This is a genomic window from Flavobacterium sp. FlaQc-49 (assembly GCF_044005985.1).
In the GTDB taxonomy this organism is placed as follows: Bacteria; Bacteroidota; Bacteroidia; order Flavobacteriales; family Flavobacteriaceae; genus Flavobacterium; species Flavobacterium cupriresistens.
Genome location: NZ_JBIPCS010000001.1, coordinates 865,073 through 922,743 on the forward strand (window position 1 = coordinate 865,073; position 57,671 = coordinate 922,743).

Annotated in this window: 49 protein-coding genes (1 of these 49 cut by a window edge); 35 read left to right on the plus strand and 14 right to left on the minus strand. The window is 35.9% G+C overall.

The genetic code is table 11. From position 1 onward, the window contains the following. The 5 genes from ACHRV3_RS03005 to ACHRV3_RS03025 all read left to right on the plus strand — a co-directional run. Positions 1 to 213, plus strand: the 3' portion of a protein-coding gene (locus ACHRV3_RS03005) for an alpha/beta hydrolase (protein ID WP_395435655.1). 717 nt of this gene lie to the left of the window's left edge; 213 of the gene's 930 nt are visible here — the last part of the coding sequence; its start codon lies off the left edge, out of view; it ends in the stop codon at positions 211 to 213. Between the two features lie 808 nt (positions 214 to 1,021). Further along, positions 1,022 to 1,336 carry a hypothetical protein gene (locus ACHRV3_RS03010; protein WP_047777225.1) on the plus strand — a complete coding sequence of 105 codons (315 nt, stop codon included), beginning with the start codon at positions 1,022 to 1,024 and terminating at the stop codon, positions 1,334 to 1,336. 83 nt (positions 1,337 to 1,419) lie between these two features. Further along, a complete protein-coding gene (locus tag ACHRV3_RS03015; protein WP_395435654.1) occupies positions 1,420 to 1,983 on the plus strand; it encodes a 2'-5' RNA ligase family protein in 564 nt (187 codons plus the stop codon). Positions 1,984 to 2,388: 405 nt separating this feature from the next. Next, a complete protein-coding gene (locus ACHRV3_RS03020) occupies positions 2,389 to 3,312 on the plus strand; it encodes a helix-turn-helix domain-containing protein (RefSeq protein WP_395435653.1) in 924 nt (307 codons plus the stop codon). A 157-nt stretch (positions 3,313 to 3,469) separates the two neighbouring features. Further along, entirely contained in the window at positions 3,470 to 4,234 is a 765-nt protein-coding gene (locus ACHRV3_RS03025) for an SDR family oxidoreductase (RefSeq protein ID WP_395435652.1), read from the plus strand. 82 nt (positions 4,235 to 4,316) lie between these two features. Here the strand turns inward: ACHRV3_RS03025 and ACHRV3_RS03030 are convergent, their stop codons facing one another. The 3 genes from ACHRV3_RS03030 to ACHRV3_RS03040 all read right to left on the minus strand — a co-directional run bounded on the left by ACHRV3_RS03030 (position 4,317) and on the right by ACHRV3_RS03040 (position 6,604). After that, a complete protein-coding gene (locus tag ACHRV3_RS03030; RefSeq protein WP_395435651.1) occupies positions 4,317 to 4,790 on the minus strand; it encodes a PepSY-like domain-containing protein in 474 nt (157 codons plus the stop codon). Positions 4,791 to 4,868: 78 nt separating this feature from the next. Further along, positions 4,869 to 5,567: a LytR/AlgR family response regulator transcription factor gene (locus ACHRV3_RS03035; RefSeq protein WP_395435650.1), complete on the minus strand. Its 699-nt coding sequence runs from the start codon at positions 5,565 to 5,567 to the stop codon at positions 4,869 to 4,871. Further along, a complete protein-coding gene (locus ACHRV3_RS03040; protein ID WP_047777211.1) occupies positions 5,567 to 6,604 on the minus strand; it encodes a sensor histidine kinase in 1,038 nt (345 codons plus the stop codon). Before ACHRV3_RS03040 ends, ACHRV3_RS03035 begins: the two co-directional genes overlap by 1 nt. A 164-nt stretch (positions 6,605 to 6,768) precedes the next feature. Between ACHRV3_RS03040 and ACHRV3_RS03045 the strand changes: the two genes are divergently transcribed. The 8 genes from ACHRV3_RS03045 (at position 6,769) to ACHRV3_RS03080 (ending at position 18,426) form a co-directional block, all read left to right on the plus strand. Further along, entirely contained in the window at positions 6,769 to 8,154 is a 1,386-nt protein-coding gene (locus ACHRV3_RS03045) for a TolC family protein (protein WP_047777210.1), read from the plus strand. Between the two features lie 12 nt (positions 8,155 to 8,166). Continuing rightward, positions 8,167 to 11,451 (plus strand): efflux RND transporter permease subunit, encoded by a 3,285-nt coding sequence (locus ACHRV3_RS03050; protein ID WP_047777209.1) that lies wholly within the window; start codon positions 8,167 to 8,169, stop codon positions 11,449 to 11,451. Beyond that, positions 11,441 to 12,529 (plus strand): efflux RND transporter periplasmic adaptor subunit, encoded by a 1,089-nt coding sequence (locus tag ACHRV3_RS03055; protein WP_047777208.1) that lies wholly within the window; start codon positions 11,441 to 11,443, stop codon positions 12,527 to 12,529. Before ACHRV3_RS03050 ends, ACHRV3_RS03055 begins: the two co-directional genes overlap by 11 nt. Before the next feature lie 460 nt (positions 12,530 to 12,989). After that, the gene (locus ACHRV3_RS03060; protein ID WP_395435649.1) at positions 12,990 to 14,867 is read left to right on the plus strand and encodes a hypothetical protein; all 1,878 of its coding nucleotides are present in this window, start codon (positions 12,990 to 12,992) and stop codon (positions 14,865 to 14,867) included. 415 nt (positions 14,868 to 15,282) lie between these two features. Next, positions 15,283 to 16,083, plus strand: a complete 801-nt coding sequence (locus tag ACHRV3_RS03065; protein ID WP_395435648.1) for a helix-turn-helix domain-containing protein — start codon at positions 15,283 to 15,285, stop codon at positions 16,081 to 16,083. A 249-nt stretch (positions 16,084 to 16,332) separates the two neighbouring features. Next, positions 16,333 to 16,761: a DoxX family membrane protein gene (locus tag ACHRV3_RS03070; RefSeq protein ID WP_395435647.1), complete on the plus strand. Its 429-nt coding sequence runs from the start codon at positions 16,333 to 16,335 to the stop codon at positions 16,759 to 16,761. A 12-nt stretch (positions 16,762 to 16,773) separates the two neighbouring features. Further along, positions 16,774 to 17,118 carry a cupin domain-containing protein gene (locus ACHRV3_RS03075; RefSeq protein WP_395435646.1) on the plus strand — a complete coding sequence of 115 codons (345 nt, stop codon included), beginning with the start codon at positions 16,774 to 16,776 and terminating at the stop codon, positions 17,116 to 17,118. A gap of 162 nt (positions 17,119 to 17,280) precedes the next feature. After that, entirely contained in the window at positions 17,281 to 18,426 is a 1,146-nt protein-coding gene (locus ACHRV3_RS03080; RefSeq protein ID WP_395435645.1) for a putative phage abortive infection protein, read from the plus strand. 602 nt (positions 18,427 to 19,028) lie between these two features. Here ACHRV3_RS03080 and ACHRV3_RS03085 read toward each other — a convergent pair. Next, on the minus strand, positions 19,029 to 19,247 hold the full coding sequence (locus tag ACHRV3_RS03085) for a hypothetical protein (RefSeq protein ID WP_395435644.1): 219 nt from the start codon (positions 19,245 to 19,247) through the stop codon (positions 19,029 to 19,031). A 234-nt stretch (positions 19,248 to 19,481) separates the two neighbouring features. Next, the gene (locus tag ACHRV3_RS03090) at positions 19,482 to 20,333 is read right to left on the minus strand and encodes an AraC family transcriptional regulator (protein WP_395435643.1); all 852 of its coding nucleotides are present in this window, start codon (positions 20,331 to 20,333) and stop codon (positions 19,482 to 19,484) included. A gap of 97 nt (positions 20,334 to 20,430) precedes the next feature. Between ACHRV3_RS03090 and ACHRV3_RS03095 the strand changes: the two genes are divergently transcribed. Further along, positions 20,431 to 21,360, plus strand: coding sequence for a ketopantoate reductase family protein (locus tag ACHRV3_RS03095; RefSeq protein ID WP_395435642.1), 930 nt, complete (start codon positions 20,431 to 20,433; stop codon positions 21,358 to 21,360). Positions 21,361 to 21,582: 222 nt separating this feature from the next. On the opposite strand, the gene ACHRV3_RS03100 is transcribed toward ACHRV3_RS03095, so the two are convergent. Then, positions 21,583 to 21,978 carry a hypothetical protein gene (locus ACHRV3_RS03100; RefSeq protein ID WP_047777195.1) on the minus strand — a complete coding sequence of 132 codons (396 nt, stop codon included), beginning with the start codon at positions 21,976 to 21,978 and terminating at the stop codon, positions 21,583 to 21,585. Between the two features lie 506 nt (positions 21,979 to 22,484). Between ACHRV3_RS03100 and ACHRV3_RS03105 the strand changes: the two genes are divergently transcribed. The 10 genes from ACHRV3_RS03105 (at position 22,485) to ACHRV3_RS03150 (ending at position 33,215) form a co-directional block, all read left to right on the plus strand. Next, positions 22,485 to 23,078 carry a TetR/AcrR family transcriptional regulator gene (locus ACHRV3_RS03105; RefSeq protein ID WP_047777193.1) on the plus strand — a complete coding sequence of 198 codons (594 nt, stop codon included), beginning with the start codon at positions 22,485 to 22,487 and terminating at the stop codon, positions 23,076 to 23,078. A 242-nt stretch (positions 23,079 to 23,320) separates the two neighbouring features. After that, on the plus strand, positions 23,321 to 24,541 hold the full coding sequence (locus tag ACHRV3_RS03110) for an efflux RND transporter periplasmic adaptor subunit (RefSeq protein ID WP_395435641.1): 1,221 nt from the start codon (positions 23,321 to 23,323) through the stop codon (positions 24,539 to 24,541). An 11-nt stretch (positions 24,542 to 24,552) separates the two neighbouring features. After that, positions 24,553 to 27,717 carry an efflux RND transporter permease subunit gene (locus ACHRV3_RS03115; protein ID WP_395435640.1) on the plus strand — a complete coding sequence of 1,055 codons (3,165 nt, stop codon included), beginning with the start codon at positions 24,553 to 24,555 and terminating at the stop codon, positions 27,715 to 27,717. Positions 27,718 to 27,849: 132 nt separating this feature from the next. Further along, on the plus strand, positions 27,850 to 29,268 hold the full coding sequence (locus ACHRV3_RS03120; protein ID WP_395435639.1) for a TolC family protein: 1,419 nt from the start codon (positions 27,850 to 27,852) through the stop codon (positions 29,266 to 29,268). A 301-nt stretch (positions 29,269 to 29,569) separates the two neighbouring features. Next, complete coding sequence (locus ACHRV3_RS03125) at positions 29,570 to 30,175, plus strand: Crp/Fnr family transcriptional regulator (protein ID WP_395435638.1); 606 nt, start codon at positions 29,570 to 29,572, stop codon at positions 30,173 to 30,175. A gap of 73 nt (positions 30,176 to 30,248) precedes the next feature. Further along, entirely contained in the window at positions 30,249 to 30,980 is a 732-nt protein-coding gene (locus ACHRV3_RS03130; protein ID WP_395435637.1) for a GNAT family N-acetyltransferase, read from the plus strand. A 572-nt stretch (positions 30,981 to 31,552) separates the two neighbouring features. Next, complete coding sequence (locus ACHRV3_RS03135; RefSeq protein WP_047777181.1) at positions 31,553 to 31,933, plus strand: DoxX family protein; 381 nt, start codon at positions 31,553 to 31,555, stop codon at positions 31,931 to 31,933. A 10-nt stretch (positions 31,934 to 31,943) separates the two neighbouring features. Further along, the gene (locus tag ACHRV3_RS03140; protein ID WP_230002332.1) at positions 31,944 to 32,153 is read left to right on the plus strand and encodes a hypothetical protein; all 210 of its coding nucleotides are present in this window, start codon (positions 31,944 to 31,946) and stop codon (positions 32,151 to 32,153) included. Between the two features lie 48 nt (positions 32,154 to 32,201). Then, a complete protein-coding gene (locus tag ACHRV3_RS03145) occupies positions 32,202 to 32,711 on the plus strand; it encodes a DinB family protein (protein ID WP_395435636.1) in 510 nt (169 codons plus the stop codon). 42 nt (positions 32,712 to 32,753) lie between these two features. Then, on the plus strand, positions 32,754 to 33,215 hold the full coding sequence (locus ACHRV3_RS03150; protein WP_395435635.1) for a DUF1440 domain-containing protein: 462 nt from the start codon (positions 32,754 to 32,756) through the stop codon (positions 33,213 to 33,215). Between the two features lie 121 nt (positions 33,216 to 33,336). Here ACHRV3_RS03150 and ACHRV3_RS03155 read toward each other — a convergent pair whose 3' ends face one another. Continuing rightward, on the minus strand, positions 33,337 to 33,498 hold the full coding sequence (locus ACHRV3_RS03155) for a DUF1328 family protein (protein ID WP_047777346.1): 162 nt from the start codon (positions 33,496 to 33,498) through the stop codon (positions 33,337 to 33,339). Positions 33,499 to 33,774: 276 nt separating this feature from the next. On the opposite strand from ACHRV3_RS03155, the gene ACHRV3_RS03160 reads away from it, so the two are divergent. The 7 genes from ACHRV3_RS03160 (at position 33,775) to ACHRV3_RS03190 (ending at position 41,457) form a co-directional block, all read left to right on the plus strand. Beyond that, the gene (locus tag ACHRV3_RS03160) at positions 33,775 to 34,833 is read left to right on the plus strand and encodes a pesticidal protein Cry7Aa (protein WP_047777344.1); all 1,059 of its coding nucleotides are present in this window, start codon (positions 33,775 to 33,777) and stop codon (positions 34,831 to 34,833) included. Next, on the plus strand, positions 34,814 to 37,084 hold the full coding sequence (locus tag ACHRV3_RS03165; RefSeq protein WP_395435634.1) for a glycosyltransferase: 2,271 nt from the start codon (positions 34,814 to 34,816) through the stop codon (positions 37,082 to 37,084). The genes ACHRV3_RS03160 and ACHRV3_RS03165 overlap by 20 nt, the downstream gene beginning before the upstream one ends. Before the next feature lie 278 nt (positions 37,085 to 37,362). Next, positions 37,363 to 38,121: an ABC transporter permease gene (locus ACHRV3_RS03170; protein WP_047777168.1), complete on the plus strand. Its 759-nt coding sequence runs from the start codon at positions 37,363 to 37,365 to the stop codon at positions 38,119 to 38,121. Positions 38,122 to 38,124: 3 nt separating this feature from the next. After that, positions 38,125 to 38,904 (plus strand): ABC transporter ATP-binding protein, encoded by a 780-nt coding sequence (locus ACHRV3_RS03175; RefSeq protein WP_395435633.1) that lies wholly within the window; start codon positions 38,125 to 38,127, stop codon positions 38,902 to 38,904. An 18-nt stretch (positions 38,905 to 38,922) separates the two neighbouring features. Continuing rightward, positions 38,923 to 39,765: an MlaD family protein gene (locus tag ACHRV3_RS03180; protein ID WP_230002337.1), complete on the plus strand. Its 843-nt coding sequence runs from the start codon at positions 38,923 to 38,925 to the stop codon at positions 39,763 to 39,765. A gap of 7 nt (positions 39,766 to 39,772) precedes the next feature. Next, positions 39,773 to 40,261, plus strand: coding sequence for a low affinity iron permease family protein (locus ACHRV3_RS03185; protein WP_395435632.1), 489 nt, complete (start codon positions 39,773 to 39,775; stop codon positions 40,259 to 40,261). Next, positions 40,258 to 41,457: an NAD(P)/FAD-dependent oxidoreductase gene (locus ACHRV3_RS03190; protein ID WP_395427589.1), complete on the plus strand. Its 1,200-nt coding sequence runs from the start codon at positions 40,258 to 40,260 to the stop codon at positions 41,455 to 41,457. Before ACHRV3_RS03185 ends, ACHRV3_RS03190 begins: the two co-directional genes overlap by 4 nt. Before the next feature lie 46 nt (positions 41,458 to 41,503). Here ACHRV3_RS03190 and ACHRV3_RS03195 read toward each other — a convergent pair whose 3' ends face one another. Next, positions 41,504 to 42,526: a helix-turn-helix domain-containing protein gene (locus ACHRV3_RS03195; protein ID WP_395435631.1), complete on the minus strand. Its 1,023-nt coding sequence runs from the start codon at positions 42,524 to 42,526 to the stop codon at positions 41,504 to 41,506. Positions 42,527 to 42,736: 210 nt separating this feature from the next. Between ACHRV3_RS03195 and ACHRV3_RS03200 the strand changes: the two genes are divergently transcribed. From ACHRV3_RS03200 to ACHRV3_RS03210, 3 genes are all read left to right on the plus strand, one after another. Next, positions 42,737 to 43,240: a DNA-deoxyinosine glycosylase gene (locus tag ACHRV3_RS03200; protein ID WP_395427591.1), complete on the plus strand. Its 504-nt coding sequence runs from the start codon at positions 42,737 to 42,739 to the stop codon at positions 43,238 to 43,240. Between the two features lie 223 nt (positions 43,241 to 43,463). Next, positions 43,464 to 43,898: a DUF6526 family protein gene (locus ACHRV3_RS03205; protein ID WP_230002341.1), complete on the plus strand. Its 435-nt coding sequence runs from the start codon at positions 43,464 to 43,466 to the stop codon at positions 43,896 to 43,898. A 271-nt stretch (positions 43,899 to 44,169) separates the two neighbouring features. Next, on the plus strand, positions 44,170 to 45,084 hold the full coding sequence (locus tag ACHRV3_RS03210; RefSeq protein WP_395435630.1) for a hypothetical protein: 915 nt from the start codon (positions 44,170 to 44,172) through the stop codon (positions 45,082 to 45,084). A 91-nt stretch (positions 45,085 to 45,175) separates the two neighbouring features. Here ACHRV3_RS03210 and ACHRV3_RS03215 read toward each other — a convergent pair whose 3' ends face one another. The 6 genes from ACHRV3_RS03215 to ACHRV3_RS03240 all read right to left on the minus strand — a co-directional run bounded on the left by ACHRV3_RS03215 (position 45,176) and on the right by ACHRV3_RS03240 (position 55,090). Beyond that, a complete protein-coding gene (locus ACHRV3_RS03215) occupies positions 45,176 to 47,194 on the minus strand; it encodes a glycoside hydrolase family 97 protein (protein ID WP_395435629.1) in 2,019 nt (672 codons plus the stop codon). Positions 47,195 to 47,221: 27 nt separating this feature from the next. Next, positions 47,222 to 48,466 (minus strand): glycoside hydrolase family 71/99-like protein, encoded by a 1,245-nt coding sequence (locus tag ACHRV3_RS03220; RefSeq protein ID WP_395435628.1) that lies wholly within the window; start codon positions 48,464 to 48,466, stop codon positions 47,222 to 47,224. Between the two features lie 423 nt (positions 48,467 to 48,889). Next, positions 48,890 to 50,401 carry a RagB/SusD family nutrient uptake outer membrane protein gene (locus tag ACHRV3_RS03225; RefSeq protein ID WP_395435627.1) on the minus strand — a complete coding sequence of 504 codons (1,512 nt, stop codon included), beginning with the start codon at positions 50,399 to 50,401 and terminating at the stop codon, positions 48,890 to 48,892. A gap of 28 nt (positions 50,402 to 50,429) precedes the next feature. After that, complete coding sequence (locus ACHRV3_RS03230; protein ID WP_395435626.1) at positions 50,430 to 53,447, minus strand: SusC/RagA family TonB-linked outer membrane protein; 3,018 nt, start codon at positions 53,445 to 53,447, stop codon at positions 50,430 to 50,432. A 29-nt stretch (positions 53,448 to 53,476) separates the two neighbouring features. Then, on the minus strand, positions 53,477 to 54,559 hold the full coding sequence (locus ACHRV3_RS03235; RefSeq protein ID WP_395435625.1) for a hypothetical protein: 1,083 nt from the start codon (positions 54,557 to 54,559) through the stop codon (positions 53,477 to 53,479). Between the two features lie 9 nt (positions 54,560 to 54,568). After that, a complete protein-coding gene (locus ACHRV3_RS03240; protein WP_395435624.1) occupies positions 54,569 to 55,090 on the minus strand; it encodes a DUF5004 domain-containing protein in 522 nt (173 codons plus the stop codon). A gap of 449 nt (positions 55,091 to 55,539) precedes the next feature. Here ACHRV3_RS03240 and ACHRV3_RS03245 point away from each other — a divergent pair, with 449 nt between their 5' ends. After that, positions 55,540 to 57,138 (plus strand): DUF6377 domain-containing protein, encoded by a 1,599-nt coding sequence (locus ACHRV3_RS03245; RefSeq protein WP_395435623.1) that lies wholly within the window; start codon positions 55,540 to 55,542, stop codon positions 57,136 to 57,138. The last annotated feature ends 533 nt before the right edge of the window (positions 57,139 to 57,671 follow it).

A 57,671-nucleotide genomic window follows, 5' to 3' on the forward strand; every position in this document is an offset into this window, starting at 1 on the left:
ACTCCACCTGCCTTTTTAGTGCATGCAACAGATGATGAAGTGGTTCTGCCGGAGAATAGTATTAATTACTATTTGGCTCTTAAAAAAAATAAAGTTACCGCTGAGTTACATTTATATGAAAAAGGAGGTCATGGCTTTGGATTAGGGGTGAACGGTACCAGTAAATATTGGACAAAAGATTGTGAGGAATGGTTAAAGAGTAATGGATACTGATCACGTCAAAAAGTTGCGGGAGAGCAAAAATCTCGCAAAGACGCCAAGTCGCAAAGTTTTAATTAAAAAAAAAAAACTTTGAAACTCCATGACATAAGAGAAACCCAAAGTGAGAAAGAGCAAAACCTAAAAATAAGAAGAAAAAACTTTGCGACTTGGCGTCTTTGCGAGATCCTCAAATCGAGAAGTGCGGAAATTGGCACTGAAAAACTTGCACTGAAAAAGTATAAGACCTAGTAATTATAATAAAAGGGAATTTCTAAAAATTACTCCAAAACTTTTAGACTTAATTCACGGATACAGCAACTAAACAAAAAAAGTCTATAGATTTGATGAAACAACCAAATCTATAGACTATAGAAAAAATAAACCTTATTGTATTATTTTGATTTTATACAAAGCTATCCACACTAAAATGAATAGGTCCAATTTTCTTTCTTAACTAAATGTTTTTCTCCAAAAAAACAATAACAATCGAAGGGTAAATACTGTCTTAAGAGGCATGAAACCTACTAAACTGCCGACTTCTGTTACGCAAATTTATGTCGTACTTTTGAGAATAGCTTACGGTTTCCCACATTTGCTTCATTCTTTTTGATTTATTCACATTTCAGAAACCTTAATTTGTTGTATCAGATCAACTTAAGACTTACGCTTTAACAAATAATTTAACACATGTACTAATCAGATACACCAACACTAAAAACTGCCAACTGTGCCTGTGACTGAAAACTCATTTAATTTTCTTATTCCAGATTAAGTTCAAACCAGTATTTAACTGATACATTTGTATTATAAAATAAAGATTATGAAGACACTTGAATTCTTAATACTCGGAAAAAACGAAGCAATTTTACCCATCCTACTCCGACTTGTAAATGCAAATGACAACTGGAATGCGGTAGCTTTTAATGACGAAAAATTAGCACAGGATTACTTTCTGAATACTAAAATAGATATGGTTTTATTAAGTTCCGGAATAGAAGATCATGTCGAAAAAGAATTCACTGCTTTCTGCCTAAAAAACCAGCCGGAAGTCGAAGTAATTGAGCATTTTGGCGGTGGAAGCGGGTTATTGCAATCTGAAATACTACACCGATTGCATCTTAAAGGAAAATTATAAATCCTTTTCTCTTTTTTCAGATGATCAAAAATCGATAATACTTCCATTTATATTTTAAATTTGCACGTTCCAAACCTGTCTAAATGATGAAGAAATATTCTGTTGTTATTTATCCTTCGCAAGAAGCTATTGCTACTATAAAAACAATGAAGGAGCTTCTGAAAACTAAAATTGATTGGTACAGCAGTTGCAACTCAGTAGCACATATCACTATTTGTGAATTTTCTTTAAGTCAATCAGAAATAGATAAAGTCAAACAAAAACTTTTTAAAGTTTGCGATACGTTTACGCCATTTCAGGTCGGTCTTGATCATTTTGGGGCTTATGAAAATAGTGGCGCTTTCTTTATCGCTCCCAATGAAAATTCGAAAAAAGAACTCAAACCGATTATGAAAAAAACACAGGAAACATTGAGGTCCTTAAAACTAAAAAAAAGCGACGATCCTCATCTGTCAATCGGTAGAAAATTAACTCCTGAAAACTTAAAAATTGCTTCACAACTTTTCACCACAATTGATCTTGATTTTTTGTGCTGTGAAATTGTTTTGCGAGAACTTGATCCGATAAAAAAGCAGTTTTTTGTAATTGATACTTTTAGTTTTAATGGCAATGAAGTTGCTGAGTTTGTACAGGGGAGTTTGTTTTAACCGCAAAGTTTGCGAGGGGTTTACGCAAAGTAGATTACTTTTTCACTCGCTTATTTATGAAGCCGCAATGAATAGTTGTGTAAATATGCCAAGGATGATGGGTATTGTCATGGTTTTTTGTATTCCTCGTTTTCGCAAAAATACTCGTAATCCTGTCATTTCGACGAAGGAGAAATCACATCCAATATTCGACAAAGATTGGCGATTTTCTTTACGGAATTTCTTGTGTGATTTCTCATTCTTCGAAATGACAAAAAAAACGTAAAATCGATCTACAAAACACATAAGGTTAAGCAACCCCCAACCTGAAACCTGAAACCTGAAACTTGAAACCTGAAACTTGAAACTTGAAACGAAAAAAACTACTCCTCATTTTTTCGTATATTTGATTTTTACAACTCCCACATGAAAACACTAGATTCATTTTACCAGGATATCACACAAGGTTCCGCAGTAGAACCGGGTTCTTTATTGCCGAATGGAATTAAAAAAGAAATTGGTCATTTTAATGTGTTCAATATTAAGGAAGTTTTAGAAAGGCTTCAGGGAAAAGCCATTATGCCTTATGACCGAAGAGCGTATTATAAAATTAGCTTGATAAAAGGCAAAAACAGAGCCGAATATGCCGACAAAATCATTGAAATTGAGCAGTATGCACTTTTGTTCGCTACTCCTAAAATCCCTTACAATTATCTGCCGCAAGACACCAATCAATCGGGGCAATTTTGTGTGTTTACTAATGAATTTTTATCCAAAAACAAAAGCGGAATCGATCTCGATGAACTTCCTATTTTCGCAACAGACGGGTACCCGATTTTTCAAATTTCGCATGAAGAAGTTGCCGAAGTCGAATTGATATTCAACAAAATACAAAAAGAAATCAATTCCGATTATGTGTACAAATACGATTTGATCCGAAATTATGTGGCCGAATTAATTCACTTTGGACAAAAACTACAACCTATAACAGCCTTGTATTCTAAACACAATTCAGCAGCACGAGTTTCTTCGTTGTTTGCCGAATTATTAGAAAGACAATTCCCTATAGAATCTCCGCATCAACGACTTACACTGAGAACAGCAAAAGATTTTGCCAACAGATTATCCGTTCACGTAAACCATCTTAACAAAGTTTTAAAAGAAAATACTGGAAAAACCACGACCGAATTAATCAGTAGTCGTCTGACAAACGAGGCCAAAACCCTCTTAAAACAAACGGATTGGAATATCTCAGAAATTGCTTATTCGTTAGGTTTTGAAGAGCTCGCACATTTCTCTAATTTTTTCAAAAAACAAACCACCTTTACCCCCTTAGCATTCCGATCATAAAAATATTTCCAATTACAATTTTGGAATTTGGAATTTCAATATTGGAATTTGATTTTCTTTGAATTTCGCAACTATCGGTTTGATATTTACAATTCCCCATCACTACTTCGCTCCTACCTTTGCCTAATCAATTTAATATAACAAAAACAATTATAAAATGGCAGCACACACAAAAATCGCCTTAGTAACTGGCGGAAGCAGAGGTTTAGGAAAAAACATGGCATTGGCTATAGCAAAAAAAGGAATCGATGTTATTCTGACTTACAACAGTAAAAAAGAAGAAGCAGAAACTACCGTAAAGGAAATAGAAAGCCTAGGTCAGAAAGCGGTAGCGATTCAATTGAATGTCTCGAAATCAGATACTTTTGATTCTTTTTTAGGAGAAGTACAAACGGCTTTAAAAGACACTTTTCATACAGACAAATTTGATTTTCTGATCAACAATGCCGGAATCGGAATTCACAAACCTTATATCGAAACTACAGAAGCTGATTTTGACGAGTTGAGCAACATTCAATTTAAAGGGCCTTTTTTCCTGACTCAAAAAGCACTCGCTAACATGAATGACGGTGGCGGAATTGTAAATATTTCTACAGGACTGGCCCGATTTTCATTCCCCGGTTATGCTGCATATGCTGCGATGAAAGGAGCTATGGAAACCTTAACTAAATATCAGGCAAAAGAATTAGGCGCCAGAAAAATCAAAGTAAATATAGTAGCTCCAGGCGCAATCGAAACTGATTTTGGACATGGAGCCGTTAGAGACAATGAACAATTAAATCAACACATCGCTTCACTAACGGCATTGGGAAGAGTTGGTTTACCGGATGATATTGGAGGCGTTGTAGCCTTTTTATGTACAGAAGATGCTCGCTGGGTCAATGCACAACGCATTGAAGTTTCAGGTGGGATGAACTTATAATATTTTATAAAAAATAAAACCCGACAGGTTTAAAAAAACTGTCGGGTTTGGGTAATATAATTGAGTTAGTAAGAATTCTTTTTTAATCTTTTTGAATGATGACGTCAAAACCTCCGTTTTTATCAAAGACAACATCGTAAAATTTTGTCTTTTTTTCTATTCCGACTTCATACGTTGTTTTGTTTTTGTCATCTACCACTATTGCAATTTCACGAATGGCTTTTGCCGGATAATTCTGTTTCAGATACGCTTGTGCTTTTGATGGAAGCTGACTTAACGGAATCTGTGTTTCAGTCGCTTTTAAATTTCCTAAATTATCATAAACGGCAAGGGCTTTTGTCTTTGTTGTAAGATTGAATTTTGCCTCATACCTGATTTCATCATTATCATCACCTACATATTCCATCGCCCATACGGCCGTTTTATTCGGATATTGTCTTTCAAAAGCAAAACGAACTACTTCCGGTGGCGTTACAACTTCTTTCATCATAATGCCCTCTTGCGCCCTCAAATAACCACTACCTAGAAAAATAAGAAGTAATAAAACGTTTTTCATGATTTCAACTATTAAATTAAGATCCAATCCAATAACGTAATGAAAGTACTACTTTAAAATGAATAACAAATGAATTTTTTATTTTTTTAATCGATCGGATAACTCTCTTTTATAAGTAATTCCAATCGGTAATTTTTCTTTTTTAATGCTCACAAAATCTTTCTCGGTGCTTTCAATTTTATCCAGCGAAACGATATACGATTTATGAATTCGCATAAAGTTCTTTTCTGGAAGGCATTTCTCCAATTCCGTTGTGGTAATAGAAGCTAAATAGGTCTTTTTGGTGGTATGTAACTTCACATAATTACCAAAACTCTGTGCGTACAAAAGCTGCTCTAATTCAATATCAACAAAATAACCGTCTACTTTCACACTTACTGAACTAACGATTGCTTCCTCCTCTTTTTCCTTTACATTTTCTGTGGCAAAAAAACGATCAATTGCTTTTAGAAATCTGGGGAAATAGATGGGTTTTAAAAGATAATCTATTACGCCATAATCATAACTTTCCAGTGCAAATTCAGAATAAGCCGTTGTCAAAATAGTCTTCGGGTGTGTGGGAAGAATCTTCAACAATTCCATTCCTGAAATCTCAGGCATATTGATATCCAAGAACATTAAATCGACTTTGTTTTCACGCAGATAATCCATTGTTTCAATGCCATTATATCCTTGAAAAACAAGCTCCAATTGTGGATTTTGTTTGATATAATTCGCCAGTACATAATGTGCTGCCGGCTCATCATCAACAATAATGCATTTTTTGGGTTCTCTCATTAAACAAACTTTTTCAATTGTACTTTTAAATCAACAATATAGGTGTTTTTATCATCCTGAATGTCCAGTTTATAGTCTTTTCCATAAATCAGATTCAAACGTTCAATCGTATTTTTCAAACCAATTTTAGTCGAAACCACGTCTGTTTTTTTCTTTGGAATAGAATTAACCACATGCAAATGCAACAACCCATTTTCGACCGTGACAATAATCCTGACAAAACATTTCTCAATGGCACAGGTTCCATGTTTAAAGGCATTTTCAATAAAAGCAATCAGTAACATTGGCGAAACTTTATAGGCGTTTTCGTTGTCAATTTTACAATCGTATGTAATCTCACAACGGTAGCCTACACGCTCTTTTTCAAGCTGCACGTAACTGTTTATAAATTCCAACTCTTCTTCTAAAGATACGCATTGTTTGTTGTTACTCTCCAGCTGATAGCGCATTAATTGCGACACTTTCATAATCAAATCCGGTGTTCTGTCGGGAAATTCTAAACTGATTCCGTAAAGTGTATTAAACGTATTGAATAAAAAGTGCGGATTCAATTGTCCTTTCAAAGAATTCAACTGCATTTGGTTGAATAATAACGTTTCGTCTGTTTGTTTTTTGTGAATCCTATAAAACTTAAAAACAATAATCGGACTCAAAATGCAGACCAATGTCCCCAATACACTAGCCAGCTGATAGACATAACTTCTTTGATGTGAATTTTGATACAAACGACAATTGCTGAACATGTCGAGCCTTGTTAATTCGTATAAAACGAGCGAAAAAACAAATACCCCGAACAAAGTCAAAAAGATATACGTTAAAGGTCTTTTGGTTCTGAAAAGTATCGGCAACAGAAAAAAACGATTGAACTGGGCATGCATATACAAAACGCAGTAGAAAAAAATCCCCATTAAAATAGAAGTCGCTGAACTAAATAACATCCAGTCGTTTTTTAATGTATAAATCGTAAAGGAAAAGGCAACAACGGCAATCTCCTGCCACCATTTGTTATCCAACATATTTTCCAGCTTCTTATTCATACTTACTTCTTAAATAGTTTACAAAGTACGAACAAATATTTAATTTTTATTTCCATTAAATGACAAATTCAATTGGTCATTTACTAGTGTCTTACATCATTTAAGATGACAAAAATCATCGAAAGTAAAATAATTTTGGTAGATCATTTTACACTTTGAGTTATATGTATTTCAAAAAAATTACTTTACTATTTTTCTTGATTTTTGCCTCAATCGGTCATTCACAAACCTTGTCTTTAAAAGAAGCCCTGAAGACTGGTCTTGAAAACTACGGATCAATCAAAGCAAAAAACAACTACGCCAGCGCTTCTCGGGAAACGCTCAAACAATCCCGCCGTGATTATCTGCCCAATTTAAATTTATCTGCGCAACAAGATTACGGAACTGTCAACGGACAGAACGGCCCGCTTTATGGTTTTGGAGGTCTCGGAGTCGCTTCGTCGGGATTACCGCTTCCGCAGCAAAACTGGAACTCTGCATTTGGTGCTCTTTATTTGGTTAACATGAACTGGGATTTTTTCACCTTTGGAAAAACACAGGAAAAAATCAATTTATCTAAAATTGATGTTCAAGCAAAAGAAAAGGATTTAAATCAGGAAAAATTCCAACAGGAAATCAAAATTTCGGCAGCCTATTTAAATTTATTGGCAAGTCAAAGATTATTGATTTCACAGCAAAAAAATCTGGTTCGTGCAGAAGTTTTCAAAAAAACGGCTGCTGCGAGGGTTAAAAACGGATTGTTAGCCGGTGTAGATTCTACTTTGGCAACAGCGGAAGTTTCTAAAGCCAAAATTGCTTTAAATCTTGCCCGAAACTTCGTGAAAGAACAAAACAATAAATTAGTCGATTTGATGGGAGTTGCTCCTCAGGATTTTATTGCGGATACGCTTTTTGTTACTCAAATTCCAAAAGAGCTTATAACCAATAATCCTTCAACAGACAGTCTTCACCCTTTATTGCAACTTTATAAAACCAGAATCGATTACAGCAATCAACAGGTTAAATTGTACAAACGATTTTACTATCCGACCATGAGTGCTTTTGGTATTTTACAAACACGAGCCTCAGGATTTGACTCTTCTTATGCGGCTGACCAAACCGCTTTTAGCAGAAATTATTGGGATGGTGTAAATCCGGATCGTAGTAATTATTTGGTTGGAGTTGGAATTACGTGGAATTTAACAACACCATTCAGATCCAGCAAACAAGTCAGTGCGCAGAAATTTGTTTCTCAAGCTTTACAGGAAGAATACAATCAAGCCGACAGAGAATTAAAATCGCAATTGACTTTTGCCGAAGATAAAATCAAAATTACACTCGACAATTATGTAGAAGCTCCGATTCAGGTTAAAGCAGCTGCTCAGGCGTATTTGCAAAAATCGACTTTGTACAAAAACGGATTAACCGATTTGACGGATTTAACACAGACCATTTACACCCTAAACCGTGCTGAAATTGACCGTGATATTGTCAACAATAATGTCTGGCAGTCTTTTTTATTGAAAGTAGCCGCAACTGGTAATTTTGACTTATTTATGAACGAATTTTAACTATAGAACCAAATGAATTTAATACGTTTTGCACTCCGCAAACCCATATCTATATTGGTAATGGTTGCCGGCCTATTTTTCTTCGGAATTGGCGCCATCAAAGACATTAAGGTAGATATTTTACCTAAGATGAATTTACCGGTTATCTATATTGCACATCCGTTTGGAGGGTATACTCCGGATCAGATGGAAGCTTATTTTGCCAAGAATTATGTAAATATTTTACCTTTTGCTAATGGTGTAAAATCGGTAGAAACCAAGAATGTTCAGGGGTTAATGATTATGAAATTAACCTATTACGAAAACACCAACATGGCTCAGGCGGCGGCCGAACTGAGTGCATTATCCAACAGGATTCAGGCGGCATTTCCTCCGGGAACCCAGCCCCCGTTTATCATTCGTTTTGATGCTTCCTCCTTGCCAATTGGTCAATTGGTTTTGAGCAGTAAAATCAGATCCAATAACGAATTACAGGATTTAGCCAACGTTTATGTTCGTGCTTCTTTTACTTCAATTCCCGGTTTGTTATCACCTGCCCCTTTTGGAGGAAGTCCGAGAACCGTTGAAGTAAATGTAGATCCGGATTTATTGCGTTCGCACAATATGACGCCCGATCAGATTGTAGAAGCCATTCGATTAAACAATCAAACTGCTCCTTCGGGAAATGTTAGAATTGGTGACAAAAACTATATTACACCAACCAACAATACGATTCGAGATATTAAGGATTTTGAACAAATTCCGTTATTCAAAGGTGGCGTTCAAAACTTAAAATTAGGTGATGTTGCGACCGTAAAAGACGGTGCCGATATTACCAACGGTTATGCTTTGGTAAACGGTAAACGTTCTGTTTATATTAGTATTGCGAAAGCAGGAGATGCTTCTACGTGGGATGTGGTTCAGAAATTGAAAGCGGAACTTCCAAAAATTCAAAGCACACTTCCCGAAGATGTAAAACTATCTTATGAATTTGATCAATCTGTTTATGTAATCAATTCGGTTAAAAGTTTAATTACCGAAGGAATTATCGGAGCCGTTTTAACCGGATTAATGGTTTTACTTTTCCTTGGAGACAAACGTGCTGCTTTGATTGTAATTTTAACGATTCCAATTTCGATTATCTCCGGTGTTTTGTTCTTGAAATTATTCGGACAAACCATCAACTTAATGTCTTTAAGCGGATTGGCACTGGCCATTGGAATTTTGGTGGATGAAAGTACCGTAACCATCGAAAATATCCATCAGCACCTCGATATGGGAAAACCCAAGGCACTCGCCATTTGGGATGCCTGTCAGGAAATTGCATTGCCTAAATTATTGATCTTACTTTGTATTCTGGCTGTATTTGCTCCGGCATTTACCATGGTTGGAATTCCGGGAGCTTTATTCTTGCCATTGGCTTTAGCAATTGGATTCTCGATGGTCTTTTCTTTTTTACTTTCTCAAACTTTTGTTCCTGTAATGGCCAACTGGCTCATGAAAGGACATCCTGTACACGAACACGATCCAAGCATTACCGATGATGAAGCGGAGTTTAATGAATGCGGTCTGACACCTGAATCTGAGCGAGATTTGATTTCTCAGAAAAAGGTAATGGTTGAAAGAGACGACACCAATAGAGATGGTAAAATAAGCACCTTTGAACGTTTCAGAATCCGATTTATGAAAACGCTGGATCGTTTGCTTCCACATAAAAAAGCAACCAGTCTGATCTATCTTATCGGAATCACCGTACTCGCGCTAGTATTTTTAAATTTTATCGGAAAAGATGTTTTCCCTAAAGTAAATTCGAGTCAATTTCAGTTGAGAATGCGCGCCGCAGACGGAACCCGTATCGAACGAACCGAAGAAAAAGCCATATTGATTTTGAAAGAAATCAATAAAATGGTAGGTAAAGAACATGTCGGAATCAGCTCTGTATATGTGGGGCAACACCCTTCTCTATTCTCAATCAACCCGATTTATCTTTTTACTGCGGGACCACACGAAGCTGTTTTTCAGGTGAGTTTGAAAGAATATCATGTTGATATGGATGAATTTAAAGACGATTTGAGAGCGAGAATCAAAAAGATTCTTCCCGATGTAAAGTTGACTTTTGAACCAATTGAACTTACAGACAAAGTATTGAGCCAAGGTTCACCGACTCCAATCGAAATTCGAATTGCAGGAAAGGACAAAAAAAGAAATGAACTTTATGCCAGTCAAATTGTAGAAAAACTTCAAAAAATAGCTTATTTCAGAGATGTACAAATTGGACAACCGATTCATTATCCTGCTTTGAATATTGATATTGACAGAACGCGTGCAGCAGAATTAGGAGTGGATATGAATGATATTTCGAGATCCCTTATTGCCTCAACTTCTTCTTCGAGATACACCGAAAAAAATACCTGGATAGATGAAAAAACAGGTTTATCGGTTGCGGTTCAGGTACAAGTTCCTCTTAGTCAAATGAAAAGTAAAACCGATATCGGAGAAATTCCGGTATTAAAAAACTCGCTTCGTCCTGTATTAAGCGATGTGGCCAAAATTACACCGGGCTTTGTAAATGGTGAAAATGACAATTTAGGGGCTATGCCATACATTACCGTTACAGCCAACATCCACCAAACCGATTTAGGTACGGCGACAAAAGATGTAGCTGCAACAATAAATTCATTGGGTGAATTACCGCGGGGATTATTTATTTCTCCCATTGGTTTAAGTACTGTATTGAGCGAAACATTAAGTAGTTTACAAGTTGGGTTATTGGTTGCCATCATGGTAATCTTCTTAATGTTGGCCGCTAATTTTCAGTCGTTCAAAGTGTCGTTGGTAATTTTAACAACTGTTCCAGCGGTAGTTTTGGGAGCTTTGTTAATGCTTACCCTTACTGGTTCTACCTTAAATTTACAATCGTATATGGGGATCATCATGTCGGTTGGAGTTTCGATTGCCAATGCGGTTTTATTGGTTACCAATGCCGAACAATTGCGCAAACGAAATGGCAATGCACTGGAATCTGCCCGTGAAGCGGCAGCCTTGCGTCTTCGTCCGATTATCATGACCTCTGTGGCAATGATTGCGGGAATGTTGCCAATGGCAATTGGTCATGGCGAAGGTGGCGATCAGGTTTCTCCTCTGGGAAGAGCGGTTATCGGTGGACTATTATTCTCGACTTTTGCAGTATTGCTAATCTTACCGTTAATTTTTGCCTGGGCACAGGAACATACCACAACACAATCCGTTTCATTAGATCCGGAAGACGAAGAAAGCATCCATTATATCTCAACACTAAAACCAAAAAATGAAAAATAAAATCATACAATCGACCGCACTATTTTTTGCAGCCCTGTTTTTTCTAAACAGTTGTAACTCCAAAAAAGAAGAAACTGTTACCGCAGAAATCGAACCTAAAACAGCGACTTTTCTTTTAGCAAAAGAAAAACTAACCACCGAATTGCGCTTGCCAGCCGAATTAACCGGTTTTCAGCAAGTAGATTTGTATGCTAAAGTGAGTAGTTTTGTTAAAACGCTAAAAGTAGATATAGGATCAGAAGTCAAAAAAGGACAGCTATTGATTGTTCTGGAAGCTCCTGAAATCAGTTCACAACTGGCCGCAGCCGAATCGAGATTAAAATCGATGGAAGCGATCTATGCCACCAGCAAAAGCACCTACAACCGTTTGTACGAAACAAGCAAAGTAGAAGGAACAATTTCTAAAAACGATTTAGAAATGGCAAGCGGAAAGAAAAATTCGGATTACGCACAATATCAGGCCGCAATTGCCGCTCATAAAGAAGTTTCAATCATGAGAGGTTATCTTGAAATCCGCGCTCCTTTTGATGGAATCGTTGCAGCAAGAAACGTGAACTTAGGAACATTTGTCGGCCCTGCAGGAAAAGGTTCCGATTTGCCTTTATTGACAATCCAGCAACAAGATAAATTGCGTTTGGCGGTTTCGATTCCGGAATTGTACACGGGGTATTTACACCAAGGTGACGAAATGAGTTTTAATGTAAAATCATTACCAGATACTTTCAAAGCCAAAATTCAGAGAATGTCCGGAGCTTTAGACTTAAAACTGCGTTCCGAGCGTGTTGAGATGGATGTACACAACACAAAAGGAAATTTATTACCCGGAATGGTTGCCGAAGTTTTATTACCGCTTAATGCAAAAGACAGCACCTTTGTAGCACCAAAATCTGCTGTGGTAAATTCAGCCGAGGGTACATTTGTTATAAAAGTAGTCGATCATAAAGCAACAAGAATCAATGTCAAAAAAGGAAGAGAAATCGACGATAAAATTGAAATTTTCGGTGATTTGAATGCAAATGATAAACTGATCAAAATTGCCAGTGAAGAAATTAAAGAAGGTGATGTTGTGAATGAGTAGTCTTCGTTTTACTATTTTTTCTTAACCGCTAAGCGCGCAAGGTTTAAGTATAGCATTATTACTCCTTTTTAACATTATACTTAATTTTTTTAGCACGCAGATTTAGCAGATTCCACAGATTTTTTATAGGAGGTAAATAAGATCAGCCTAATCTGCTAAATCTGCGTGCAAAAGAAAATCTTTGCGAGCCTTGCGTAAACCCTTGCGCACTTTGCGGTTAAAAACACAAAGCACATATCTCATTTAAAGCTTAAACCAAAAAGCCCTTGAAAACTTCTGTTTTTGAGGGCTTTTTTATTCTGACAAACCCATAAAAAATTGAATTAATTCCAGTAGCATCAACACTAAAAAATACTCATTTAGGAGTATTTCGAACAATTAACAAATGAACTAACTTCGTTATGATTATCCAATACCAACAGTAAACTTATAATTTAACTCCTGTCAAAAAAAACAAAAAATGATAAAAAAACTACTAAAATTAGTCGTACTATTTACAGCCACTTTATTGTTAATAGTATCCTGTTCCAAAAATGACGACGAAGAGACAACAACTCCGGAAACACCAACATCCACTGTTCCTGTACTAGAGGATAATGTGAAAATTATTGATCAGACGAAGCTTCAACTTGATGTAACACCAACTAAAATTGACGAAGGAATATATCAATTTACATTTACCGGTACGGCCCCGACTATTAAATCCGGAGATCTGATTGTAGGCGATCAGGGAGAAGGTTTTATACGAAACGTAACCGCATCAAAAGTAGATGGTAACATTATCACCTTACAAACCACTCAGGCCTCTATGGCGGATCTTTTTAAAGAAGGTGGCTTTAACTTTAGTTTAAATATGAACGATTTAACTGAAAAGAAAGCAGCTTCGGGGTTTTCTTATACCATCTCTAATCGGTCGATCTACCAGGAAGGTCCTTTGAGTATTGTGTTGAATAAAGGACAAATCGATTTTGATCCCAATTGGTTTTTTGATTTTAAATTTAATAAAACCGGTTTGACCTTTTTTGAGCTCAGTGCCAAAAACGCAAAGCTTAATGGCGAACTTACTGCAACTGTGACAGCCGCTCAAGCCACAACCTTAGTCAATCAATCATCTTCAATATTAAGTGATCCTGATCGTTTTACAAAAAAACATACCGTATGGGTACCTGCTGTTTTATTAGGTATACCGGTTCTTGTTCCCGTAAGAATTGTTGCAAAATTGGATTTAATACTGGATTATTCAGCAACTATTAATGCGGCTATTACACGTCAGACAACATTTACTTCGACAAACACGTTTAATTTAGGAATACAGTACGCCAACGGGCAGTGGAATGACATCAATAGCTTTTCAACTGTAAACAAATTTACATTATCTCAACGTACAGGAAATGCAAAAGCCACAATCAATCTTGCATTAACACCTAAAGTAAGTTTTAGACTTTATAATCAGGCGGGTCCCTATGCCTCTGTTAGTTTAATGGAACAATTATCAGGCGCAATAGCCTCACCTTCCTTAGATTGGGATTTTAAGGCTGATGTTTGGTTAAAAGCAACTGCAGGCGTGGAAATTGAAATTTTAGATTTCGATAAGTTAGACTACAATAAATCAATAGAAACTGAAAAATTATTCTATACAACTCCTTATAAAATTGAATCTGTATCAGGTAATAGCCAAGTTGGGGAAGCGGGGAAACAACTAAGTAATCCACTAAAGGTCAGAATCATTGACAATTTAGAAAAAATACAGTCCAACGTACCGGTTTATTTTAAAGTTGAAAGTGGTGGTGGTTCCGTTCAAACTTCCAGCATTATGACGGATGAAAATGGTTTCGCCCAAACCACATGGAAACTGGGAACATCCGGTGAGCAAGTCGTAACCGTTAGTGCAAAAAAAGGAGATGGAACAAATATCCTTGGAGTCCCTGTTACTTTTACGGCGTTATTTAAATCTCTTATTGGTACCTGGACTTTAATTTCGGCAACACCTGCTATTGGTACCTTCGTTCCGGATTATATACAATGTGTCGGTAACGGAGATATTGTAATGGAAGAAAATAGAATTAATAGCGGACAAATGATTGTTACAAAAGACGGAGGCCAAATAATATTTAATTCTACCCAAAAATACAATAATATTACCTACGACGATAAATGTAAAGTAACACAAGATTCGCCTGACACCTTTACTGAAGGAACAGATAACGCTGCTTTTACTTACGATGAAAAATCGTTTTTCATAAAAGATGTTGAATCCGGAACAATAGATACGTATTCTTATACTTTACTCTCAGCAAATAAAGTAAGCGTATTGGGATGCGTGTTTGAAAGAAAGTAACGGTAATTTTTTAAGTTTCAAAGTTTCAAGTTTCAAAGTTTCAAGTTTCAGGTTTCAAGCTTAACCGTAAGGTTCGTAAAGATTTTCTTTTACACGCAGATTTAGCAGATTAAGCTGATCTTATTTACCTTAAAAAAAATCTGTGCAATCTGTGCAATCTGCTGATAGCGAACTGTCGAAGCAAATCTGCATGCAAAAAAAAAGGCATCAAATTAAAAAGGTTTTGTAATGCTGTAGTTAAACTTTGTGTGCGGTTAAACACTCAAAGCATGTCTCATTTCCATCCTGAAACTTTAAACTTGAAACTTTAGACTTGAAACCTGAAACTTGAAACTTTAAAACCTGAAACAAAAAAAACTCCTCCATAAAACCTAAAATTTCCTACTTTTGATTCCAAGAACTCAATTCACTTCTCATGCAGGAAATGATTACCTTAAAAACATTCGATCAGGCGGTTGAACTAGCGCAGCCAAGACGTGTCTTAAAATACGTTTTGATCTTTTGTACCTCCGGATCAGCAACAATTTCTGTAGACGAAAAGGAATTTATCCTAACCGAAAACTCCGTTCTGACCATTACTTCGGGGCAGATTCATTATTTCAAAAACAGCCAAAATGCAAAAGGGTATATTTTAGAATTTACCTATAATTTCTTTTGCAAAGACGACACCGACATGGAATTGATTTTCCACAACGGTTTATTTTGCCATTTTGCAATGAATGAAATGATCTCCGTTGACAACAGTCCCGTAATCATCAAAGAATTGGAAGAAATCAGAAAAGAATTAATCGAAACTCCGTATCAATATCTTATTTCGGTTCATAGTCGGATTGAATTAATTCTAATCGAAATCAACCGTACCAAAATCAATCGTGGCGACGAAATCTATAAACCCGACGCTTTGTTTCTTCACTTTTTAGAAACCGTTCTAAAAAACTTCGACAAGAACCTTTCAGTAACCGAAATCGCTACTTTAATCGGGACAACAGAATCTAAACTAAACGAACTCTCCAAACTTCACACCAATAAAACGGCTCAAAACGTCGTTTTCGGATTAATCATTTCTGAGGCTAAACGACTTTTTAATTATGAGAAGTTGTCGGTCAAAGAGGTTGCTTACGCTTTAGGATTTAATGATCCTTTTTATTTCTCTAATTTCTTCAAGAAACACACCAAAATCTCTCCTAAATCTTATAAAGAAAAGGTACTGAACTAATAGTACATGCTTTTTCGGGAATTCTCTATTCTTTACAATCCAAGACTGTTACATCTTTGTATCAGAATCACAGCTAAACTATTTCGCTTAATTTTTTTTAACACATAGAGACATAGACTTTTTTATTTTCAAAGACATATAAAAGATAAATCATTATTTCATTTTTAAACTAGTGAAACGCCTGCTATTAATATAGCAAAACTATGTCTCTATGTGTTAAAAAAATGTTTAGTTACAAACCAAATCATTATGAAAAAATATCAAGATCATGCCATTTTCCTATTACGAATGGCATTGGCAGCAGGATTTTCTTCTGCCGTTTTAAGTCGGTTGGGATTATTAGGAAAATATTCCTCCGGCTGGGAAAAGTTTTTAGCTTACGCCAAAGAAGTAAATTCTTTTGCACCTAAAAGCGCTATTCCAACAATCGCCGTTACCGCAACAACAGCCGAAGCGCTTTTGGCACTTCTCTTATTATTTGGCTACAAAACAAGATTAGCCGCAACCGGAGCCTCAATTCTAACTTTCTTATTTGCACTCGCAATGACCTACTCTTTTGGAATTAAAGACCCATTGGATTACTCCGTATTTGTATTCTCTATGGCCGCTCTTCTATTGTCAACCGTAGAACAATACCGATGGAGCTTAGATGAAATTTTAAACAATAAAACAAACTAAAAAACAATAAAAATGGAAAAACAAATCACAAGAACCAGCGAACTCAATTGGAAACCTTTAATCGAAGAAGGTGTAAATACAGCAGGAATTTCGGCAAAAATTTTATGTTTTGACCCGATTGCCAACAGACCTACAGCATTTCTATTAAAATTCGAATCCGGTTCCTCCTACCCCAATCACGTTCACCCAGCCGGAGAAGAAATCTTTGTTCTCGAAGGTGAAATTCGTTCCGGAAAAGACGAATTAAAAACAGGTGATTATTTTTACATGCCACCGGGAAGTACACATTCTGTATTTACTAAAACGGGATGTACTTTGTTGTTTAAGGTTCCGGAGGAGGTTGTAATAGTGAAATAAGAACCTTTTTAAGCCCTCAAAAAGACAAACTTTCTGAGGGCTTTTTCTGTTTACAAAAAAGTAAATTACAAAAAAATCTTACTTTACGGTTTCTCGTAATCAAATTGATAAAATAATTTTTACATTTAACAAACTGAAATAATCCCAAATAAAAGATTTTAAATGACATTTTTCGCTAGTTTATGTTCTCTAATTGCAGTAATTGCATTGTTCTTTTCTGTATTCTTCCTATTTCATAACTCAAAGAAAAATCAAACGAAGAAAAAAAGCAAAACGATAATTATATCTTTACTGTTATTGAGTATTTGTTCCTTTTTCTTAGCAATTACATTAGATTTTACAAATGACTTATTAACTGAACCTCTTACTACGACAATAGATTATTCTAAAGTAGGCCCTTACGGCGACTTAATTGGTGGAATTTTAAACCCCCTTATTGCTTTTATTGGAATAATAGCTGCCTCTCTTGCTTTTTATGCTCAATATCAAGCCAATCATCAAGTACAAGAACAATTTAAAATTCAACAATTTGAAAGCCAATTTTATGAAATGTTGCGATTACATAAAGACAACGTAAATGAGGTATCTATTTCCGAAAAAAAAGTTCTTACTTATTCGTTAAGAAACAGCCAAACAGCACTAGTCGATATTAATGGTAGAAAAGCTTTTGAATACCACGTTAAGGAAATAGAACTATATTATAATGCTGCAAAAACTATCTTCGACAAAAAAAATAGTGAATATTGGTTGAAAAAGGCCTATCACTTATATTTTTTCGGAATAAATAATGGCGGAACGAATAATTTCTACAGACTCCCCAATAGAAGACCTCCCAAAAAACCAACAGAAGAACAACAGTTTTACAATGAAATCGCAAAAGCAAATATTAAATTTAATACAGAGAAAATCGAAGGACATGCCACTTATTTAGCACACTTGTATAGGCATCTTTTTCAAATAGTAAAATTCGTTGCTAGTCAGCAAGAGAGTTTTATTTCTTACGAAGAAAAAAGAAAATATTTAAGAATTTTAAGAGCGCAATTATCTAATCCGGAACAAGTAATGTTGTTCTACAACTGGAAATCCGGTTTTGGTTTTAAATGGGAACAATCCGAAAAAGATAAAAAAGACAATTCAAAACAAAATAGATTTTTTACTGATTATAGGATGATTCATAATGTCTATCAAGATATTCTTATTCAAGATTTTAAGCTTATTGAAATTTTTGATTTAAAAGGCGATTTTAGAAAAGAGAAAGAGAAAGACCATGATCCCTTATTTGAGTTTGAAGATTGGGATAATGATTAGTTATTTTTCAATAAAACTATTGTAATTAAGCAACAATTCTTCGCTGGCGCGAGCGTCCCACTCATGAACTCACTAATTAATAACCAATTATTAAGAGCTAGAAAAAAGCAAAAATAACTTAAATTTGATGACGTATAGCACGAGCGGGACGCTCGCGCCAGCATACAACCAAAAAAAATGATAACGTATACCGCAGTACAAAATGACTTATAAAAAAGAATATCAAAATATATTTTTACTTTCTATCATATCGTCCTGTATAATGCTATTCAGCTTCCTTGTCTCTATAATTACAGGCCCACAAACTGCACACTATATTAATATCTACGCTTTCTTAATTACTATTGGCTCACTATTAATTTTAATTAAAAATAAACTGTTCAGTTTTATGACTATCGCAAGTATTATTTTCAACTTATCACTGGGTATATTCATAGCAAGTTTAAAATATGGATATACGGGATGGCATTACAGTAACTTATTTAGCATAGTCATTCCCAAGTGAGAAAACTTTTGTAATGATAATGTAATGATTGCAAAGAATAAAAAAACCTCCATCTTTTCAAGATCGAGGTTTAATAATTTTACAAATCAGACAAAATCTATTCCTTATCCAAATAAGGATTTAAAACTTCGGCCAATTCATTTAACCAATAAAAGTTATCTTCTAAATCGGTTGCCCCTTCTTCCTTTATAACTCCTAAAGCGAGTATATAATTTACCTGTCTTAATACCTTAGCCATATCTTTTCGGTCTATGGTATTGTTAAAAAAATCGATTAGCCTTGTTTCAGCTTTTTTTGAAAGTGTCTTTGTTCTCATAACTTACATTTAGTGAATATAAAACCCTTGCAGATTAATGCTTACGATACCGCAGACATAACATCAGGGCAAATTTTACCTCATTCTTAATGTGAAGATTTAAGAACTGTAAATATAGCGAAAAGGTTATTTAATTGTAAGTTTTTTATTTCAATAATAATCACCCACTAAATCTAATTTATATTCGTATAGTAAGTTGCAAAAAAGTCTTTTCTAAAAAGCTAAACAAATCAATTAAACAACTCCAACACCATCCGCACTCAACGTTCTTTTAAAATCAGAAGGCGATTTCCCTGTGCTTTTCATGATAAACTTATTAAAATGACTGCTGTCTATAAACCCCAAATCGTTACTGATTTCGGAAAAAGTCAAATTGCTCTTTTTCAATTTTTCTGTAATAACATTCAGTTTCGTCTGTTCGATATAATCTCTTAAACTGATATTCAAATGCTTTTTAAAATATTCTCCAATGTAGTTTAAAGAAACATTAAAGTGATTCGCCATTTCCTTCTTTTTGAGCAAATGCGGATTCGCAATATGAACACGAATATAATTTAAAATCGTATCAATCTTTAAGATCTCCGTAACTTTATAATCGAGCGTATCGTAATTGTTGACTGCATTTCGTTTAATTAACTGAATCAGGGTCATCATCAAACATTTTATAACACTTTCGTTTTGATTTTTCTGGTGGGCAACCTCATCGAGAATTTTTAAGATAATCGATTCACAAAAAACCTTGTCATCATCCAGAAAGATTAAGTTTCCGTTGGTCTGATTGTGCAAAAAGAATAATTGTTCGATGTCTTCACTTTCACTTTTATCGGAGAAAAAACCCGGAAGAAATCGCAGACAATGAAACTTTGTTGGTTTTGCCGTTTTAAAAGAATGATAATCCTTTGGCGTCAGCAAATAAATATCGTCTTTTTTATACGAATGTTTATTCGAATTTAAAATGTGAATCCCTTCCCCATATTCAATAAACAGTATTTCGAAAAAATTATGTCGGTGCATTTCTTTCTTCCAAGTCAGTTCCTCTACCGAATAGATTTCAAAATCATTGTATATAAAAAAAGTGTTATTCATAATCCTCAATTTTTACAAATATAACCTATATTATTACATCTGTAAATTTCTTTGAATCTGTTTACTTTGTTATTCTATAAATTAAAACAAAAACAAAATGAACTCAGCTACAATAAAAATTGGAATTTTAGGAATTGGTGGTATTGGCGGTTTTATAGGTGCTCCGCTGGCGAAAAAATACCAAAATACCAATGTGCAGATTATTTTTATTTGCAGAGGAGAAACCAAAAACAACATTCAAAACAAGGGTCTGATCTTCGAATCTAAAGATAAAACAGAAACGGTACACCCCTACTTGGCATCCGACAATCCAAGCGAAATAGGACCATTAGACGTGATACTTCTGAGCTGTAAATCCTATTCAATAAACGAAATGGTATCGACTTACAAAGACTGCATTACTGTCGACACTCAAATAATTACTTTACAAAATGTAGTCAACGCAGCAGAGATAATTGGTAGCATTTTACCTGATTCAAAGCCAATTATTGAAGGTTGCATTTATGTCGCATCCAATGTAAAAAAACCGGGACACATACAACATATTGGAGGCCCAGGTAAAATTTTCATCGGAGGCAACGAAAATTCTAAATGGATAACCGATATACTATTAAACGGAAATCTCGATATCACACAGGTTGATACCATAAAAGAGATTTTGTGGAAAAAGTATCTTTTCGTGGCTCCCGTTGCTGCTATTACTTCAGCTTATAAAGTGTCTTTCGGAGCACTACTGGAAAACAAAGAATTAATGCATATCCTCGAAAATATGATGATCGAGATTCAATCCCTTGCCGGCAAAAACAATATCGTTCTTACTCATGAAGATATTGAAACGGCTAAAAATTTATTAGACAAGTTCCCTTATCAATCCAAATCATCATTGCAGCTTGATTTTGAGAATAATAACAAAACCGAGAAAGCCTTTTTGGTTGACTATGTTATTGATGAATGTTTTAAAAATGGTATTCAAACACCGTTTTATAGTGCAGTCAATGATAAGATAAAGAGTTTATACGGGGCGTAATTTGCTCATGCCCTTTATGTGAATTAACTGCAAGGCTTGCGTATAATTTTATAGCATTACGACTCCATTTTAATTTAGTACCTATTTTTTTGCACGCAGATTTAGCAGATTAGGCTGATTTACCTCCTATAAAAAAAATCTGCTAAATCTGCTAAATCTGCGTGCAAGAAAAAATCTTTGCGAGTCTTACGGTTAAATACACAAACTATATCTAATCATTATCTATAACTCAACAGACAAAAGTTCTTTACCTAAAGTATGCAAAGCATTTTCAATTTTTAAACGTTGCTCCTCTCTTGGATTTCTGTGACCAGAAGCATAATGTTGTATTTGCTTTTGATTTATACCCGTTATACGTTCAAGTGCAGAATTTGTAAATATTCCTTTGTAATAACTTAATAAACTAACGATATCAAATTTATAAACCAATTCATATTCTTTTTCAAGAAACTCTAATTTATTATCCGCATTAAGTTCTTTAAGCGTTTCAATACAATCTAATACATCTTGTTTGCATTCGTGAACAGTATCTCCACCGCCCACAATTGCTTTCTCATTTTCGGCATATCCCCAAAAGCCATCCTCGTTTCTTTCGATAATAATTTTCATCTCATCCATTTCCTTCTATTATTAGTTACGCAATATTACAAATACAAAATCATAAAAGAAAGAAAAATCTTTCTTTTATGATTTTCAATCTGACCTCAAAAGAAGCGATACCTTATTCATTCATTTTATTAAATTAAACTTTCACAATCGTGCTCTTTCGACAAAGGAGACTTCAACGAAAGCGAATAGACGCAAATCACACAAGAAGCTCACGTACAGTTTGTCATCCTGAGGAACGAAGGATCTCCGTTCGCTGAATCGATTGCGCTTAACTCAACTTTAAGCAGTTACTTCTGAAGATACTTCGTTCCTCAGTAGGACAACATTGCGGAAAATTGAAACGGAGCAACTTGCGTGATTTCTCCTTTGTCGAAATGATATTAAGGCTTGTAAAATCAGTCTTTTACAAGGTATTTATAGTGCTATAAGAAAAAACAATCGCAGAAAATTATTTTCTTTTAAAAAATCGTCATACATTTGCCTAACAGTGTTAAGTAATTTAATACTCAATCAAAATGGCAAGTAAAGATCGAATTTTAAGACAAAAAGAAGAAACAAGAAGTAACATTCTTGAAGCTGCTTATGACATCGTTAAAGATGAAGGATGGCAAGGTCTTAGTATGCGAAAGATTGCCGATAAGATTGAATACACTGCTCCAATTATCTATGAATATTTCTCTAACAAAGATGCCATTTTACGTGAACTAACAGGTAAAGGTTTTATAAAGTTGGGAAAAGAACTGGAAGTGGCTAAAGCACAATTTGAAAAACCGGAAGACCAATTAGAAGCCATGTGGATGGCATATTGGGATTTTGCTTTTACCGATACCGAAATGTATCAAGTGATGTTTGGCGTACAAATGAACTGTTGCTCGGAGCAATGTGATGCTGCTAAAACACCTTATCGATTATTTACTGATGTAATTGCTAAGGTTATGAAAAACAGTAACCCAACTCAGGAAGTTATTACACAAAAATATTATACTTTCTTTTCTGTCATTCACGGTTTGATTGCGATCAATATCATAACTAAAAGTGACGTAATGGAAACAATCAACAATCAGATTCTGAAAGACGCGATTGGTGGTATCATAAAATCAATACAATAAAAAAAATTTAATCGTTACTTAACAGTGATAAATGATTTAATAGAGTAATTTAGACCTTTTTTTCTATTTCACTTAACACTGATAAATAATTTAATAAAGTAATATAGAACCCTTTTTTACTATTTTACTTAACAGTGATAAATAATTTAATACCAATTATGAAATAGATTTGGAAGGCATAATTATATGGAATTTTGCGCCAATTCACTTAACAACGTTAGAAAATTTAATACTATTAAAAAATGAACTCAAATACAACTATAAATAAATATTTTAAAAACGAGAATGTCCAACAAATTAAAACCAATATTAAAATGAAAAATGTAATTATAACCAGTTTTATCCTGGCACTAGTATTAACCAGTTGTGCAGATAAATCACAAGGACCAGCTGCTGCACCGGCACCACTATTACCGGTTTTGGCCATAACAAGCGAAAACACTACCACAGATGCTGAATATCCAGCTTCTATACAAGGAACTGTTGATGTTGAAATCCGTCCACAGGTTAGTGGAAATTTAGACCGTGTTTTGGTAGATGAAGGCGCTTATGTTTCTAAAGGCCAATCTTTATTCAAAATAAACGAACGTCCGTTTCGTGAGCAATTAAACAATGCATTGGCAAATCTTCACGCTGCCGAAGCGGCTTTAATCAATGCGCAGTTAGAAGTCGATAAATTAACTCCTTTGGTACAAAACAAAGTGGTTTCTGATTATCAGTTAAAAACCGCTAAAGCCTCTCAAAAAATTGCTTCAGCCAATATCGAACAAGCAAAAGCAATGGTTGAATCGGCCAAAATTAATTTAGGCTACACCAACGTTACTGCTCCGGTAAGTGGTTATATCGGAAGATTACCTAAAAAACAAGGAAGTTTAGTTGCTGCAACCGATGTGGAAGCTTTGACAACACTTTCAGATGTGCATGAAGTTTTTGTTTACTTCTCTTTGGGTGAAACTGATTTCATCAACTTTAAAGCACAATATGCAGGAAATAGCATTGGAGACAAAATCAAAAAATTACCTCCAGTTTCTTTAATATTAGCAGACAACAACGCTTACCCGCAATCGGGAAAAATTGATATGGTTGACGGTCAGTTTGATAAAACGACAGGTGCCATTACGTTAAGAGCCACTTTTCCAAACGCCAACGGAACTTTACGTTCAGGAAATACTGGAAGAATTCGTTTAGGTCTTCAACATGACGATGCTATTCTGGTTCCTCAATCTGCAACAATCGAAATGCAGGATAAAGTCTTTGTTTTTACTGTGAACAAAGAAAACAAAGTAACCAAAATGCCCATTACTGTTATCGGTAAAAGTGGTACTAATTATCTAATCAAAGACGGTGTAAAATCCGGTGACCAAATTGTATTGAGTGGTATTGATAAACTACAGGAAGGTCAAGCCATTCAGCCTGAGAAATCAAATACAACAAAAGTTGCCCAAATAATTAACAAAAAATAATTTTTACGAAAATGTTCAAAATATTTATACAAAGACCCGTACTGGCAACCGTCATCTCCATACTGTTGGTGATTTTGGGAGTGCTCGGACTTACAAAATTGCCTTTACAACAGTTTCCTGATATTGCACCGCCATCGGTTTTGGTAACGGCAGTTTATCCGGGAGCGAATGCAGAAACGGTTCTGCGTTCTGTTGCTCCTTCCCTGGAAGAATCTATAAATGGTGTTGAGAATATGACTTATATGAGCTCAACTGCCAGTAATGATGGCACTTTGGCTATTACCGTATTCTTTAAACTGGGTACAGATGCCGATCAGGCAGCGGTTAACGTTCAGAACAGAGTGGCTCAGGCAACAAGTCAGTTGCCCGCAGAAGTGGTTCAGCAAGGTGTAATCACCGCAAAACAACAGAACAGTTTTATCATGGCAATCGGTATGTACACCGATGATGAATCTAAATACGATCAGACCTTTGTTGCCAATTATGCACAAATCAATATTATTCCCGAAATCAAACGTATTCCGGGTGTAGGTTCTGCGAGTATTTTTGGTGGTGTAAAAGATTACTCGATGCGTGTTTGGTTAAATCCAACGCAAATGTCAACTTATAATGTGACGCCAAATGAAGTTATGGCAGCCATCCAGGACAAAAGTTTGGAAGCTGCTCCGGGTAAATTTGGAGAGAGAAGTAAAGAAGTTTTCGAATATGTAATTAAATACAAAGGAAAACTAACCAAACCGGAAGATTATCAAAATATTGCTATTCGTTCAAATGCTGACGGTTCAGTCCTTCGCTTGAAAGATGTGGCAAGAGTTGAACTTGGAGCGTATTCGTACAACAGTTTGACCCGTTTAAACGGTAAAAAAGGAGTTGTAATTGGTATCATTCAGTTGGCCGGATCTAACTCCAACGATATTCAGGTGGCGATTAACGAATTGATGGTTAAAGCTTCTAAAGATTTCCCTACAGGAATAAAACACAATATTTTCTACAGTACAAAAGTATCTCTGGATCAGTCTATTGCTCAGGTTGAACATACTTTAATTGAAGCTTTTATATTAGTATTTATTGTGGTATTTATTTTCCTTCAGGATTTTAGATCGACTTTAATTCCGGCTATTGCTGTTCCCGTAGCAATCTTAGGAACGTTCTTCTTCATGCAGTTGTTCGGATTTTCGATTAACCTTTTGACGCTTTTCGCTTTAATCTTAGCCATTGGTATTGTCGTCGATGATGCGATTGTGGTGGTCGAAGCCGTGCATGCCAAAATGGAACACAAACAACTGTCTCCAAAAGTAGCAACACATGAAGCCATGCACGAAATTACGGGTGCTATTATCTCGATTACGCTGGTAATGGCTGCTGTATTCCTCCCGGTTGGTTTTATGGAAGGCTCAACAGGTGTTTTCTACCGTCAGTTTGCTTTCACTATGGCTATTGCAATTGTAATTTCGGCAGTAAACGCTTTGACTTTAAGTCCTGCTCTTGCTGCTTTATTCCTAAAAGATAATCATGGTGTACATGATGGTGAAACTCCTTATGTGAAACAAGGTTTTAAAGAAAAATTCTTTGCCGGATTTAATAACAGTTTCAACGCTTTGACCAACCGTTATGTTGGTGGATTAAAATTCTTAATTCGCAACAAATGGGTTAGTTTAGGAGGTTTGGTTCTAATTACATTCGCAACGATTGTAATGGTAAAAACAACACCATCAGGATTTATTCCAACAGAAGATCAAGGATTTATTGCTATTGCGGTTAATACGCCTTCAGGAACTTCTTTAGACGGAACTCAAAAAGTAATGACTCAAGCCGAAAATACGCTGAGAGGTATGGATCCTTTCCGTTTTGTAACCGCTATTTCAGGTTTCAACTTATTGACCAATTCTACAAGCCCGTCTTCTGCCGTTATTTTTGTATTGCTTAAACCAAATGAAGAACGTGGCAAAATCAAAAATATCGACGAAGTCATGAATGAGGTTCGTGGCAAACTAGGTTCGATTTCAGGAGGAAGTTTCTTCGTATTCAGTTTTCCAACTGTACCGGGGTTTAGTAATGTTGAAGCATTAGATTTAGTATTACAGGATAAAACCGGAGGTAAATTGGATAAGTTTAGTGGAATCTCCCAAACATTCATTGGAGAATTAATGAAACGTCCCGAGATTGCTGTGGCCTTTACCAGTTTCAAAGCCGATTATCCACAATTACAATTGGATATTAATGATGAAAAAGCCGATCAGTTGGGTGTAAAAGTCAAAGACATACTGCAAACCATGCAAGCCTATTTTGGTAGTGCACAGGCCTCTGACTTTAACCGATTTGGTAAGTATTACCGAGTGGTAGTTCAGGCAGATATTGACGACAGAGCAGACCCGTCAGCTATTGACCGAGTATTTGTGAAAAACAAAAATGGCAAAATGGTTCCGATAAATACCTTGGTAAAACTAAGCCGTATTTATGGTTCGGAAACCGCTTCGAGATATAATTTGTTTAATTCCATTTCGATCAATGCGATTCCAAAACCGGGATTTAGTTCGGGAGATGCGATTAAAGCGATTGAAGAAGTTGCAGCGCAACAATTACCTGCAGGTTACAGTTATGAATTTTCGGGACAAACCCGTGAAGAAATTTCTTCCGGAGGACAATCGGCAACTATTTTCTTATTGTGTTTGATATTCATCTATTTCTTACTTGCTGCACAATACGAAAGTTACATTTTGCCTTTGGCCGTAATCTTATCAATCCCTGCAGGTATATTTGGCGTATTCGTAGCCATTGGTTTAACCGGAATTGAAAACAATATTTATGTACAGGTAGCTTTAGTAATGCTTATCGGATTACTCGCTAAAAACGCCATTCTTATTGTAGAGTTTGCGGTACAAAAAAGAAAATCAGGTCAGGCATTAGTCAAAGCCTCGATAGATGCTGCAAAATTACGTTTGCGTCCGATTATCATGACGTCACTGGCTTTCGTAGTAGGATTAATTCCAATGATGAGCGCCACAGGACCATCGGCACAAGGGAATCATTCGATTAGTATTGGTGCCGCAGGTGGAATGATTTCGGGAGTAATTCTCGGATTACTTATCATCCCGGTTTTATTCATCGTATTCCAACATTTACAAGAAAAAGTTTCGGGAAAACCCGTAGCTGTAATTCATAACGACGAAAAATAAAAATGGAAAACTATATAACGACAATTCTAATGACGGTTATCGTCTTCGTTGCTTATCTCTCCTATAAAGTGTCCAAAGATCTTGACACCAGAGAAGATAAATGTCCTGAAATTTAATTACGATAAAGTAAAAATGAAAAAGTATATAACCAAAATCGTGGTGGTCGCCATTCTGATCACCACTATAATATCCTGTAAAGTTTCGAAGGATATTGAAACTCCAAAAGATGCCTTTCCTGAAAATTTCAGGAATGCATCGGTTTCAAAAGATACGACAAGTATTGCCGATTTGGAATGGAAAAATTTCTTTACCGAACAAGATATCATTCAATTAATTGACAGTGCTGTAACCCGAAATAATGATTTACAAATCGCTGCCAAAAACATTGAAATCGCACAATACAGATTTACACAATCTAAATGGAATAATGTTCCTCAGGTCAATGCTTTTGCAAATGCAAGCATCAATCGTCCCTCTGAAAACAGTTTCAACGGGATGAATTTGAATCAAGCATTAGGAAAACAACATGTTGAAGATTATTCGGTAGGAATTTCGCTTGCTTGGGAGGCTGATATTTGGGGAAAGATCAAAAACCAGAAAAAAGGCGCTTTTGCGAATTATCTGCAATCTGAAGAAGTAAAAAAAGCATTGCAGACCACTATTGTTGCCAATGTTTCAAAAGGATATTACAATCTTTTGATGCTGGATGCCCAATTGGAAATCGCCAAACAAAATGTGAAACTAAATGACAGTACCACCAAAATCATCAAACTAAAATACGATGCTGGACAAGTTACTTCATTAGCCATTCAACAATCGGAAGCACAAAAATTAAGTGCGGCACAATTGGTTCCTTTATTAGAACAAAACATTGCCATTCAGGAAAATGCTTTGAGTGTTTTGACAGGTTCATTTCCAAATGCGAAAAAAAGAAATCTTCTTTTGACTTCCATTGAGGTTAAGAATAATGCTGCTATTGGAGTTCCTTCTTCATTAGTAAGCAGAAGACCGGATGTAAAAAGTGCCGAATTGGCCTTAAAAGTCGCCAATGCAAATGTCGGAATCACAAAAGCAGATTTATATCCTGCCTTAAGAATCACAGCTCAGGGCGGATTAAATTCGTTCGAAACCAGCAGTTGGTTTAACATTCCGGCTTCTTTATTCGGAACGGCTCTTGGTGGTTTGACACAGCCTTTATTGAACAATAAAAAAGTAAAAACAGAATATAATATTGCCAAAATTCAAAGAGAAAAAGCAGTTCTGAATTTCAGACAAACCGTTTTGGTAGCGGTAAGCGAAGTGGCTGATGCTATGGTAAAAATAGAAAAACTGCAACAACAGGAAACGTTTCTTCAGGAACGCGTAAAGACCTTGTTGCAGGCGATCAAAAATTCGAATTTGTTATTTAAAAATGGAATGGCTGAATATCTGGAAGTTTTAACTGCTCAATCCAATTTATTGCAAAGTGAATTAGAATTAGCAAACCTAAAAAGAGAACAATTATCTGCTAATACCGAGTTATATCGTGCATTGGGCGGAGGTTGGAGATAATACCCGTTTTTTAATTATTTATTTGAGTGACGCTGTAATACTTCGGTTTTACAGCGTTTTTTTGTTGGTTATTTTGGCACGAATTAGCACGAATTTTTTAATTTATTATCATTTGAGTGTCACCCCGAGCGAAGTCGAAGGGCTTTTGTGGTAAAAAGGGTCTTCGACTTCGCTCAGACTGACAATTGTGGTTGCCAATTGTGGTTGCCAATTGTGGTTGTCACTTGTGGTTTTAATTGATAATTTTCATTGACAAATCTGACCTTATTTCTGTATTTTTGAATGTCTTAAACTTCTTAAAATGATTCCTGACCAAACGAAATACCTCAACGATTTAAAACTAAACTTTCAAAGTTATGCTCCTATTTCTGAGGAATCCTGGGAATTACTTGAAAACCTAGTTGAATTTCAATCCGTAAAAAAGGGGGACATACTGCTGCATATTGGTCAGGTTGCTAAAGAACTTTACTTTATTTGCAAAGGTGCTTTACGAGCTTTCATTACCGATACGGCAGGAAATAGTTATAACAAGAATATTTTTCTTGATGGTTATTTTGCAGGTTCCAAAGCCTCATCCATACAACAGACAGCGTCTGATTTTTCTATAGAAGCTTTAGAAGATTCTATTTTGATCTCTATCAATTATAAAAAATACAGAGAATTGATTTTCAGTAAGGAAGATCTAAAAAACTTTTACATTGCTTATCTGGAAAAAAATTGGGTGATCGAAAAAGAAAAAAGAGAGATCTCATTAGTGATGGACAATGCAACAGAAAGATACCTGCAACTGCTCTCGAAACATCCAGACATTTCGCAAAGAATTCCGCTACTGCATATCGCTTCACATTTGGGGATTACACCAACCCAATTAAGTCGTATCAGAAAAAATCTGGAAAAAGAGCTCTGAATCAACATATGTAAAGACTTTCGACAAATTCTAAACTTAACTTTGTAGTACAATCCCATTAATTACAATAGCAATGAAAAATAGCAATCTAATCGAAAATAATATTGATAATCTGACCGGTTTATGGAAAACCGTTGGAGCTTCTTCCCTATCCTATCATAAAAACGAAAACTTAGAATATTCCAAAATTGAAAATTCCGATTGGCCCAATAAGTTATGGCTTCGTGAAGATATTTCAGAAAATAATGCCGAGAAAGCCATTGAAACAATAAAAGCCAATTCGGGTTTAGTTATTCCGTATTTTGATATCTACAACAGTAATTCGAATAAAATACTGGAAGACAAAGGCCTGGTTGTAAAATCCGAACAAGTAGCAATGGCTTTAAAACTAGATCAAAAATTCACACTGGAAAACAACCTGGATTTTAAACGAATTACAACAGAGGAAGAGGCCGAAATCTGGGCTACTCTCTATCCAAGTGCTTTTGGATATGTGATTGGCAAAGAAATCCTCGTTCAGAATCATACGAAAGTACATTTTTATTTAGTTTCTCTCAATAAACAACCCATCGGTACGCTGATGCTTTATCAAACCGAAAATTTCGCAGGTATTCACGGTGTGGGCGTCATCCCCGAGATGAGACGCAAAGGTTTTGCCGAAGAAATCATGAAATTTGCCCTTAATCTCTCAATAGATTTAAAAGCGGAATATGCTTTGCTGCAAGCCTCCGCCATGGGGAAAGATATCTATACCCGATTGGGGTTTGATGACTTGTTCGTGATCAAAAACTATATCTTGGGGTAAATTCCAAATTTTTTAAAATTCCAAATTCCAAACTTTTGGTCACTGGTTTCTTTGTTGTGTTTAGGGTGCTTGTTGTTCTTAGAAAATCCACATAAATCTGCTTATTCTGTATGAAGAATTTTGCACAAAGACGCTAAGGCGCAAAGTTTTTATACTCCTTAAAATTCTAAACTTTTTTGGGAGCTGCAAATCTTTTTTTTCTATGCGGATTTTAATAAAAAGTTTGTTTTTGTTTTGTCAACCAAGCAAAAGCAATCCAAATAAATCAGCTAAATCTGCCAAATCTGCGTGAAAAATTTTGCACAAAGACGCAAAGCCGCAAAGTTTTTATATTCCTTACATTGACTAAATCAAACTGAGACTGAAAACTGAGACTGAGACTGAGACTGAGACTGAGACTGAGACCGAGACTGAGACCGAGACTGAGACCGAGACTGAGACCGAGACCAAAGACAAACACAAACACAATTGTCCCAAATGACCCTAAAATAGTCATAAATACGTATTTAATAAGAAGAATAAGATTAGTAGATTTGTAACTCATTAACCAATAACCATTTAAATAAATTTTTATGAAATCAACCAAAATTATTTTCTGGACTACTACTATCCTTATTTTTTTATTTGAAGGCGTTATGCCGGCATTAACTTCACAAAGTGAGCTTGCAAAAGAAGGCATCAGACATTTGGGCTATCCTGAATACTTCGGAAATGCTTTAGTTGTTTTTAAAATTCTGGGCGTTTTAGCCTTAATCATCCCGCAGGTTCCGGCACGCATTAAAGAATGGGCCTATGCCGGTTTTGGTTTTGATTTTACATTTGCTTCTATCAGCCATTTTGCCGTTGACGGAATTGGTTTTCAGGCGTTTTTCCCGCTGATCGTTTTTGCGGTTCTAATCCTTTCTTATGTTTCGTATCATAAACTAGAGCGATTTAAAAGAATTGCGCTATAAATCATTTTTTATGATTGAAGTTTTTAAAACAAATGTTCAGGAAGAAGACCAATCGACACTTATTATTGGAAAACTTCTTGAGCATTTTCCAAACAGCCTAATCAGCTTTGATTTGGAAGACTGCGATAAAATTCTGCGTATTCACAGTTCCTCCATTTCAAATAAAAAAATTATAGCAATTTTGAATTCACACGGGTATTTGTGTGAAGCATTGTTGTAAATCAAAAAACGAAAAAAATAGTTTTAATTTTAATTTAAAGCATTAAAAATGAAAACAGCACTTCAAGAAAATATCGTTAACACCTTTAAAAAACTGAATGATTCGCTTTCTTCTTTTTCCGAAAGTGAATTGAATACGGTTCCTTTTGAAGGTAGCTGGACTGCAGCGCAAGTCATTAGACATCTTATTACAGGTTGTTCCGGTTATCCCGAAATGTTTGCCGGAAAAACGGAAAAAACAATCCGAAAACCGGATGAAAAAATAAAAGATATAGAAGCTCTTTTCTATGACTTTGACATCAAAATGGAAGCTCCTGAGTTCCTAATTCCCTCCAATAAAGAATATAATAAAAATTCCTTAACTTTAGCTCTGTTAAAAATAGAGGAAGAATTATTAACCGTTTCAGAAACGCATGATTTAACTTTAACTTATCTTGATTTTGAACTTCCGGGCTTCGGTAAATTCACTTTTTATGAATGGATTAATTTTGCCCTCATTCATATCACAAGACATCTTAGACAGTTAGACAGCATTTCTAAAATAGTACAAAAACAGTAAATCGATCGCTATTTTATTTTCAATTTAAAGCAACTTTAAAATATGAATTCAAAAATCGGAACTGTTTTTTTGTCAGGATTAATTGCCGGAACATTAGATATCCTTGCTGCAATTGTTATTTACGCTCTTATTTTACAAAAAACTACCCCACTAAAGATTCTACAATCCATTGCCAGTGGTGTTTTCAAAAAAGAAGCTTATACCGGTGGCCCTGAAATGGCATGGTACGGACTCGGTTTTCATTTCTTAATTGCGTTGCTTTTTGCTTGGTTTTACTTTATCCTTTATCCCTATCTTCCACTCTTAAAAAAGAGCACTTTAGCTTCCGGTATTTTATACGGTATTTTAGTTTGGATTGTAATGAATCTGGTTGTTTTACCAATCGTCTTCCCGGTTCTACCCGCAAAAAGCCTGGACTTCCCGACCCTGTTGTCTGTCTTAATTCTGATATTCTGTATCGGACTTCCAATCGCCTGTATCACGAGGAAGTATTATGATCGGTAGTTTTCAGTCACAGTCATAGTCACAATTTTACATTTCACAAAAAACATTTCACAATACACAAGAAGCGTCGCAAGTACTTACTACTGCGACGCTTCTTTTTTATACGATTAATAAATTATTGCTACACTTTTGTTCTTCCTGATATTAATGAAATAACGAATAACACTAAAAATATAAAGAATAAAACTTTTGCAATACTAGCTGCTCCGGCGGCAATTCCGCCAAAACCAAATATTCCCGCAATGATGGCAAGAATAATAAAAATGACTGTCCAACGTAACATATGATTTGTTTTTAATTTATAAATTGAACTATAAGCTCTTAATTTCTTATTCAAATTTCTTACTAAAAAACAACCGCTCTTAACGCAATCCGTTTTTTTATTAGCGCAATCAAATACAAAACTCAATAAATTTCAGAAAGAAAACAGAAGTATCAGAATTTCACTTGATACGTTATAAAATTCCAATGAAAATGTTTTTGAGTTAATTTTTTAGTGGATTGGATTACTCCTACCATTTTGTTCGTTCTAATTTTAGATAAAATAAATTTAGAAAATATGGAGTTAGCTACAAAACATGGTGTGGTTTTAGAAAAAACGGAGCGCCCTTTTGAAGAACTGGGTGTTTTAAATCCTGCCATTTATCAGGACGGAAATACAGTTCATATGTTTTACAGAGCCGCCAAAAAAGGTAATTTTTCAACGGTGGGGTATTGTCGCTTTGAAGGGCCTACCACTTTAGTAGAGCGAAATTCAGAACCGCTCTTTTCTCCTGAATATATTTATGAAATTCATGGTGTTGAAGATCCCCGAATCTCAAAAATTGATGATTTGTATTATCTTACTTATGTGACTTATGACGGGATAAATGCCTGTGGTGCTTTGGCCGTTTCCAAAGATTTAAAAAGCTTCAAAAAGAAAGGCATTATCACGCCAAGATTTATACTGAATGAATTTACAAATCTTATCCGCAAGCATTTACAAAATCCCAGTGTGGCTAAAATACTTGCTTTTAATGTAGAAAGGAACTACCCTTTAACAGAGACCATCAAGGACAATTTATATGTATGGGATAAAAACGTCGTATTATTTCCGAAAAAAATTAAGGGGAAATTTGTTGCATTACACCGTTTATTTCCATCCATTCAAATTTTCAGTTTTGAGGATAAAAAAGAACTGACAGAAGATTTCTGGAAACTATATATGAAAGATCTCCCGGATCATATCGTTATGGAGCCCCAATTTGATCATGAAACAAGTCATATTGGTCCCGGTGCTCCACCTATAGAAACACCTGACGGCTGGTTATTAATTTACCATGCCGCAGAACGCAGAGAAAAAGGATTGGTTTATCATGCCTGTGCCGCATTATTGGATCTGAATAATCCGAAGGTGGTGCTGTCAAGATTAAAAGTTCCGCTAATAACTCCATCGGAATATTACGAAAGACATGGGTATGTAAACTATGTTATTTTCCCGACCGGAACGGCTCTTTTTGATGAGCGGCTTTATATTTATTATGGTGCCGCCGATGATAAAATCGCAGTGGCCTCTGTGAACCTGAATGATTTGTTAAACGAACTAAAAAAGAATCCCTATGAAAGCACTATCGACTAAATCAAAAATAGTTTTTCTATCAACTTTTCCACCAACACAATGTGGAATAGCTACTTATACGCAGGATACAATCAAAGGAATTGCCGATGTTTATGGTAAATCAATACTTTGTGAAATTTGTGAATTGGTTGATAAACCAAAAATAAAACCAACTCAGGCATTTACTTTAAACACAAAAAACAGAAAAAAATACACGACCGTAGCTGAAGAAATGAATTCTGACAAAAGCATTAAGCTGGTGCACATTCAACATGAATTTGGTTTATTCGGAGGGAATTATGGCGATCATTTGCTGGACTTTTTAAATGTTATCAAAAAACCGGTGACTTTTACTTTTCACAGCGTGATTCCAAATCCAAACGATGAATTGAAGACTTTTGTAAAATTACTTTTAAGGTATAGCCATTCGGTTTTTGTGATGACCAATCAGTCACAGGAAATCCTGGTCAATGATTATGGCATTTCAAAAGAACTCATTACTTGCGTCCCACACGGAACACATGTGGTAGTGTATGAAACTCCTTTTAGCGCAAAGAAAAAATTCGACATTCAGGACCGACTGGTTTTATCCACTTTTGGACTTTTGGGTGAAGGAAAAAATATCGAAACGGGTCTAAAGGCATTGCCGAAAATTATCAAAAATACACCAAATGTACTTTACCTCATTATCGGAAAAACGCACCCAAACAATATCATCAATGGCGTTGATGCCTATAGAAACCGACTGGAACAAATGGTTGATGATTTACAACTGCGCGACAATGTCCGATTTGTAAACGAATACCTCGATACTCCTCATCTTTTAGAGTATTTAAAAGCCACTGACATTTATATGTTTACTTCCAAAGATCCTAATCAGGCGGTTAGCGGAACGTTTTCTTATGCGATGAGTTGTGCTTGTCCGCTGGTAGCATCAAAAATTCCGCATACTTTAGAGGTACTGACTTCTGATTCGGGTATTTTAGTTGATATCGGAGATGCGGATCAGTTTGCCGAAGCCGCTATTCAATTGCTTTCCGACGAAAAACGAAGAGAAGAAATGGGAATTAATGCCTTCCGGAAAACACGGGCTTCCTCTTGGGAAAACGTAGCCATAACGCATATGAATACCTATAAAAAACTTATGGATAAAACCTATGAAATCAAATACAGCTATCCTGCAATAGAACTGGCACACATCAAAAAAATGACTACCGAGTTGGGAATTATTCAATTCAGTAAAATTTCTGTTCCTGATCCTTCCTCCGGTTATACTTTAGACGATAATGCACGCGCATTGATTGCGTTTTGTATGCATTATAAATTAACCGAAGACAAAGACGATTTGCCTTACATCTTAATTTACCTCGATTTTATAGAACGTTGCCAAAAACCCAAAGGCAATTTTATGAATTATATTGACGAAAACAACCGAGAACATCTTGAGCAAAATGCAGCTGCAAATCTCGAAGATTCAAACGCACGTGCGATCTGGGCACTGGGGACTGTTGTTTCTCATTCGGCAATTTTACCGGACTCCATTTCCAAAAAAGCATCCAAATGTTTGCTAAATGCTTTAAAATGGTCCGAAAATATTCAGTCACCGCGTTCGATTGGTTTTGCAACAAAAGGCTTGTATTTATATCATAGCACAATTCCCAATTTATATGTAGCGGCGATCATCAATAAATTAAATGCAAAATTGCTTTCTAACTATGAAATTCATGCGTCAAAAAACTGGAAATGGTATGAAAATTATCTGACCTATGCCAACGGAATCCTTCCGGAATCCATGTTATATGCCTATTTGGTAACCAACAAACCAATCTATAAAAAAGTAGCACTGGAATCTCTTGATTTTCTTACTTCGAAAATGTTTTTGGAAGACAACTTCCGTGTAATTTCAAACAAGGGCTGGTATCAGAAAAATACAGAACCACATCCATACGGAGAACAACCGATTGATGTGTCCTATACCATTCAGACTTTAAATGCTTTTTACAATGCCACTAAATCCCCGGAATACAAACAACAAATGAAAACAGCCTTCAACTGGTTTTTGGGTAAAAATCATTTAAATCAAATTATGTACAACCCCGTTAGCGGAAGCGGCTACGATGGTTTAGAAAGAGAAAATGTCAATCTGAATCAAGGGGCTGAATCAACAATCTGTTATTTGACCGCAAGATTAATAATGGAAAACCTAAAGGCCACGGACAGTAAAGTAATCCCTTTATCGAAATCCAGAACCACTATGGCCATCCACTCCTAAATACATTTAACTACGCTTTTAACTAAAGTAATTCTACAACCCATTATTACTCTTAAAATCCCTTTTCTCAAAGGGATTTTTTGTTTTATACTCTTTAAGGCAACGTTACTTCGTTTGATTTTAGCTCCCGATGTAAATTATATAAACTTCCTCAAAAGTTCTGTAATATTTTTCGCCTATTACCAAAGTAACTTTAATACGGTCAATAATACAAAAGCAACTTTAAAATATGCCCTTGTTTTTTTGACTTTATAAACAATAACTAAAAACAACCTATTTTGATTCTCACTTTAAAAAATACATTCGAAGAAGTAGGAAATGCAACCTTGTTTGCGGGCAAGTTCTTTAAGGAGCTTTTTATTCCACCTTATGAACTAAAAGAGCTCAGAAAACAATGTTATGTTATTGGTTATAAATCTTTACCACTTGTTGCCATTACGGGCTTTATTATGGGTTTGGTACTTACACTTCAATCCCGTCCGACCTTGGTGGAATTTGGAGCTGAATCCTGGTTACCGGGTATGGTGGCGCTTTCGCTCATACGGGAAATTGCTCCGGTAATTACGGCTCTAATTTGTGCGGGAAAAATTTCATCGGGAATTGGTGCCGAACTAGGATCGATGAAAGTAACGGAACAAATTGATGCAATGGAAGTTTCGGCTATCAATCCTTATAATTATCTGGTGGTTACCCGCATTTTGGCTACAACTTTAATGGTGCCGATATTAGTCATTTTTGCAGATGCAGTCGGAATACTTGGTGGTTATATCGGGATCAACATTCACGATGATATTAATTTCAATCGCTACATCGCCCAAATTTTTGAATCGTTGAATTATTCTGATTTGATTCCGGCCACTATCAAAACATTTTTCTTTGGTTTTTTTATCGGAATGATTGGGTGCTACAAAGGTTTTAATGCTGCTAATGGAACCGAAAGTGTCGGGAAAGCAGCAAACTCGGCCGTTGTAACCGCATCGTTGGCCATTTTTATTATCGATATGATTGCCGTACAATTAACTGATTTAATCTTTTAAAAAATGATTGAAGAAAAAAAACATAGTAAACCTAAAGTAAAAGAGAAAAATCAGACCCCGATAATCGAGATCAAAAACCTGTGTAAAACATTTGGTAAAGATAACGAGGTATTGAAAGGTGTCAATCTTACCGTAAACAAAGGAGAGGATTTGGTTGTTTTAGGTCGTTCAGGCTCCGGTAAATCGGTAACAATAAAATGCATCGTTGGTTTGATTGAACCCGATAAAGGCGAAATAAAAGTATTTGATGAAAATGTTTTGAATCTTAAAAAAAAGGAACTGAATGCAATCAGAGTCCGAATTGGTTTTTTGTTTCAGGGCGGAGCCTTGTACGATTCTATGTCGGTTAGGGAAAATCTGGCCTTTACCTTAAAAAAACACCAACGAGAATTAACTCCCGAAGAAGTAGAAAGTGAAATTCTAGAAGCACTTGATAATGTAGGGTTGAGTGATGCCATAGATAAAATGCCCTCTGAATTATCCGGTGGTATGCAAAAGAGAATTGGTCTGGCGCGCACGCTAATTCTAAAACCCGAAATTATTCTGTACGATGAGCCAACAACAGGACTGGACACGATCACCTCAAGAGAAATAAGCGAATTGATACTTGATATTAAACACAAACGCAAAACAACATCGATCATTATTACACACGATATGGCTTGTGCAAAACTGACAGCAGACCGCATTATGGTACTAAAAGAGGGTGTGATACATGCCGAAGGCACTTACAAAGAACTGGAAAAAAGCGAAGATGAATGGGTAAGTTCTTTCTTTAAATAAAACTAAAAAATAGAAATCATGGCGAAGCAATCTGGATATACTTGGAAATTAGGAATGTTTGTAACAATAGGTTTGTTGCTGTTTATACTTGCCATTTATTTTATTGGGAAACAAAAAAACCTGTTTGGTGATACCTTCAGAATTACCTCCAATTTTAAAACCGTCAGTGGTTTGCAGGTTGGAAATAACGTACGCTTTTCAGGGATAAACATCGGAACAATCGAAGAAATCAGATTGATAAACGATTCCTCTGTTGTGGTGGGTATGGTTATAAAAGACGAAGTCCGCGAATTTATAAAAACAGATGCCCGTGCCAGTATTGGTTCTGACGGGTTAATGGGAGACAAAGTACTTACCATTTCTCCCGGTGTGCATTCGCAGAAAATAATTCAGAACAATGGAAAAATCGCTTCAATCAATGGAATTGAAATGAACGATATTATGAAAAGCGTAAAAAAAAGTGTTGATAATGTCGGCGTTATTTCTGAAGAATTAGCCATTTTCAGCCATAGTATGAATAACGGAAACGGGGCTTTGGCCCGATTAGTAAGGGATGATAAAATGGCCAACAGCGTTTCTAATACACTGTCTAATCTGGAAACCGGAACGAAAGGTTTTAGCGATAATATGGAAGCCGCCAAAAGCAACTTTCTGTTTAGAGGTTATTACAAGAAAAAAGAAAAGCAAAAAGAGAAAGAGCAAGAAGAGTTAAAAGAAAAAAAGGAAGAACAACAGGACAAAGCCAATAAAGAAAAAGAAAACAAGGAAAAGGAACAAAAAGCCAAAGAGGAAAAAGCCAAAGAGGAAAAGCAAAAAGAAGTAGACACTAAAAAAGCGGAGGCTGAAAAAAACAAAAAATAATATTGAAATGAAAACTAAAAAACAAAATAGCACCAGTGCGTTCGAGAAATTTGCTTCGCACGTTTCAAAGGCAGCAGGAAGTACACCCGCTTTTATTGGCGCTTTTTCAATTGTTGTGGTTTGGGCTGTTTGTGGTCCTTTTTTCGATTATTCAGAAACCTGGCAATTGATTATCAATACCGGGACTACCATTATCACTTTCCTGATGGTCTTTTTAATCCAAAAAGCGCAGAACAAAGATTCACTGGCTATTCAATTGAAATTAAACGAATTAGTCGCTTCAAACGAATATTCCAGTAATAGTTTGGTAGACATTGAAAGTATGACCGAAGAAGAGATGATTATAGTACAGAAATATTACCACAGACTTAGCGAATTGGCTAAAAAAGAGGAAAGTGTACGAATCTCCCACTCTATTGCAGAAGCACACGAACAACACCAACGAAAAGATAAAAACCGAACAAAAATACGTACCCAAAAAAGCCCGAAAAAATGAAGCTACGTTCTACAGAAACCTTTTGGCCCTTAAAACACGCAATGGAAGTAAGTTATCCGTCCCTAAGTTCCGATTTAGAAACTGAAATTCTAATTATTGGTGGTGGAATTACCGGAGCCTTAATTGCCTACAAACTTCTTAACGAAGGAAAAAAAGTCGTAATGGCCGATCGCCGTGATATTTGCAACGGAAGCACGGCAGCAAGTACAGCATTATTGCAATATGAAATTGATGTGTCACTACACGAACTAATAAAAGTCAGAGGATTAGAATGCGCTATCGACAGCTATAGGAATGGGAAAAAAGCCATTTTTGATCTGCGGGCTATAGTCGATACAATAAAAAGTGACTGCCAATTTGAATTCAAAAAAAGCGTTTATTTCTGTTCTTTAAAAAAAGATCTTCCTTTTCTAAGAACAGAATTCAAATGCCGAAAAGAGAGCGGTTTCGATGTCAGTTGGCTCGAAAAATGGGATCTTGAAAAATTGGGATTAAATGCTCTGGCTGCCATAGAATCTAAAACCGCAGCGGTTATGGATCCTTATCAATTTGCTCAGGATTTAATCCGCTATTGCAAAAAAAAAGGAATGCAGGTTTTTGACCGCACGAACATTACGGCCATTCAAAATCAAAAAGGAAAACTTATTGCCCATACGGAAGCAAAATACAATATCGTGGCTGATCATGTTGTACACTGCAGCGGTTATGAGAGCACCGAAACACTCACAGAAAAAGTGGTTGATCTAAAAAGCACTTATGTAATTGCTTCAGAAAGTCTTCCGGATTTACCCAAATATTTTAAAACCGCCATTTTTTGGGACACCTCCTCTCCCTATTTATACTTTCGAGCGACAAAGGACAACCGAATCATTATGGGTGGCGGAGACGAAGAATTTAAAGACCCTAAAAAACGAGACAAACTGCTCCCTAAAAAAGAGCAATTTCTATTGAATAAATTCCAAAGAAAATTCCCTAAAATCGATTTCAAAATAGATTATTCCTGGGCAGGTACTTTTGGCGAAACCAAAGATGGTTTACCGTATTTCGGAAAACCAAATCCAAATAAAAATGAACACTATGTTTTAGGTTTCGGAGGAAACGGAATCACCTTTAGCGTCATTGGAATGAATTCGATTTTGCATTCGATTGAAGACAAAAAACATCCTGATTTGGAGTATTATAAGTTTCACAGATAATTCTTTTTCTAAGCATCTCAGATTCTCAAAGCTTAGTCACTCAAATCTAAGCGGTAATAGCCAAAGGATTCAGATTAAATTTATACTCTTTGGGACTGCAATTGAATTTTTGCTTGAAAATTTTAGAGAAGTAACTTCTGCTTGTAAATCCAATACAATAAACAACTTCAGAAATGTTTAAGTCCGAAGTCCGAATTAAGATTTCCGCTTTTAAAACTCTTGTATGGGTAATAAAATCATTGACGGTACGATTGTGAATCATTTTAAATCCCTCTTGCAGTTTGTTTGGCGACAAGCCAGATTTTTTACTCAGCCATTTAATTGTAAAAGCTTCTTCCGGATTGGATTGTATCGTTTCTGAAAGTTCTTTTATTTCTTCCATTTCTCTTAAAGTCAGACAACTGAAATCTTTTGATGCAGTGGCTAAATCATCCGCGTGCTGCTGAATTTCCGTAGCCAGAATGATTCTTAAAATACCTTCTTTTAGTAAATGGCGCACGATACCGGTTTGCGCGATCGAGCTCAATTGTTCTATTTTCTCTGCAATTCTCCTGTAAGAACCCAGATAAAAGAAATTCTCCTGACTATTATTCTCAAAAAAAGTTTCTTTTACTTTCGTGTTTAAAGAATTAGTCTGATCCATCGCACCGGACTGGTTTCCAACTGTAATTAAAGTAAATTTAGTTTTTATGCCCTTTTCAAAGAGCAAAACATTTTCTTCTTTTTCTCTTGCGGAGAGAATAGCGGTCTGGAACATTTCCAGTTTTTTTTCTTCTTCCAAAACACTAAACCGATGAGATAAATTACCTTCTGAGCAATACGCAAAATAAACCGGTGAAGCATTTAAATTTGCGATATTCATTCTCACCTCATCAGAAAAGGTCATATCAAACTGCATATAAGAAATCGCATCATTAAACGAAGCTCCGATAATGGAGCCTTGCGCCGAAGCATTATGAAATTCTAAAGTATATTCCTCTAAATCACAAGTAATTTTTCCACCTAAATGCAAGGCTAATGTTTCAAATATATTCTTAATTTTATCTGTTTGTATGTTAATTATTTTCATTTGGGCAGGATTTAAAAATTCAACACTAAAAGGGTATAGCTTACTCGATAGAGCGAATTTGTTTTTAAGTACAAATTCTTTACAATCTATACTCCAAAGTTCGATTAAACAACACCGAAAAATGTTATACAATTTTTAGATTTTGTTTTATAATTACCTATTAATGACTATATTAACAACTATTCTACTAGTTTAATTTCAATAAAAAGCATGAAAAGTTTTTCCTTCCCTCCATTTAGTTCTGACCAGTCTAATGTATTGATTTTGGGCACGATGCCGGGACTAAAGTCTTTAGAACTCAATCAATATTACGGGCACAATCAGAACAATTTCTGGAAATTTTTGTTCCCAATTCTGAACGAAGATTTTTCAAATGACTACGAAACCAGAAAAGCGCTTTTGCAAAAAAACAATATTGCCATCTGGGATGTTTTACAATTTTGTGACAGAGTCGGAAGTTTAGACAGCGCCATAAAAAATGAAATTGCCAATGACTTCGAATCCTTCTTAAACGAACATCCAAACATCACAACGATTCTCTTTAACGGAAAAAAAGCAGCGGCATTCTTTAAAAAATACGTTACGCTTGAAAAATCCTATCAGCTCATTACGCTCCCATCGTCGAGTCCGGCAAATGCGGGCCAATCGTTCGAATCAAAATTAGCCGAGTGGAAAGTCATAAATTCACTCACAAACAATCGAACAGATATTTGAATTCTATAATATTATCTTGGTAAAGTATAATAATTTCGTCCGGCAATCTGATAATTTTACCAAAAGGTTTTTGAAGTATTTTAGTACTGGACTCCTTAGTAATGGCAAGTCACCTACTAAGGCTATAGTATAAGAAATGCCGATAGTTAGTTTATTTAAAAAGCTATTCTTTTATTAGAATAGCTTTTATACTTTTATGGTTTATTTTTTTAACCAAATAATTATGAAAATTCAAACATACCGTAATCATATACGGTTTTATACACCTCATCATTTTATATATTACCCAATTCTGATTGGGTTTTTAGCAGCTAGTATTTATTTTGCGTGTACTACAGAAGACAAGCTAATCTGGACTTTTATAAGTATTGGGTTTGTGTTTTTATTCTGGCTTGCTTATATGCTTCGCCAGCATTATGCTTTAACCTTGCAAAACAGAATTATACGATTAGAACTTCGCTATCGTTATTTTACACTTACAGGAAAAAGATTCGAGGAATTCGAATACAAACTAACCGACGATCAGGTTTTTGCGCTACGTTTTGCACCTGATAACGAGTTAATAACTCTTGTAGCAAATACCCTTGAAAATAATCTGACAGGAGCAGCTATAAAAAGAGCAATCGTACACTGGCGAGCTGATTATAACAGGGTTTAAGAAAAAATCATAAAAAACAACAATGCCAATAGCAATAAAAAATGCAGTCTAAAAATTGCAATCTACTTATTGCTATTGGCTTTTTTATTGTCTTCTATCTCTGAACCTTTGCTACTTTGAACCGCTGAGCCTTTCCCCTTCACCAAAAACCATACAAAACTGATAAACAGATTATTATACAAAATAATCAAAGTAATTAAAACAAATGAATGATTTTTTTTGTTAACTTTAATAGCTACAAACATCCAGGTAAAATCTAAAATTTAATCTTATGAAAAAATTATTTTACTTTTTGACCGCTTCATTATTAGGGTTGACATCAAATGCACAAACCGTTGCTGAAATAACTCCAACTGACACTTTAACTGTAATTCAGAACGAAAATAAAATCGAACAGGATACTTATTCTGAAGATTTACCTTGGCATGCCAGACGCTTTAAAGTTTCTGCCGGAAGTTTTTTTCCTGTAAATAATACTCAAATTCAGGTAGGTACTAATAACGGAAGAATCGGTACTACAATAGACCTCGAAGATGATTTAGGATTTACTAAATCAAGTGCTTCCTTTTTAGGGACATTTGATTGGCGTATTTCAAGAAGATCACGATTGGGATTTGAATACTTTTCGCTGGACAGAAGCTCCTCTAAAACCTTGCAAAGAGAAATTAATTTTGGGGAGCATACTTACGAGGTAAATGCTAGAGTAACGGCATTTTTTAATGTTCAGATTGCAAGAATCGCCTATGGGTATGCTTTTTTATCTAAACCCAAATACGAAGCCGGATTATTAATTGGTGCGCATGTGCTTTTTGCGGATCTGGGCTTACGTGTAGATGCCAAACAGGCCGTCGCTGAAGTACATGATAATTTTAACTTCACAGCGCCATTACCGGATATTGGCATATGGGGAGAATTTGTACTCGGAAAACGTTTTGGTCTGTATGCCAATGTAAATTATCTGGCCTTAAAAATTGATACTATAGACGGTCGAATCCTAAGCTACAATTTATCTCTTCTATACAATGTGTATAAAAACTTTAGTCTTACAGCCGGATATACAGGTTTAAATTTTAAAGTTGAAGACATCGAAAAACATCTTAACGGTTCTCTGAAATGGGGGTATAATGGACCAACTCTTACGGCTGTTTATACCTTTGGACATCATGTTAAGCTCTATAAACACTAGAGTTTTAAATTCCAAAAGTTAAATTCCAAATTCCAAAAAAAAATTAAACCCGACAGGTTTTTGAAACCTGTCGGGTTAATTTTTTTATTTTTTATTTATCTATTGGGGTGAATTTTATTGCGGTTCCTCCACCTGCTGCCAATTTTAGGTTTAAGACTGTATTGTGGTTTACTTTTTGTTTGCTGATTGCAACGGGATACGGATTTGTTTTGTAATTCGCTCCTGCTCCATCTGCATATATCTCTGCTTCGTATTCCTTGTCATTATCTAAAAAAGAAAGTTTTACTTCGAGATTACGGGCTTTACTGTTCGTGATCGACCCTAAATACCAGTTTTTTTCACTCCAGTCTTTACGGACAATGGTCGTATATTCTCCAATCTTCGAATCCAAAACTTTGGTGTCTGACCAAGTACACGGAACTTCTTTTATAAATTGAAATGCTGGTTTGCCTTCGTAATTTTCAGGCAAATCGGAAGCCATTTGCAACGGACTAAAAATAATCACATACAATGCCAATTGATTTGCCAAAGTGGTTTGTACTCGGGCTCCTGAAGGCGTTTTATAATCAAAATTGAAGTTCCCGGGTGTATAATCAAACGGACCTGATAACATTCTCGTAAAAGGTAAAGTCGTTAAATGTTCCGGGGTGTTTCCGCCGTCAACCGACCATGCGTTGTATTCCTGCCCTCTTCCGCCTTCCTGCGACATAAAGTTCGGGTATGTGCGTTGGATTCCGGTTCCTTTCATCGGTTCGTGGTTGTCAATCATGATGTGGTATTTTGCAGCTGTTTCAATTACTTTTCGGTAATGACGTGCCCCATATTGACTATCATGCCATTCTTTTTTATCTAAAAACTTATTTACATACCCTGTTTTCACCGAATTAACACCCATTTTTTGATACAATTTAAAAGCATCTTCCAATTGATTTTCGTAATTTTTAGTTGCTCCGGCTGTTTCATGGTGCCCGATTAAACGAACATTCTTCATCGCGGCATATTTTGTAATTTCTTCCAGATTAAAATCCGGATAGGCTTTTACAAAACTAAAAGCAGAACCATCGGCTGTCCAATCACCATCCCAGCCTTCGTTCCAGCCTTCTACTAAAACACCGTCAAAATTATTCTTTGCTGCAAAATCAATGTACTCTTTTGTATTCTTGGTTGTTGCCCCGTGTTTTGGACCTTGTCCCCAGGTGAATTTTTCCAGATGCATTCCCCACCAGATTCCAATGTACTTAGACGGTGTAATCCACGACAAATCTTCAATTTTTGAAGGCTCGTTTAAATTCAGCATAATCGTCGAAGTGGCAACCTCTCCGGGAGTTTTACCCACAACGATTGTTCTCCATGGAGTTTTAAAAGGAGTTTCGGCATACACTTTTACACCATCAGCCCACGGCACTAAATCACTTTTGTATTGTCTGTCGGTTGTTTTTAATAAAGTCATTGAGGCAAAATCCGTTAGATTGGCTTCGTGAATGGCGACATACAATTTGTCTTTCGTTTCAAAAGTAGCAGGCGTATTGATCGTATCCGTTTTACTCATTAACGTTTTGCGATAGGTACTTTCGTAATAACTGTTTTCACGGTGCACCGGAATCCACCAGACTTCATTATTGTCTTTAAAAGTAAATTGTGTCATTTCATTCGAGATTTTTACCTTTCCTAAATGAGGCTGTTTTGGAAATTCATAGCGGAATCCAAGGCCATCATCAAAAACTCTGAAAATAATATCTACAAGACGCTCTTCTCCTCCCGATTCTTTGAGGTGAACAATCATTTCATTATGGTGATCTCTTACTTTTTTGAATTCTCCCCAAGGCTGTTCCCAGGTCTGATCGGCTGTTTTTTCTTCGGTCGAAACCACTTCAAAATTTTCAGTCATTTTTGCAATTCCCCGAAATTCGAATCCTAATAAAGAAGGTTCGATAACCGATTTCCCATTAGAAGAGAAACTGTACTGCGGCTGACCCGAAGCGGTTAATTGAAAAACCAGTTCAGCGTTTTTCCCGGGAGAACTAATTGTATATGTTTTTTTAGTACTGCAGGCAAAAATAAGCATGGAGGCTAAAGTAATCAGGCAGTATCTATATCTTATGTTTTTCATTATTTAATTGTATTAATTACAACGCTTTTATTTAATTTCGTTAAGTACTTCTTTTGCTTTGGCAGATTGCATGGAAACAAAATAATTAAAGGCCTGATCTAGTTTGTTCTGGGCATCGACATTCCCTTTCTTTTGAAGGCGTAAATTGTATAACTTGCTAATCTCCGGAAATATATTTTCTGTGTTTTTAACTCCAGCAAATGTTTTTACCTTTTCGATATAGGTGTATCCAAATTCAACAGTTGGCTCGAACATTGTTCCTTCTCCAAAATCGTTCCATGTAATCAACTGTAAATAATCTAAATTGGCACTTTTAGCCATAGCCAGCGTTTCATCAAGTGTTGCTCCGTTATTGTGCGCAATATTCCAGCCAATTGCTGCTCCGCCACCGCCTTCGGCATAAAAATCTTTAAAACCGGGATAGGCACTTCCTATTGCAACAGCGAGTTTTGGTTTTGTATTGGTATAAAAATTAGTCAAGTAAGAGCTGTTTTTATACACCCAGGCATATTCGCCGGACGCATTTACACCAGCTTCTACCGACTGATCCCAAAGTGTTATAAATGCAGGTTTCGTAGTCAAAGTATTAAAAACATTTGTCCATTCTGCAGGGGTTTGCAATACAATCGGACCGAAATTCAGTAATAGTGGTTTTCCGTTTATTTTAATATAATTGGCATCTTTAAAATACTTATTCTGTACGTAAGCCAAATCGGTTTTGGCTGCGCTGGTTACCGAAATTGCTTTTCCGGCATCAACGGCACTTTTGGTTACCCTGTCTTCATAAACAATGGCATATTCTAAGCCTACTTTGTTTAACATCGCAATAAGTTGTTCTGTATTTTCTTTTACCATCCTATAGTCATAAACATCATAGGTGCCGTACCAATCGATCAAAACACCATCAATTCCTGAATACTTCATCAATAATAAATGATTTTCAATTACATTTTTATCCCCCGAATGATACGGACCAATAAGTGGGTAATAGTAAGACGCAATCTCTCTATGGCCGTCTGCTCCTATGTTATTCGGATTTTTATTAGCCATCGTCCAGTGATATCCCCATTTTTTATCGGCACTGCTTTCATTGGTTTCGAACCAGGGCATATAATGCACATAAATCTTGGTGTTATTTGTTTTTTCAATCGCCACCGGAGCAAGTACTTCCGGTTCTGTCACTTTATCTGAACCTTTATCGTCACTACTGCAGCCAGAGGCGACGATAAGGTTTATGATACCCAAAAACAGTACTGTGATATATCTTTTCATACTTCGTTTATTATTTTATTTTTTTGCCATCGCTTACAAAAGCTTGCTTAATCTCTGGGAATCCTTTAAATCTGTGGCTAAAAATATTGGCAAAAGGTTTTTCTTTTTGCCACAGATTTTAAGGATTAAAAGGATTTTTTTTCAATCTTAAATTGCAATTCTAATCTGTGAAAATCTTTTAATTCTATTTAACTGCTTTTAAATCATTAACAAGCAAATCGTTGTGTTCCGTTCATTTTGATTATTTTAATCTTTTTTTTCACGCAGATTTAGCAGATTTTGATCATTGCTTTCTGCGAAAATCTGCCAAATCTGCGTGCCATTTTTTTTAAAACATTTCCTAATCTGAACAACATTCTACAAAAGTTAAAAACATGCCAGCCTTCCACGACTAACCAACATGAAAGACTGACATTCAACAACCTAGTTCACAGGATACCCCGGATTCTGCACCAGATTTTTATTTGTAGTTAACACACTGCTCGGAATTGGAAATATAGCTCTGGTTTTATCCGTAGCTCCTTTTTCCCACCATGGCAGGAAGAAGGTTCCGAAACGAATATTATCTGTTCTTCTTCTTCCTTCAAAAGTAAATTCCTTAAGCAACTCCTGATCTATAAATTTAAGGTCGATGATTGCTGGCATTTCTTCTCCGGCACGTCCTGTTATTTGTTGCAAGAATGGTTTTGCTAAATCCGGAGCACCTAAACGTACATGACATTCTGCTTGCATCATCAAAATTTCGGCATAGCGAATTAGTACCAAATCGTGATCACGTTCCCAGTTTTCTCCGGCTTTCATTTCGTATTTACCCAAGCGAACTCCTTCGTTTTCCTTGGCATCGGTCAGACTTGTTAAGTTCTCTGTGTAGGTTAACGGCTCTCCGTTATCCATAATAATTACAGAACCCGTAGCCAAATTGATCTGATCTCCGGCAACCATGCATTTTTTTCTTTTATCGGTATCACCAAATTTTGAATAAAGGCCCGGTTGTCCACACATCCCGTTAGCACTCCACGGATAATTTCCGGTTGGAGAAATCGCCAGTTTTTGCAAATAATGACAAGACATTGAGCTCATATAATTCCCAACTGTTCCTGCTTTTGAATCGTACGGGATCGCAAAAATAATCTCAAGAGAGGTTTGATTTTCTGTCGCAAAATTGGCAAAGAAATCCGGTGTTAAGGTATAACCCGTCACTTTCTGACACATCGTAAGACAATCCTGCCAACGTGCCGTTCCGATAAACGCTTCCGAATTAAGGTACAATCTTGCCAAAATAGCGTATGCTACATTTTTAGTCAATTTCGAGTACACCACATTTGAGTTCAAATACGGTATGGCCTCCAACAATTCTTTCTCTACAAAATCGTAAACTTGTTTTCTTGTAGCATTAGAAGGCAAATCCAGATCTTCAAAATTGGTTACTATGGGCACATTCCCAAACAAATCCAAAAGATTGTAATAGTAATAGGCTCTTAATGCTTTTAGCTCCGCATAAATCGGGGTCTTTGCCTGAGTGGTCAGAGAAGATTTGTCTATCTGATAGATGATTGCGTTAATTTTGGCAATTCCGGTATAGTTATAACGCCAGGCCGAAAGAATCATTCTGTTGTCTGCTTTCCAGGTATGTTTTTGTGCATCCTGATATTGCCCGCCATCGTACCAGTTTGTACCTCTGGTTGGAATTGTAGCCTCATCAGAAACAACTTCATTCAAAAAGAAAACATATTCACAAGTCGGATAATTATTTGATATCCCATCTGCAAATCCTCTTAGCGAAGAATAAGCTCCTCCTACCAGCGCATCAATTTCTTTTGGCGTATTTCCAAAATTCCCATCTTCTACTTTATCATATAAATCTTCATTCAAATCTGTACATGACACCGTAAAAAACATGCTTAAAAGTATCGCTGCTGTTATTTTGATTTTCATTTTTACTATTTTATGGTTATCAATTCGCTTAGTTATTCAGCGTAAAATTTAGTCCAACAGAAATCGTTGTTGGTCGCGGATAATTATTGTATCGGTCTATACCGGGAGCCGCAAGTCCTGTTAAATCCATTACTCCGGTTTGGTTTATTCCGTCCTGAGCATTCAAACCAATTTCAGGATCCACCCCTTTATACTTCGTAAATACAGCAAGGTTTTCTCCCATTAAATAAATTCTGAGTTTAGAACTTTTATATTTTAATGGTAAAGTATACCCAACAGCAACTGTCTGAAGTCTAAAGAAAGAAGCATCTTCTATCCAATAGCTGGAGTATTTTGGAGCCGAAGTGATTCCGCTTGATAAGAAATCATCCGGAACATTAAAGGCCGGTAATCTGTTCGGATCGTTCAGCATCATGTTGGTTGCGTTTAAAGCTTTTTGCCCAAACATTCCGTATCCTGAAATCCCTAAATCAAAATTTCCATAGGTAAAATTCATTCCGATCCCTAAAGTCAAATCAGGCTGTACATTTCCTAAATCTTTTTTATCGCCATCGACCAAAACATTGTCTGCTACTTTATCTCCTGCCGCATTGTAGTATAACATCTTTCCATCCGGATCAAGTCCTGCACTTTGAAAACCCCAGAAAGTTCCAACCGGATATCCTTCAGCAATAATTTGTGAATACTGACCCGACATACCAGCTAATCCGTGTAAGGACCCACTGTAGATAACATCAGTTTTATAGGTTGGATTGGAAAGTTTTTCAATTTTTTGAATGTTGTGTCCAAGCGTTAAATTCGCATCCCAAGTAAATTTATCTCCTTTAATGATATTCGCATTCAAAGTAAGTTCAACCCCTTTGTTAGACATTTCACCTACGTTTGCCAACATATTACCTACTAAATAAGGAGGCTGAGGTACTTCATAGGTATACAATAAATCTTTTGTGGTTTTAGAGTACCATTCAAATGATCCCGTAATTCTGTTGAAAAGACTAAAATCTACACCAATATTCAATTGTTGTGTGGACTCCCATTTCAAATCAGGATTTGGATTTTGTTTTGGAGAATACGCCAGACTCCATGTTTTAGTAACGGGATCGTAGTAACTGTCGTTTCCAACTCCTAAAATAGAAAGCGATTTGTATTCACCGATTCCATCCTGATTACCTGTAACACCATAACCTACTCTCAATTTCAGATTATCCAGCCAGCCTTTTGAAGCATCCATAAATTCTTCGCTTGAAATTTTCCATGCGACAGAAGCAGACGGGAAAGTTCCCCATTTATTATTGTCTCCAAAACGGCTTGAACCATCACGTCTTACAGTAGCTGTTAGCAAATATTTCCCGTCATAAGCATAATTTGCACGGGCAAAAAACGAAACCAGATTTGATTTTCCTTTATACGAATAAACATCCCCCAAGCGATAATTGTAACCCGCTCCCAAGTTGTTGAAACTAAAAGCATCTGTTACAAAACCGCTTCTTTGCGCTCCGAAGCCTTCATAAATATTTTCAAAATACGAATATCCCGCTAAGGCACCAATCGTATGTTTGTCTAAAGTTTTGTTGTAATTAACAAAAATCTCGCCTTGTGCATTGGTGTACTCCGCGTAAGTTTTTTGTGCATAACCGTCTTCTGTTCTCCCTTCCAGAACAGCATATGACGGTTTGTAGGTCCCTCCCTTTACTGCATTATGCTCCAACGAAATATTAGCTGATGCGGTAAAATCTCTAAGGAATTTAACTTCTGTCTTAAAATAACCCAAAAGTCGGTGTCGCTCATTATCAACTGTTCTGTTGGTTAAAATTTCAACCGGGTTTTCATAAATATTTCCACTCACAGAGGAGAAATTTCCATTTGAATCATACACCGGAATCGTTGGATTTAAATTGTAAGCACGTTCAAAAATTCTGTAATCGATAGGATGCCATTTGTCGATATTGGCAAACAACCCCATATCAAATTTCACCGCTTTATTGTCTCCTAGATATTGATAAGCGCTCACATTTCCACTGATTCTTTCCAGGCCTGATTTTTTAATAACACCTTCATTATTCAAATAGGAAATGGAAGCTCTGAAACCGCTGTCTGCTTTACCTGAATTAATACTCAAAGTGTGCGATTGCGAAATAGCCGTTTGTTCAATTGCTTTCTGCCAATCGGTGTTTCCTCCGTAATCAACAGCATCCAAATTCCCGGTCTGACGTACATACCCTCGCCATTGATTGGCAGATAAAAGATCTAAATTATCCGTAACATAACCAATACTTGATAATCCGGTGTATACAACTGAAACGCCTTTGGTTCCGGATTTTGTCGTGATCATAATAACCCCATTGGCGCCTCTGGAACCATAAATCGCCGTTGCAGAAGCGTCTTTTAAAACGTCTATCGATTTGATATCTGAAGGTTGCACTACATTGATATCCACTCCTGCAATACCATCAACAACAATTAACGGACTGTTACTTGCCGTTAGCGAAGTTCCTCCACGCAAACGTATCGTCGAACCTGCAGCCGGATCACCCGAGGGGCGAATAATATTCAATCCCGCTACTTTCCCTTGTAAAACCTGCTCCGTAGAAGAAAGAGTTCCTTTTACCAAATCATCTGAACCGACGGTTGAAATTGCTCCTGTTAAATCCGACTTTTTTACTTTTCCATATCCAACCGACACCACCTGAACTTCTGCCAAGGCATAACCATCATTTTGAAGACGAACATCGAGATTAGCACTTGTTGCGGTAATAAGAACTTTTTGTGTAGTCGATCCGATAAAAGATACTTCTATCGCACCTCCCACAGCTACCTGTAGTGTAAATTTCCCGTCAAAATCTGTTGTGGTTCCGTTTTTGGTTCCAACCTCAATAACAGAAGCTCCCGGCAATACACCTCCTGTATTGTCATAAACGGTACCTGATACCTGCTTTTTCCCCTGAGCAAAAATTCCCGCCGAAAGAAAAAGCATGAAAATCATCAATACCGCCGATTTAGTAGTCCACATTTGATGCAGGACTCCCTTTTTATTTTTACTATTCATTAGAATTGGTGTTTTAATTTGATAGTGAATTATTTGTCTAAAGTTTTAAGGGGAATCGAAGTATCTGAAATTGTTTTGTCTTTGTTATCCTTTACTAAGACATGAATTTCAGTTAAATTCGGAACTCCGTTTAACTCAGAAACTAAATTGACAAATCCTTTAATCTCTGCTGTTCCTCCCGAAAATTCACCAGAAATTATTTTACTGCCGGCCGTAATAGTGTACGTCAATTTGTTTACGCCCACTTCATTGTTTTTACGAGACATTCCCAGAAAATCCTTTTGACTAATTTGTGAAGGAAAAAATCTGAAAACCGGTGGTGGTGGCGGAACAAATTCGCCTGCATAAATAATCTGATCACCGGAATTCGTAGACCAATCTTTTGCCACCATTAGAAACGTAATGTTTTCCATGACAAAACCCGGTTCTGTATGATAATATTCCTGCGGTATCAAATCCATTCTGTAAAAACCATTTCCTAAATCTTTCAATTTTGTTTTTTCAGATACCTCCGGAAGCCAGGCTTGATACTCTTGTGAAACGGCCCAATTATTTAAACCGCTATGGAAATGTACACTCGGAACACCCGCAAAACCATCTTTTAAATTGGAATTAAATAAAATACTTACCGGTTTATCGATTGTCGGTTTTAAAGGATACGATCTGATTAGCTCATTAGCGGTATAAAATGAAGAGAAATCGGTGTAGGCAATGCTGGCAACATCACTTTGTTTTGATCCGTTTTTATTTTTTATACGAAACCAGAATCCTGCACTTGCTGCAATTTCTTCCGGAGTTTTAGAAAAATAAACAGTCGGTGTTAAAGTAAAGCTCCAAATTTTGTTTCCTTCATATTTCAGTTTTGCAAAATCTGATGAATTCTCAAAATTCCCTGCATCAGGTTCAGAAGGCGACCAAATCCACATATAGAGATCTTCCGTTTCTGCAAATGTGGTTCCTGAAAGATCAAAATACCACGTCACTTTTTCATCATACTTGTACACTACCGGAAATGATGACGTCGGTCCCACAGCACCTGCCGCATCTTGCGCCTGAACAAAACCAGGTGCCAAAAACAGGGCAAGTAAAATTGTATATATAACTTTTTTCATATTCCTTTCTTAATTAATAGCATTCAATTTAAAGACATAAGACACAAAATCAACTCCACCCGAAGTACGCATTAACTGTAGTTGCATCTCCTTGTTTTTACCCGGAACCGAAGTCACACGGAGTTCATCTGTTTTTTGAGTTTTTTGAGCATCACTGTACAAAAGGATTCTGACTGCACTGGCATTCGTCTGCTGAAAATCGGAGCTTAATGCCCAATACCCTTTTGGCGCAAATAATGCGGGAACATCACCTGTAACCTCATAACTTGTAGGTCTGTTTTTTTCGTCTACGTTGAATTTGATTTTAAAATCCTCGTAATTAAAATAAGTACTCAAGTTTTCTTCACTTGGTTCGACTTTATTTGCTTTTGCAAATTCATCAACCATTTTCAGGTTTGTTAATTCCCAATTGCCATTTACTTTTTCATAAATGGTAATCGGATCAACATGGCTTCCGTCTTCAATAGTATCACAGCCAATGGCTAATAAACTTATCATGACAGCCAACCAATACATACTTTTACATTTCATAAATTTGTGGTTTGATTGTTAGTTTTTTTTATCCAAAAAGGACAGAGCGAAGCTAGAAGTTAAATAAATCTTAAAAAAAATATCCAAGAAAAATCAAGATAAAAATTGAGTCAAAAACAACACAACTAATTAAAAACTAAACACTTACAAAAATTGTAGTTTTGTAAAAATCAAGACTTTGTTTAGATTAAAAACGGCATCTAAATGACAATATGAAAATTAAAGTCTATAATTTTTTCACTATACCTATATATAATTGCTTTTTATTGTATAATTGTAAATTATTAGACTTGTTTTAACATTTACAAGCTGTTTTTAAATGTGTTACGTCTAAATTTGTTAACTTTTGAAGAATTACTGCACCTAAATGCTCCAACCTATTTAAAAGTAAAACCGAATTAACACCACCAACCCAAAAAACTAATTTTACCCTAAATCAAAACATGACCATGCAAAGAATACTAATTCTATATTTTTTCATTGCAGGTTTTTCTCTCACTGCAAAAGAGACCAATCCCGTCCTCGAAGAATTAGATAAAGTCCTTCTAAAAAAAGAAGTTTACCTCAAAAAGAAATATCAGAAAATTGGGGTATTAAAAAAGAATATATCCAAATTCACATTGAACCAAAACAATGAGGAGCTTTATAACGGTTATATGGCGTTGTTTGATGCATACAAATCTTTTAAATATGATTCTGCATATTATTATTTAGAAGAAGCCAAGATCAAAGCCATTGTTTTAAAAAACCCTAAATACCTCGCTAAAAGCCGTGTTAAGGAAGGTTTCGTATTACTTTCTTCCGGCTTATTCAAAGAAGCAATTGATACGCTAAATGTTATTGATGACAAAAAACTGGATCTCAAAGACAAAATTGAATATTACAATATAAAAGCCCGTGCTTACTACGACCTATCGGATTACAACCACGATCAGCGTTATAGCATTCATTATACACAGCAGGGAAATCATTTTTTAAGAAAGGCTCTAGAACTCACCGCAACCAATACCAACGAATACTGGAGCGCAGAAAGTCTAAAACGATTAAAACAACAAGACTGGCGCGGTGCTGAATTTGCCTTTAGTTATTGGATCAATAATTATGATCTGCCACCTGATTATTATGGAATTGCTACTTCAAGTCTTGGTTATATTTATTCGGAAAGAGGGTATACTAAAAAAGCTGTTCAATACCTCGCACTTGCTGCCATTGCCGATGTTAAAAATGCGACAAAGGAGACCGTGGCACTCCGTAATTTAGCAAACGAACTCTTTAAAATGGGTTATCTGGACAAAGCAAACGAGTACATCAACATTGCCATGGATGATGCTACTTTTTACAACGCCAGACATCGCAAAATTGAGATTTCAATGATCCTCCCCATAATTGAAAAAGCACAACTCAATAATGTCAAAGAAAAAAATGATAAACTGGAAAGAATCATTATCCTGTTGACTATACTTACTGTGATTATCATTTTATTTTCGATCATTATTTTCAAACAATTAAAAGAAAGAAATAAGGCGAGAAAAATAATGGCCGACTCCTATAGTAAATTGCAGGAAATGAATATCAGCCTGAGTGAAGCCAATGCGATTAAAGAGGAATATATCACTTATTTTATTAAAGCAACCTCAGCTTTCATCAATAAAATAGACCATATCCAGAAAAGCACGCTTCATAAAATCATTACCAAAAAAACAGATGAAGTTATCGCGAGTTTAAAACGATATAATGTAAAGGAGGAACGCGAGAATTTATTCCACCAGTTTGATGAAATCTTTCTGAAATTGTTCCCAACTTTTGTAACTGATTTTAATCATTTATTTCCAAATGATCATAAATCGATTGTAAAAAAAGGAGAACTTCTGAATACCGAACTCCGAATTTTTGCTTTATACCGACTGGGAATTCAGGACAGCAGTCAGATGGCAGAATTCCTGGAACTTTCTGTAGCTACAATCTACACGTACAAAACCAGAATCAAAAGTAAATCAGACTTTAAGGATACTTTTGAAGAGAAAATTATGGCGATTAAGACTATCTGAGGTTCTGAGATTCTGAGATTCTGAGGTTCTGAGGTTCTGAGGTTCTGAGGTTCTGAGTTTTCAGGGACAAAGTTGCAGAGGTTTGAGTGTGTTATCATGTCATTTCGGTACTAGAAATCACGACAGAAATTCTGCATAAAAAATCGCCAATCTTTGTTGATTTGCGATTGTGATTTCTCGACTTCGCTCGAAAATGACAAACGGGGAGACGATTGATAATTAATTCGTGGCAGCAAAAAAATAAACCCAAATAAATGCCACAGATTATACCGATTCGCACAGATTAAAAAATCATTTAAAATCATTTAATCTGTGGCAAAAAAAACACCGCGAATTACACGAATTCGCACAAATTAATTCGCGTAGATTCGTGAAATTCGTGGCAACAAAAAACTAAACCCAAATAAATGCCACAGATTACACCGATTCGCACAGATTAAAAAATCATTTAAAATCATTTAATCTGTGGCAAAAAAAAAGCCACGAATTACACGAATTCGCACAAATTAATTCGCATAGATTCGTGAAATTCG

Coding starts and splice junctions, on each gene's coding strand:
- ACHRV3_RS03010 (WP_047777225.1), top strand. CDS start 1,022: ATGAAGACACTTGAATTCTTAATACTCGGAAAAAACGAAGCAATTTTA.
- ACHRV3_RS03015 (WP_395435654.1), top strand. CDS start 1,420: ATGATGAAGAAATATTCTGTTGTTATTTATCCTTCGCAAGAAGCTATT.
- ACHRV3_RS03020 (WP_395435653.1), top strand. CDS start 2,389: ATGAAAACACTAGATTCATTTTACCAGGATATCACACAAGGTTCCGCA.
- ACHRV3_RS03025 (WP_395435652.1), top strand. CDS start 3,470: ATGGCAGCACACACAAAAATCGCCTTAGTAACTGGCGGAAGCAGAGGT.
- ACHRV3_RS03030 (WP_395435651.1), bottom strand. CDS start 4,790: ATGAAAAACGTTTTATTACTTCTTATTTTTCTAGGTAGTGGTTATTTG.
- ACHRV3_RS03035 (WP_395435650.1), bottom strand. CDS start 5,567: ATGAGAGAACCCAAAAAATGCATTATTGTTGATGATGAGCCGGCAGCA.
- ACHRV3_RS03040 (WP_047777211.1), bottom strand. CDS start 6,604: ATGAATAAGAAGCTGGAAAATATGTTGGATAACAAATGGTGGCAGGAG.
- ACHRV3_RS03045 (WP_047777210.1), top strand. CDS start 6,769: ATGTATTTCAAAAAAATTACTTTACTATTTTTCTTGATTTTTGCCTCA.
- ACHRV3_RS03050 (WP_047777209.1), top strand. CDS start 8,167: ATGAATTTAATACGTTTTGCACTCCGCAAACCCATATCTATATTGGTA.
- ACHRV3_RS03055 (WP_047777208.1), top strand. CDS start 11,441: ATGAAAAATAAAATCATACAATCGACCGCACTATTTTTTGCAGCCCTG.
- ACHRV3_RS03060 (WP_395435649.1), top strand. CDS start 12,990: ATGATAAAAAAACTACTAAAATTAGTCGTACTATTTACAGCCACTTTA.
- ACHRV3_RS03065 (WP_395435648.1), top strand. CDS start 15,283: ATGCAGGAAATGATTACCTTAAAAACATTCGATCAGGCGGTTGAACTA.
- ACHRV3_RS03070 (WP_395435647.1), top strand. CDS start 16,333: ATGAAAAAATATCAAGATCATGCCATTTTCCTATTACGAATGGCATTG.
- ACHRV3_RS03075 (WP_395435646.1), top strand. CDS start 16,774: ATGGAAAAACAAATCACAAGAACCAGCGAACTCAATTGGAAACCTTTA.
- ACHRV3_RS03080 (WP_395435645.1), top strand. CDS start 17,281: ATGACATTTTTCGCTAGTTTATGTTCTCTAATTGCAGTAATTGCATTG.
- ACHRV3_RS03085 (WP_395435644.1), bottom strand. CDS start 19,247: ATGAGAACAAAGACACTTTCAAAAAAAGCTGAAACAAGGCTAATCGAT.
- ACHRV3_RS03090 (WP_395435643.1), bottom strand. CDS start 20,333: ATGAATAACACTTTTTTTATATACAATGATTTTGAAATCTATTCGGTA.
- ACHRV3_RS03095 (WP_395435642.1), top strand. CDS start 20,431: ATGAACTCAGCTACAATAAAAATTGGAATTTTAGGAATTGGTGGTATT.
- ACHRV3_RS03100 (WP_047777195.1), bottom strand. CDS start 21,978: ATGGATGAGATGAAAATTATTATCGAAAGAAACGAGGATGGCTTTTGG.
- ACHRV3_RS03105 (WP_047777193.1), top strand. CDS start 22,485: ATGGCAAGTAAAGATCGAATTTTAAGACAAAAAGAAGAAACAAGAAGT.
- ACHRV3_RS03110 (WP_395435641.1), top strand. CDS start 23,321: ATGAACTCAAATACAACTATAAATAAATATTTTAAAAACGAGAATGTC.
- ACHRV3_RS03115 (WP_395435640.1), top strand. CDS start 24,553: ATGTTCAAAATATTTATACAAAGACCCGTACTGGCAACCGTCATCTCC.
- ACHRV3_RS03120 (WP_395435639.1), top strand. CDS start 27,850: ATGAAAAAGTATATAACCAAAATCGTGGTGGTCGCCATTCTGATCACC.
- ACHRV3_RS03125 (WP_395435638.1), top strand. CDS start 29,570: ATGATTCCTGACCAAACGAAATACCTCAACGATTTAAAACTAAACTTT.
- ACHRV3_RS03130 (WP_395435637.1), top strand. CDS start 30,249: ATGAAAAATAGCAATCTAATCGAAAATAATATTGATAATCTGACCGGT.
- ACHRV3_RS03135 (WP_047777181.1), top strand. CDS start 31,553: ATGAAATCAACCAAAATTATTTTCTGGACTACTACTATCCTTATTTTT.
- ACHRV3_RS03140 (WP_230002332.1), top strand. CDS start 31,944: ATGATTGAAGTTTTTAAAACAAATGTTCAGGAAGAAGACCAATCGACA.
- ACHRV3_RS03145 (WP_395435636.1), top strand. CDS start 32,202: ATGAAAACAGCACTTCAAGAAAATATCGTTAACACCTTTAAAAAACTG.
- ACHRV3_RS03150 (WP_395435635.1), top strand. CDS start 32,754: ATGAATTCAAAAATCGGAACTGTTTTTTTGTCAGGATTAATTGCCGGA.
- ACHRV3_RS03155 (WP_047777346.1), bottom strand. CDS start 33,498: ATGTTACGTTGGACAGTCATTTTTATTATTCTTGCCATCATTGCGGGA.
- ACHRV3_RS03160 (WP_047777344.1), top strand. CDS start 33,775: ATGGAGTTAGCTACAAAACATGGTGTGGTTTTAGAAAAAACGGAGCGC.
- ACHRV3_RS03165 (WP_395435634.1), top strand. CDS start 34,814: ATGAAAGCACTATCGACTAAATCAAAAATAGTTTTTCTATCAACTTTT.
- ACHRV3_RS03175 (WP_395435633.1), top strand. CDS start 38,125: ATGATTGAAGAAAAAAAACATAGTAAACCTAAAGTAAAAGAGAAAAAT.
- ACHRV3_RS03180 (WP_230002337.1), top strand. CDS start 38,923: ATGGCGAAGCAATCTGGATATACTTGGAAATTAGGAATGTTTGTAACA.
- ACHRV3_RS03185 (WP_395435632.1), top strand. CDS start 39,773: ATGAAAACTAAAAAACAAAATAGCACCAGTGCGTTCGAGAAATTTGCT.
- ACHRV3_RS03190 (WP_395427589.1), top strand. CDS start 40,258: ATGAAGCTACGTTCTACAGAAACCTTTTGGCCCTTAAAACACGCAATG.
- ACHRV3_RS03195 (WP_395435631.1), bottom strand. CDS start 42,526: ATGAAAATAATTAACATACAAACAGATAAAATTAAGAATATATTTGAA.
- ACHRV3_RS03200 (WP_395427591.1), top strand. CDS start 42,737: ATGAAAAGTTTTTCCTTCCCTCCATTTAGTTCTGACCAGTCTAATGTA.
- ACHRV3_RS03205 (WP_230002341.1), top strand. CDS start 43,464: ATGAAAATTCAAACATACCGTAATCATATACGGTTTTATACACCTCAT.
- ACHRV3_RS03210 (WP_395435630.1), top strand. CDS start 44,170: ATGAAAAAATTATTTTACTTTTTGACCGCTTCATTATTAGGGTTGACA.
- ACHRV3_RS03215 (WP_395435629.1), bottom strand. CDS start 47,194: ATGAAAAACATAAGATATAGATACTGCCTGATTACTTTAGCCTCCATG.
- ACHRV3_RS03220 (WP_395435628.1), bottom strand. CDS start 48,466: ATGAAAAGATATATCACAGTACTGTTTTTGGGTATCATAAACCTTATC.
- ACHRV3_RS03225 (WP_395435627.1), bottom strand. CDS start 50,401: ATGAAAATCAAAATAACAGCAGCGATACTTTTAAGCATGTTTTTTACG.
- ACHRV3_RS03230 (WP_395435626.1), bottom strand. CDS start 53,447: ATGAATAGTAAAAATAAAAAGGGAGTCCTGCATCAAATGTGGACTACT.
- ACHRV3_RS03235 (WP_395435625.1), bottom strand. CDS start 54,559: ATGAAAAAAGTTATATATACAATTTTACTTGCCCTGTTTTTGGCACCT.
- ACHRV3_RS03240 (WP_395435624.1), bottom strand. CDS start 55,090: ATGAAATGTAAAAGTATGTATTGGTTGGCTGTCATGATAAGTTTATTA.
- ACHRV3_RS03245 (WP_395435623.1), top strand. CDS start 55,540: ATGCAAAGAATACTAATTCTATATTTTTTCATTGCAGGTTTTTCTCTC.